Raw genomic sequence first — 57,671 nt, 5'->3', positions numbered from 1 at the left:
GCAAGTACACCAGAAAACAGAATAAAATATTTATGTTTATTTGGAGATGGTTCTTATGATTATAAAGATAGAGTTACTAATAACACCAATATTGTTCCCTCATGGTATTCATATAACAGTTTTAGTTTAGCAACCTCGTTTGTCTCTGATGATTTTTATGGTATGATGGATGATAATGAGGGAACTATGATTAACAGTGATAAATTAGATATAGCTGTTGGAAGAATATTGGCTGATACCCCTAAACGAGGAAAAGAAATGGTCGATAAGGTTGAATCTTATTATATTAAGGAGGCTTTTGGAAGTTGGCGGAACAATTTTGTAGTTATTTCTGATGATAATGACAGTAAACTTAAAGGAGATTTACAAGAAACAACAAATGATATTGGCGATTTGGTATCGGTAGAAAAACCCTTTATAAATGTCTTAAAAATTCATTCAGATGCCTTTCAGCAAGAATCATCTGCAGGTGGAGATAGATATCCCTTAGTTACAAACGAAATTGTTAATGCTATGGATAACGGGGCTTTAGTAGTTAATTACTTTGGTCATGGTGGTGAAGATGGTTTGGCTCAAGAAAGAATTTTTTTAAAACCAGATATTACAGGGCTTCGTAATTTCTGCAAGTTAAATTGTTTTGTAACTGTAACTTGCGAGTTTACTAGGTTTGATAACCCTTTTAGAGAAACTGCCGGAGAGTTTACATTTTGGAATACCGAAGCAGGTGCTGTTGGATTAATAACTACAACACGACAAGTTTTTGTGAATTTCGGGATAACTTTTAACAAAGAGTTAGGTCAGTATCTATTTTCTTACAGTGATAGCGATACCTATAGTGATAATGAATACCCTTCAATGGCTGAAGCTTTAAGGCTTGCGAAGAACAACCGCGTAATTTCAGGTAGTAGTCAAAAGACTTTAGTGTTTTTTATAGGTGATCCAGCTATGAAATTGGCATTTCCAAAACCCAATGTAAAGCTTACTAAAATAAATGATGTGGATATTACAGAAGCCACAGATACCCTAAAAGCTTTAAGTTATGTGAAGTTAGCTGGAGAGGTTACAGATCTTTCAGGTAATCTTTTAAGCAACTATAATGGTACATTGTCAACTACCATTTATGATAAGTTTATTAACAGGCAAACTTTAGGGAATGATGGTATAAAAAACAATAGTGGTGAGGTTATAATATTAGATTTCACTGCACTTGGTGAAATTATATTTAGAGGGCAAGCCTCTGTTAAAAATGGGCAATTTGAATTTGATTTCGTTGTGCCAAAAGATATAGGAATTCCCGTAGGCTTTGGAAAAGTTAGTTTCTATGCGAAAAATGAAGCTTTAACCGAAGATCAATCAGGAGCAAATATAAATGCTGTTAAGATAGGCGGTTTAAATGAAGACGCTCCAGAAGATAATACGGGGCCAATAGTAACGCTCTATATGAATGATGAAAACTTTGTTACAGGTGGAATCACCAATGAATCACCTACACTGTTAGCTAAAATGGAAGATGTTAATGGTATAAATACAGCCAGTGGAATAGGGCATGATATTGTTGCCATTATAGATGGAGACGAAACCAATCCAGTTGTTTTAAATGATTATTATCAAACTGAAGTTGATGATTATACCAAAGGTACAGTAAGTTTTCCTTTTAGAGATTTAGAATCTGGTTTGCATACGTTAACTTTAAAAGCTTGGGATGTTTATAATAACTCATCAATATCAGAAATACAATTTATTGTGTTTGATAAAGATCAGAGTTTAGTTATTGATAATGTGCTAAATTATCCAAATCCGTTTGTTAATTATACAGAATTTTGGTTTAACCACAATAGTTCGGAACCTTTAGACGTTTCTATACAGATATTCACGGTGTCTGGTAAGTTGGTAAGAACCTTAAATGGTCAAACAGCAGGAGGAATAAAGACAACAAGTTCTTTATCTAGAAATATCGTTTGGGATGGAAGAGACGATTTTGGAGATAGAATAGGAAAAGGTGTCTATATTTATAAATTAAAAGTACACTCAGATTTGTTAAATAAAACGGTTGAAAAGATAGAGAAACTTGTTATACTGTAATAAAAAATTATATTTGCTAATTAAAATTGCTTTCATGAAGAATAAAATATTATTATTAATAGCATTGGTTTTCATTTTTAAAACTGAAGCACAAACTACAGTAGTTATCCCCGATGATAATTCAAGAGTTATTACTACAGGGTTGCCATTTGTGTTAATTGCATCAGATGCGCGAGCTGCAGCCTTAGGTGATATGGGTGTTGCAACATCAGTTGATGCGTTTTCTCAACAATGGAATGCATCAAAATATGCTTTTTCTGAAACAAAATCAGGGATAGGTGTGAGTTATACACCATACCTAAGTAAGCTAGTAAATGATATATTTTTAGGAAATGTTACTTATTTTAATAGAATAGATGATAGAAGTGCTTTTTCAGCTAGTTTAAGGTACTTCTCTTTAGGTGATATTGAGTTTGTTAATGACGAGTTTTCTGAAGCGTTAATACAACGACCAAATGAATTTGCAATTGATGCTTCTTATGCACTACGTTTATCTGAGCAGTTTGCTATGTCTGTGGGTATGAAATTTCTTGTGTCTGATTTAAGACTTGATGATGGAAGCGGAAATACTGATGGAGCAAGTACGTTTGGAGTTGATATTTCTGGTTTTTATCAAGGTGAAGAAGAAGCGTATTCGGATTTTAACGGTAGATGGAGAGCAGGATTTGCAATTCAAAACATAGGGCCAAAATTTAAGTATACCGAAGATGGTTCTGAAAATTTTCAACCTACAAATTTACGTTTAGGAGCAGGTTTTGATTTTATTTTTGATGATTATAATAAAATATCAGTTACTGCCGAGGTTGCCAAGCTATTGGTGCCAACACCTCCAGCATTGGGTACAGAGATTGTATTTAATGATTTAAATGATAATGGAACTTACGAATCAGCTGATGATGAATTAATAAGCGAAACAGATGATGTTATTATAGGTGGTCAATCACAAGATGTTAGTTTTCTTTCAGGGATATTCCAATCATTTGGTGATGCTCCTGGTGGATTTAGTGAAGAGTTAAAAGAGTTTACTTGGGCTTTAGGAGCGGAGTACGTGTATCAAGATTCTTTTGCCTTTAGAGCAGGTTATTTTAATGAAAGTGAAGATAAAGGAGCTAGAAAATTTTTAGCTTTAGGAGCTGGTTTTAAGGCAAATGTTGTAAATATTGATTTGTCTTATTTGTTTTCGGCATCGAAAATACAAAGCCCGTTAGAGAACACATTACGTTTTTCTTTAACGTTTAATATTGGCGCTGGCGAGTACAACGAATATTAGAATATTAAAGATTTAAACCATATTAAAAACTATTGCTTTTTAGCAATAGTTTTTTTGTTTACAATTGTTTCTTAAATTTAGTGAATACATTTTTGAATATGAAGGAAATAAAAATAGAATCTACCCTATACATTTTTGATAACTTAGAAGAGCTTCCTCAGGATGTAATTGTACTTATGGAAAAAGCTATTGGGGCTAGAGAAAAAGCTTATGCACCATATTCAAATTTTAATGTTGGAGCAGCACTACTTTTAGATAATGATGAAGTTGTTTTAGGTAGTAATCAAGAAAATGCATCTTATCCATCTGGCTTGTGTGCGGAGCGCACGGCTATATATTATGCGGGGTCTCAATTTCCAAAAGCAAAAATAGTTCGAATGGCTATAACAGCAGGGTCAAAAAAGAATAAAACAATCAAGCCAATTCCACCATGTGGAGCATGTAGGCAAGCTATAGCAGAATATGAGATAAAACAGAATACACCAATAGAAATTTATTTTATGGGAGAAACGGGCGTAATAGCCAAATCAAACTCACTTTCAGACCTTTTACCTTTAGGGTTTGATAAATCGGTACTATAGTAGTTTTTATTTAAGATATTTAATTTTTTGTTAGAAAAAATAACAATTAATTAAATAAATAGAGCAACAGTTTTATTTTTAATTTTTTTTATACTTTAGTCATGTTGCGTTTTTGCAATACAGCACAAAGTGTTACTTTTGTATTCCGCAAATTATAATAATAGTACATCAAATAATATTCAATGAAAAAAATCACAAAAGAGGTTTACCTTAGCTGGTATGAAGAGATGTTATTCTGGAGAAAGTTTGAAGATAAGCTTGCAGCAGTATACATTCAGCAAAAAGTAAGAGGATTTCTTCATTTATATAATGGTCAAGAAGCTGTATTGGCAGGTGCCTTGCATGCTATGGATTTGACTAAGGATAAAATGATTACTGCTTACCGTAACCACGTTCAACCAATTGGTATGGGGGTAGACCCTAAACGTGTTATGGCTGAGTTATTTGGGAAAGTTACAGGAACATCCAAAGGTATGGGTGGTTCTATGCACATCTTTTCAAAAGAATTTAGGTTTTACGGTGGTCATGGTATTGTTGGAGGTCAAATTCCTTTAGGAGCTGGTATTGCTTTTGGTGATAAATATCATGGTGTAGATGGTGTAACTTTATGTTGTTTTGGAGATGGTGCTGCACGTCAAGGATCATTACACGAAACATTTAACTTAGCTATGCTTTGGAATTTGCCAGTGGTATTCGTTTGTGAAAATAATGGATATGCCATGGGAACATCTGTAGAAAGAACAGCTAACCATACTGAAATTTGGAAACTAGGTTTAGGTTATGATATGCCTTGTGCTCCGGTTGATGGTATGAACCCTATTAAAGTAGCTGAGGCTTTTGATGAAGCTATTTCTAGAGCACGTAAAGGTGGAGGTCCAACATTTTTAGAATTAAAAACGTATCGTTACAGAGGGCATTCTATGAGTGATGCACAGCATTACAGAACCAAAGATGAAGTAGAAGAGTACAAGAAAATAGATCCTATTACACAAGTAAAGGACGTTATTCTTGATAAAAAATATGCTTCTGAAGACGAAATTAAAGAAATTGATAAACGTGTAAAATCGCGTGTTGCTGAATGTGAGAAATTTGCTGAAGAATCTCCATTCCCAGAAAAGCAACAATTATACGATATGGTTTACGAGCAAGAAGATTATCCATTTATAAAACACAAATTATAAGATATGGCAATAGTTGTAAATATGCCGCGTTTAAGCGACACGATGGAAGAAGGCACGGTTGCTACTTGGTTAAAAAAAGTAGGTGATAAGATTGAAGAAGGTGATATTTTAGCTGAGATTGAAACAGATAAAGCCACAATGGAGTTTGAATCCTTCAACGAAGGAACATTGCTTCATATTGGTGTTCAAGAAGGTGAAACTACAAAAGTAGATGAGCTTTTAGCAATAATTGGTGATGAAGGTGAGGATATTACTAGTCTTTTAAATGGTGGTGGTAACGCTTCTGCGGAGTTAAAAGAAGAAGTTGTTGAAGCAGAGACAAGTTCAGAAGAAATTCCTGATGCTAGCGCTGCAGCATCTACAGATTTACCAGAAGGTGTTATAGTTGTAACCATGCCGCGTTTAAGTGATACTATGGAAGAAGGTACTGTAGCCACTTGGTTAAAGAAAGTTGGTGATACGGTTGAAGAAGGCGATATTTTAGCAGAAATTGAAACAGATAAAGCAACCATGGAATTTGAATCTTTCCAATCAGGTACTTTATTAGAAATAGGATTACAGGAAGGTGAATCTGCAAAAGTAGATGCGTTATTAGCGATTATTGGTCCTACAGGAACAGATGTTTCTGGAGTTGCTGCTAATTTTTCGGTATCATCTGAACCAGCAAAAAAAGAAACACCTAAAGTTGAAGCTAAGGTTGAAACACCAAAATCTACTCCAGCTAAAGCTAAAACGGAAACAAAATCAAAAACACCTGCGCCAACTCCAGTAACAGAAAACGGTCGTGTATATGTATCACCTCTAGCAAAAAAATTAGCAGAGGAAAAAGGCATTAATCTAACTAAAGTTCAAGGTTCTGGAGAAAACGGACGAATAGTTAAACGCGATATAGAAAATTACGAACCTGCAACTTCTGCGGCTTCAGTTGGTAAATTTGTGCCATCTGGTCAAGAAGATTTTGATGATGTTGATAACTCGCAAATGCGTAAAGCTATTGCAAAAGCATTAACAAATTCTAAATTTTCTGCACCACATTATTACTTAAGTGTTGAGTTTGATATGGAAAATGCCATGGCATTCCGTGCGCAGTTTAACTCTATTCCAGAGACTAAAATTTCTTATAACGATATCATTGTTAAAGCCTGTGCTTTAGCATTAAAACAACATCCTCAAGTAAACTCACAATGGTTTGCAGATAAAATGCGTTTAAATAATCATGTGCACATTGGTGTAGCTGTTGCAGTACCTGACGGGCTAGTTGTTCCTGTAGTGCGTTTTGCAAACGAGCAAACTTTACCTCAAATTGGTGCAAATGTTAAAGATTTAGCAGGAAAAGCAAGAAATAAAAAGCTGACACCAGACGAAATGCAAGGCAGTACCTTTACGGTATCTAACTTGGGTATGTTTGGAATAGATACTTTTACATCGATTATTAATCAGCCAAACTCGGCAATTCTTTCTGTTGGAAATATTGTTGAAAAGCCAGTTGTTAAAAACGGTCAAATTGTAGTAGGTCATACGATGAAATTGTCATTAGCTTGTGATCACAGAACGGTTGATGGGGCTACAGGTGCTCAATTCCTTCAAACATTAAAAGGCTATATTGAGAATCCTGTTACTATGTTGGTTTAAATATTAATAACATATAATTTAAAAAACCTGTTTCATTTAATTGAAGCAGGTTTTTTTTATCTTTAAAAAATAATATTTAAGACCTATGAAAAAAATATTTAGTTTACTCGTTTTAGTTTTTATTTTAAGCTGTGGCGGGCAAAAGCAAATTATTGAAACTAATCCTAATAAAGTAGAGAAAGTAGTTGAGAATACTTCAGAAGTACAAACTGAAATTACAACTAATATACCAATAGGAATTAAAAACCACATTAATTTAGAAGATGTAAAAACAAGCTTAGAGTATTTAGCTTCTGATGCATTAGAAGGCAGAAATACCGGCACAAAAGGTATTGAAAAAGCTGCTGTTTACATTGAGGATATCTTCAAAAAAAATAGTATAAAACCTTATTTTAAAACCTATAGAGATAGTTTTAATGTTAAGAAAATTATTGGCTATAACGTAGTTGGGTATTTAGAGGGTAATGACGCAAATTTAAAAAATGAGTTTGTTATTCTTGGTGCACACTATGATCATATAGGAACGGCAAAAGCAGTAAATGGAGATGAAATTGCAAATGGAGCCAATGATGATGCTTCTGGAACTGTCGCAGTTTTAGAATGGGCAAAATACTTCTCTAAAACTAAAAGTAATAAAAGAAGTGTACTATTTACGTTGTACTCGGCAGAAGAAATGGGATTGAAAGGCTCAGAGCATCTCGCAGAAAGGCTTAAAAAAGAAAATTTAGATCTATATACCATGATTAATTTTGAAATGATTGGCGTGCCAAGAGCCGAAAACGAAATTATGGCTTACATGTCTGGGTATGGAAAATCTAATTTAGCTAAACAATTGAATATCTATGGAGGTGATGACATGATAGGTTTCTTTCCAAAAGCAAAAGAATTCAATCTATTTATGCGATCAGATAACTATCCATTCTATCAAGAATTTAAAGTACCAGCACATGCTATTTCTACTTTCGATTTCACTAATTTCGATTACTATCACCATGTAGATGACGAAGCTGATAAAATGGACTTTAATCATATGACAAATTTTATCAATAAAATGATTCCCGCATTAGAAGGCATGATTAATGCTTCTTTTAAAGAAATTAAAATGAACAATGAGTAAACACATCATAATTACAGGAACAAGTAGAGGTATTGGGTTTGAACTAGTGCAACTATTTGCTAAAGCAGGACATAAAGTATTGGCACTTTCAAGGAATGAAAAACCGATTAAAAATTTAAGTTTAGAAAATGTTACTTGTTTTTCTTTCGATCTAAATGATAATGAAGCTTATCAAAAAGTAGAAGATTTTATAAATAAGGAATGGAAACAAGTAGATGTTTTAATTAATAATGCTGGCGCACTTTTAAACAAACCATTTTCTGAAACGTCCATGTTAGATTTTGAACGTATTTACAAAACTAATGTTTATGGTGTTGCTGAATTAACAAGAGTGGTATTGCCATTTATGAAGCGTAATAGTCATGTTGTAACTGTAAGCTCCATGGGAGGTGTTCAAGGGAGTATGAAATTTCCGGGTTTAGCAGCCTACAGTTCAAGTAAAGCGGCAGTAATTACTTTAACAGAATTATTGGCAGAAGAATATAAAGAATCTGGAATTTCGTTTAACGTATTAGCATTAGGTGCTGTACAGACTGAAATGTTAGAAGAAGCATTTCCAGGGTACAAAGCGCCAACTACAGCATTGGAAATGGCAGCATATATTTTTGATTTTTCGTTAAACGGAAATAAATATTATAACGGTAAATTACTTCAAGTTTCAAATTCTACGCCTTAATTTATGAGTAAATACAAATGCATCATTTTTGATTGCGATGGTGTTTTAATAGATAGTGAGTCTATTGCTATAAAGGTTTTAGTAGATATGGCTAATAATTTGGGTGCTAATATGAATTTTGAAGAGTCTCTTATTAGCTTGAAGGGAAAGGCTCTTAATTTGTGTTTGGATATTATTTCCAAACGTATAGATAAGTCATTACCAATTCATTTTGAACAAGATTATCGTATTAACACTTTTGAAGCTTTCCGTCAAAATATTCAACCCATAAGCGGAATCAAAGATGTTGTTGAGAGTTTAGATATCCCGTTTTGTGTGGCTTCAAGTGGACCAGAAAATAAAATTCGTCTTAATTTAGAAATTACAGGACTACTTCCTTTTTTTGAAGGGAATATTTTTAGTTGTTATGCTATTCAAAAATGGAAACCAGAGCCTGATATATTTTTATGGGCAGCACAAACTATGGGATTCAAACCAAATGAATGTTTAGTAATTGAAGATAGTGTTTCAGGAGTAAAAGCAGCAAAGTCTGGAGGTTTTGATGTTTTTGGTTATACCGAACATGATTATAGTAATGAACTAGAAGATATAGCTACAAGTACTTTTGGTAGTATGGGTAAACTTTTAGATATGATTTAATGGTAGCTTTATTCTAACTAAGTCAAGTTTCTTTTTTTTCAAATAAAATCATTTATTTTAGCAGTAATGCAAGCTCAACTTCAAAAGTATATTCCAGAACAAGCTATTCCAAAAGTTATTTCACTTTTAGAGCATGGTAACCTTATTATTAAAATAAAAAAGGAACGAAAAACGCGCCATGGAGATTATAAATCTCTACCAAATGGAAAACATCAAATTACTATAAACTCAAACTTAAATAAATATCGATTTTTAATTACCTTAATACATGAAATCGCACATTTTGAAGCTTATAACACCTACGGTAGGTTTATTAAACCACATGGTATACAATGGAAACGTACATTTCAGCATTTAATGTTGCCTTTTATAAACCCTGAAGTTTTTCCAAATAAACTATTGCCTTTATTGGCTAAGCATTTTAAAAACCCAAAAGCTTCTAGCGATACAGATACGCAACTAGCCTTAGCTTTAAAGCAATTCGACGAACCCAATAATAAAACCTTTATTTTTGATATACCTTTGGGAGAAACTTTTAAATTATATAACGGTAAAGTTTTTAAAATGGGTAATAAACGAGTAAAACGTTATGAGTGTGCTGAGGTTAAAACAGGAAGATTATATTTATTTAATCCCAACGCAGAAGTAGAATTGATAAATGAAAACAATGAATAAAAACTATTATGCCATATTAATGGCAGGAGGCGTAGGGTCAAGATTTTGGCCTGTTAGCACAGAAGATTTTCCTAAGCAGTTTCACGATATGTTGGGGACTGGTGATACACTAATACAAAAAACTTTTCACCGCTTGGCAGATTTAATTCCGAAAGAAAATATTTTTATATTAACCAATGAGCGTTATAATGATTTGGTTTTAGAGCAATTACCAGAAGTTGAACAACGTCAAGTCGTTTTGGAACCTGCAATGCGTAATACAGCACCTTGTATTTTATATGCATCATTAAAAATACAAAAGGAAAACCCTGAAGCAGTTATGATTGTAGCGCCTAGTGACCATTGGATTGAAGATGAAAAAACATTTTCAAAAAATGTACAGCAAGCTTTTGATTTTTGTTCAGAAAATAATGCGCTCATGACTTTAGGAATTCAACCTACATTCCCAAATACGGGTTATGGATATATTGAGTACGATAAGTCTTCCGCGAAAGCGACAAAATCTGTAAATCAATTTAGAGAAAAACCAGATTACGAAACAGCAAAGGAATTTATTGCTCAAGGCAATTTTTTATGGAATGCTGGAATTTTTATGTGGAGTGCAAAAAGTGTAGTTGAGGCATTTCAGAATAATCAACCTGAATTATATAATTTGTTTGAAAAAGGAATCTCTGTTTATAATACTGATTTTGAAGATGATTTTATAAAAGATAATTATCCTAAAGCAGAAAATATATCTGTCGATTATGCAATTATGGAAAAATCTAGTAATGTATATGTAATTGCTGCGGAGTTTGATTGGAACGATTTAGGAACTTGGGGGAGCTTATATGATAAATTAGATAAGGATGAATCTAGTAATGCTGTTGTTAATGCTAGGACATTATCAGAGGATGCATCAGGTAATATGATAAGAACCAGTAATGATAAAATTGTGGTTATTGATGGCTTACAAGATTACATTGTTGTTGATAAAGAAGAAGTTTTGCTTATCTTTCCTAAGTCAAAGGAGCAAGATATAAAGAAAACACTCCAACAGGTTAAGGACAAATTTGGAGAACAATACGGTTAAATATGAGTGAAGAAAGTAAGTTTAATTTTTCTGAAGAAGAAGCTAAAGCCGAGGCTATAAAAAAGGAACAAGTTGTAGAGCAATCTAAACAGGCTGTAAAAGATGATGCTAAAGGTTTGTTTCAAAGTGTTAAAAAGTTTTTCAGAGAATTACTTGATTTTCGAGAAGATACTGATCGAGATGCTACTATTGAGGCCATTAAAGGAGATATTCCTTTTAAAGGAGCCACTGCTTGGATTTTAATTTGTTCAATATTTGTAGCCTCAGTTGGGTTAAATGCCAACTCAACAGCTGTAGTTATTGGTGCCATGTTAATTTCACCACTTATGGGGCCTATTTTAGGGGCTGGTATGTCTATCGCTATTAACGATATTGATACCCTGAAAAAATCATTAATAAACTTAGCTACAATGATTGTTTTAAGTTTATTAACAGCATTTTTATTCTTTAAATTTTTTCCTTTAAGTGAAGAAACAAATGAGCTTTTAGGTAGAGTACAACCTGATATAAGAGATGTGTTGATTGCCTTTTTTGGTGGTTTAGCCTTAATTATTGCACGTACGAAAAGAGGAACAATTGCCTCAGTAATTTTTGGTGTTGCTATTGCTACAGCATTAATGCCTCCATTATGTACCGCTGGTTATGGTTTGGCTGTTGGTAATTTAGAGTTCTTTTTAGGAGCAATGTATTTATTTACAATCAATACTATTTTTATAGCATTGGCAACTTTTTTAGTATTGAAAGTCTTGCGTTTTTCAATGCTTAAATATGCTAATTCAGCAAAAAGAAAGCGTATTGCTAGGTTGGCATCTTTATTAGCAATTATTGTAATGATTCCCGCAGTATGGACTTTTTTAAATGTTTTAAAAGAAAGCAATTTTAATAGAGATGCACGGAGTTTTATAAGGAAAGAACTGGAAGCACTGCCGCATGTAGAGTACATTAGAAATAATATGACTTATGAGTATAGTACAGATAAAGAAAGTAAGATTGTATTAAATACTTTTGGCTTGGATGAAATCCCTGAATCAACAATTGCGCTTTTACAAAGTAGAATGAAAGATTATAGTGCGCTTAGCAATAGTCAACTAATTATCAATCAGAACAGATCTAAAAATTTGGATAACTTTAAATATATGGAAGAGCTTCGTACACGAGACTCTTTAGATTTGTTAACCCAAACTCAAAAAATAGCTTATTTGGAGGGTAAAGTAATGCAGCTGTCAAAACTTGAAAAAAATTATATTCCATTTGATGAATTAACACAAGAAGTAAAGATAAATTATGAAACTATTGAGCAGTTTTCATACGCTAGTGTTATTAATTCAGACTTTAAAAAAACGGATACATTAACAGTTTTTTCAGTGAAATGGGTGGATTCACTAGCAAAAGAGAATTTAAGGGTCAAGGATAAAGAAAAATTAGAAAAGTGGCTTAAATTAAAACTTAATTTGGATACGCTAGTTGTTAAAAGAATTAATTAGAAAAATAATTTAAAAACATATGAGTTTATGAAAACATTATTCCGTATTGCTACGTTAGGCTTATTTGTTTTTTGTGTCATGCGAAGAAGACGAATTAAAGGAAGATAATAGAGCTGATATGACCTTGGATTTGTCTCTTGCGAGTACATTTTTCAGAACCTGTTTAGAAATAGATATAGATTACCTTGTTACTTATGGAGAAAGCCAAAGGAGTCTAACCGTAAAGCAAAATACAACAAATGATATACGTTTTACTACTAAAAAAGGAGAGTTTATAAATATAAAAGCATTTAATAGTAATGATACTTCTAATACTTTATTAGCTGAAGCTAATATAGATACTCAGTTTTACGATGAAACCAATATAGTTTTTCTAAATATTTATTATACTGAATGTGGTGTTATAAATAAGATTATTTGGGAAGAATTTTAGAGGTGCAATTTAGCTATTTATTCAAGTTAACTATTTTCGTCTAAATACATTTTACGTACTTTCTTGAATAAATTTGAAGAGTAAACAAAATCGGTTACTACCCCATTATCTGTTTTAAAGATGGTTTTATTAGAACCTTCCCAAGCTTTTAACCCGTTTTTTAAGAATACTATTTTTTCACCAATTTCCATAACCGAGTTCATGTCATGAGAATTTATTACTGTGGTTATTTGATATTCATCTGTAATTTCTTGAATCAAATTATCAATAACTATGGCTGTTTTTGGGTCTAAGCCAGAGTTAGGTTCATCACAAAACAAATATTTTGGATTATTTACTATTGCCCGAGCTATAGCAACACGTTTTTGCATGCCGCCAGATGCTTCACTAGGCATTTTTTTATGCGCATTATCTAGGTTAACACGTTTTAAAACAAAATCTACACGTTCTTCCATTTCGCTTTTACTTTGTTTAGTAAACATCTGTAACGGAAACATCACGTTTTGTGCTATAGTCATCGAGTCAAATAGAGCACTTCCTTGAAATACCATCCCTATTTCTGCCCTAATATTACGCTTTTCATCTTCAGAAAGTTGTGAAAACACTTTTCCATCGTATGCTATTGTTCCTTCTTCATAATCAAATAAACCTAATAAGCATTTTAAAAATACCGTTTTACCTGAACCACTTTGCCCAATAATAAGGTTTGTCTTGCCTTTTTCAAAAGAGGTACTAATACCTTTTAAAACTTCAGTGTCACCGAAAGATTTATGTAAATTATTAACTTCAATCATTAGCTTAATAACATTTGGGTTAATAAATAATTTAATAGAATTATAACGACACTAGTCCATACAAATGAGGTTGTACTTGCTTTACCAACTTCTAGTGCACCACCTTTCATATAATATCCATGAAAAGATGGTATTGTTGCTAAGATAAAAGCAAATACAAAAGTTTTAATAAATGCATAAATAACATGAAACGTTTCAAAATCGTTTTGAATACCAACTATATAATCTTCAAGGGTGCTAAAGCCACCATAAACACAGGCAGCCATGCCTCCTAAAATTCCTAAAAACATAGCAATTGATATTACGAATGGATAAAGTAACATGGAGATAAACTTTGGGAATACTAAGTAATTAAGGGAATTTATACCCATAACTTCTAAAGCATCAATTTGCTCAGTAACTCGCATTGTACCAATACTTGACGTAATAAATGAGCCTACTTTACCTGCCATAATTATAGACATAAATGTTGGCGCAAATTCAAGTATAATGGATTGTCTTGTTGCAAACCCAACAAGGTATTTTGGAATTAGCGGATTATCAATATTAAGAGCGGTTTGTATAGTTATAACACCTCCTACAAAAAAGGATATAAAGGCTACAATACCAAGGGAGCCAATAATTAAATCATCAATATCTTTAAGTATTAATTGTTTCATTACCGACCATTTGGTAGGTTTTCGAAACATTTCTACAATCATTAAAAAATAAGTCCCTATGTTATGAAGGTAATTCATATATAAATTTGTAACTGCTAAAGTAAAAAAAACTTATACCAATTTAACCTTAATTTTAAATTATGATGTTTTAAAAAACGTATTTTTGAAGGAGAAATTTAAAGAAAAAATGAAAAAAATATTTTACTTGTTATTGGTGTTTGTAACTTCTTTTTCATGTAAGGCTCAAAGCCAAATGAGTTCTGAGAAGAATACAATTATTAATGATAATCCAAAACTAGTTGTTGGGATTGTTGTAGATCAAATGAGATACGATTATTTAACCCGGTTTTATAATAAATATAGTGAAGGTGGTTTTAAACGAATGATTAATGAAGGATTTAATTGTAAAAACAATCATTTTAATTATGTGCCAACTTATACGGGGCCTGGTCATGCTTCTGTGTTCTCAGGTACAACACCCAGGTATCATGGTATAATTGCAAATAATTGGTATGATAAAGAATTAAAAAAGACTGTTTATTGTGCTAGTGATAGTTCTGTTGTAGCTATAGGGACAAATTCTAAAAAAGAGAGAATGTCTCCCCATAGGATGAAAACCACAACTTTTGCAGATCAAAATAGACTTTTTACTCAAATGCGAGGTAAGAGTATTGGTATTTCAATCAAAGATAGAGGGGCTATTTTACCTGTTGGTCATACTGCTAATGCAGCGTACTGGTTTAGAGGTAAGAAAGAAGGTAACTTTGTGTCAAGCACTTATTATATGAAAGATTTGCCTAAATGGGTGAGAACTTTTAATACTTCAAGGCAAATTGAAAATTATATAAAAACATGGAATACGTTATACGATATCACAACGTATTCTGAAAGTGGTAACGATTTAAATAATTTTGAAGGAGGATTTAAAGGAAAAAAAACAGCAACTTTTCCATACGATTTAAAAAAGTTAGCAAAAAATAATATGGATTTCGATATTTTGAAAACTACTCCTTTTGGAAATAGTATTGTTACCGATTTTGCTATAGAAGCTATAAAAGCTGAGGGACTAGGAAAAGATGAGATAACTGATGTATTAACTGTTAGTTTTTCAAGTACAGACTATGTGGGGCATAATTTTGGAGTAAATTCAAAAGAAATTCAAGACACTTATATTCGATTAGATAAAGATTTAGTACGTTTTTTTAAAGTGTTAGATGCTGAAGTAGGAATAGGTGAATATACGGTGTTTTTAACTGCAGACCATGGAGCAGTTGAAGTGCCTGCGTATTTGAAATCTGCCAAAATTCCTGCAGGTTATATACAGCGTTCAGAAAGAAAAGAAAAATTCAATAAATTTTTAATTGATACTTATGGCACAATTGATATTGTAGAAAATATTAGCAATAGTCAAGTTTTTTTAAATAGAGAGAAGATTAAGGCATTGAAATTAGACTTAAAGAATGTTCAACAAGAAATCGCTAATGAGCAGTTAACCTATAAAAACATTGATAAAGTATATACAGCAACTACTATGACTACGATTGACTTCAATGACGGAATAGAAAGTTTATTGCAAAAAGGTTTTAATCAAAAACGTTCCGGCGATATTTTATTAGTTGATGATCCTGCTTTTATTTCCTATGGAAAAACAGGTTCAACACATGGTAGCGGTTTTAATTATGATACCCATGTGCCTTTATTATTTTTTGGAAAGGGTATTAGACAAGGACATACATTCAAAAAAACTGAGATCACCGATATAGCTCCTACTATTTCAGCCTTATTAGGAATTAGTTTTCCCAACTTTACTATAGGGCAACCTTTAGAATTTATAATAGATTAATGAAAAAGCGCTTTTGGTTTTCACTTTTAGCAATTGTAATTGTTTTTTGTGTATATGGATATGACTTTTTTTTAGCTGAAGAAGAAAAGTCTGAAGTAATATTCGAAGGAGCAAAAACAAAGCATACAACAAACGAATATTTTCTACCCACTAGTACAACAAATCAAATTATACATCATAATGGATATTCGCTGTCTTATAGTGAAACTCATGAACAAGCAGAATGGGTGGCTTACGAATTAAAAAAAGCACACCTGTTAAACACCAATCATAAACGACCTTATTTTGAAATTGATAAGGCTGTAAAAACAGGTGCTGCAAGTTGGAGGAATTATAAAAACTCGGGTTATGATCGCGGACATCTTTGCCCTGCAGGAGATAGGAGATATACTAAAGAAGCTCATGATGAGACTTTTTTAACAAGTAATATTAGCCCACAAGAGCATCAATTTAATGCTGGAATTTGGAATGCGTTAGAGCAAAAAGTGCGCTACTGGGCTAGAAAATATGATGGTGTTTTTGTGATAACTGGCGGAGTTTTAAAAGGAAGTATGGAAACTATTGGTAATGAGGATGTTTCAGTACCAAATCAGTTTTATAAAGTTTTGATTGATAACAATACCGGTAAAACAAAAATGATTGCTTTTTTGATGCCACATAAAAATTCAAAAAAACCTTTATATGATTTTGTAGTATCCGTGGATGAAATTGAAAGATTAACGGGTATTGATTTCTTTCCTGAATTGGATGATGTGATTGAAAATAAACTTGAAGCTTCAAGTAGTTATATGGATTGGAGTTTTAACTAGCCTATTTTGTCATGCTGAGCGCAGTCGAAGCATCTCAATTCTTTAATTTTGTTAAGATGCCATTCCAGCGAAGCTTTCTAATAAATTTACCTTCTCCATCAGAAACCAAAAAGTTAATTTTTTCTTTTTTTGCTTTAAAATAACCAGCCATATAATCTTTGAATAAAGAAAAGCTTCTTTTCTTTAAAGCTAGTTTTAAAGCTGAAATGAATGTTATCGCCAATCCATATCGCATTTTATACATGGCTTCACCCTGCAAATATTTAGATTTTTTATTATAATTTGTTCCAGTAGGTTTTAAATGCTTTACATGCAATGAATCATCCGTTAAAATTTGCCAGTTGTAATATTTTGCCAGTAATTCATCAACGGTGTCCCATCCCATAGATGGTTTTAGTTTTCCTATTTCTAAAAAACAGTCTTTTCTATATGCTTTTAAAGCTCCTCGAATATGGTCTTTTCTTGTTAAATTTTCTAAAACCCAATCACCATTTTTTTCGATGTAACAAAACCCCGAAGCCATACCAAGCTGATTATTATTTTTAAAATGATTAGCTAATTGTTCTAAATAGTTATTTGGAAAAATCAAATCGGCATCAAACTTACAAATCACATCATAGTTGCTATCTAGGGTTTCATAGCCTTTATAAAATGCATTTATGATTTTCGAACCTGGTAAATGTTGGTTAGAAGATTTGTTGTGAACTATCGAAATAAATGGGTGCTTTTGAGCATAGCCATCAACAACAGTTTGTGTATTATCTGTTGAGTTATCATTTACTATAACCACTTGCTTTGGTTTCAATGTTTGATTAACCAAAGAATGAAGAGTAAGACCAATTGAATCAGCTTCGTTATGAGCAGGAATAATAATGTAGAAGTTCAAAGTTTTAAAGTTTATGATATAAAGTTAAGCTCTTTCCGCATAAACTATATAATATCTAGGAGTAAACCATCTTAAAATAGGTCGAATACCAATTTTTTTTGTTGGATTAGTCCATTTTTGCCTATCTATAATTTTCCACCCCGTTTTTTCTAATAACCAGTCAAACTGCCAATCTTCAAATTCATGATAGTGCCTGTCTAACATATCTGTTTTACTTCTATAGGCTGAAGAAAACCATAATTTAAGAGGCACGCTAGCAACTAATTTATCTGATTTTATAGATTTTAAAACAGTAAATGGGGAGAGAAGATGCTCGAAAATTTCAAAAGCCGTTACTACATCAGCTTCAGATTTTTCAATAGTAGATGTATCAGTGTCTAAATCTTCTCCTTTGGTATTTTCAACCTTATAGTTATGTTCTTTCATGATTTTAGAAAATGGATTTATGACCCCCAAATCTAAAATAGATTGTGAATTTGAAACATGTTTTTCTAAAAATTCAAGAGTATGCTTAAAACGCTTATTTGGAAAGGTCTTTTCGTACATAATTATTGCTTATAAACAATAGCATTAATATTCATACCTGCTCCAACACTTGCAAAAATAATAGTATCGCCTTTGTTTATTTCTTGATACTCCAAATCCCCATTCAAAATAAGGTCATATAAAGTAGGTATAGTTGCTACACTGGAATTTCCTAATTTTCCAATACTCATTGGCATAATATTCATAGGCATATCCATGTCGTAAAGTTCATAAAAGCGTTTAACAATGGCTTCATCCATTTTTTCATTAGCTTGATGGATTAATATTTTTTTAATCTCAGAAATATGAACACCACTTTTATCAAGACAAGATTTCATTGCTAGAGGAACGTTAGTTAGTGCAAATTCATAAATTTTTCGACCATACATTTTAATGTAACGTCTGTTGTCTTCAATTTGAGGATTATTTGTTTCGCCAAAATAAATAAAGTGTGCTTCATCTAAAGCAAAAGTAGCAGATTCATGAGCTGTAATTCCACCTTCTTCACTTGTGTATTCTAAAACTACAGCTCCAGCACCATCACTATAAATCATGGAATCTCTGTCATGAGGGTCTATAACACGAGAAAGCGTTTCAGCACCAATTACAAGGCATTTTTTTGCAATACCAGATTTTATAAAAGCATTTGCTTGAATAATTCCTTCAACCCACCCTGGGCATCCAAAAAGTAAATCATAACCAATACATTTTGGGTTTTTAATGCGTAATAAGTGTTTTACTCTTGAAGCAATACTCGGTACGGTGTCACTTTGGTTGCTATCATGTCTTACATCACCATAATTATGAGCAACTATAATATAATCTAAATCTTCACGGTTAATTTTGGCGTTTTCTATAGCTTTTTCTGCAGCAAAGGATGCTAAGTCTGATGTGTTTAAATGACTTTTCGCGTAACGTCTTTCGTCAATACCTGTTATGGCTTTAAACTTTTTTACAATGACTTCACTTGAAGCTTTTATAGCTGAACCATCGCTATTTAAAAATTTATGATTATGAAAATCTTCATTCTTTTCAACATTCGAAGGAATATAGCTTCCTGTGCCAGTAATTTTGATATTCATAAAATAGATATTTACTATTGTTGTTATGCGTGCATACTAAATTATGTAGTTTTTAGTTAATAGCTATTCATGTTTTGGTATAAATTACGACGTTCAACCGTTTTTTTTATGCTTCAGCATAAGCTTCAATTGGGATGCATGAACAAATTAAATTTCGGTCACCATAGGCATCATCAACACGTCTAACACTAGGCCAAAACTTATTATCTCTTATATACTCTAAAGGGAATGCTGCTTCTTCACGAGAATAAGGAAAATACCATCCATTAGAAGTAATCATGTTTAATGTGTGAGGTGCATTTTTTAATACATTATTGCCATCTTCTTTTGATACGCTATCTATTTCCTTTTTAATTGCAATCATAGCATCACAAAAACGGTCTATTTCAGCTTTAGTTTCGCTTTCAGTAGGTTCAATCATTAAAGTTCCGGCTACTGGGAATGATACAGTAGGTGCATGAAACCCATAATCCATTAAGCGTTTTGCTATATCTGTAACTTCAATGCCATTTGCTTTAAAAGGCCTACAGTCTACTATCATTTCATGTGCTGCACGGCCTTGTTCTCCAGAATATAAAGTTTCAAAACTTCCATGAAGACGTTGTTTTATATAGTTAGCGTTCAAAATAGCAATTTTAGTAGATTCTCTTAAGCCTTCAGCGCCAAGCATTTTTATATAGCCGTAAGATATTAAACAAGCTAGCGCAGAGCCAAAAGGGGCTGCCGAAATTGCTGTAATAGCTTTTTTTCCTCCGGTCTTTACTAAAGGATTTCCAGGTAAAAATGGCTCAAGTTGCTTTGCTACACAAATAGGGCCAACACCAGGGCCACCACCGCCATGGGGTATGGCAAAGGTTTTATGCAGATTAAGATGACAAACATCTGCCCCGATATTTCCTGGGTTAGTTAAACCAACTTGAGCATTCATGTTTGCTCCATCCATGTAAACCTGTCCGCCATTATCATGAATAATTTTTGTAATTTCTTTGATTGCTGATTCGTAAACCCCATGAGTTGATGGGTAAGTCACCATTAAAGCCGAAAGATTATCTTTGTGTAATTCTGCTTTTTCGCGTAAATCGTCTACATCAATGTTGCCTTCTTCAGTCGATTTGGTAACAACCACTTTCATACCTGCCATAACCGCACTAGCTGGATTAGTACCATGAGCTGAAGATGGAATTAAACAGATATTTCTATGATGGTCATTACGTGATTCATGATATGCTTTTATAACCATTAATCCTGCAAACTCACCCTGAGCCCCAGAATTTGGTTGTAATGATGTTGCTGCAAAACCAGTAATTTCAGTTAATTGATCTTCCAGCTCTTTTAAAATAGTTAGATAACCTTTTGCTTGCTTTAAAGGGGCAAAAGGGTGTATGTTACCCCATTTAAACCAACTTAATGGAAGCATTTCTGAGGCTGCATTTAATTTCATTGTACAGGAACCTAATGAAATCATAGAATGATTTAATGCTAAATCTTTACGTTCTAAAGATTTGATGTAGCGCATTAATTCGGTTTCCGAATGATGTGTGTTAAATACAGATTCGGTTAAGAATTGAGATTGTCTTTGTAAGGATTCTGAAATATTATTGGTGTGTTCAACTTCAGAAATTATAATAGTTTCTTTTTTTGCAGCTTCAGCAAAAACAGAAATCAAATAATTAATATCTCGAATAGCTGTAGTTTCATTAATTGAAATTGTTACTGTTCCGGAGTCTGGATAAAATAGATTAACTTTCTTTTTAGTTGCTATTTTTTTTATTTTTTTAGCTTTAGTTTTAATTTGAAGTGTATCAAAATAAGACGTGTTTATTTGTTTATACCCTAATTTTTCTAAAGCATTAGCTAAAGTTGAAGCTTTGTTATGCACTTTGTTGGCAATAAATTTTAAGCCTTTAGGGCCGTGATATACAGCATACATGCTGGCCATAACAGCTAATAGTACTTGTGCGGTACAGATATTTGAAGTGGCTTTAGCCCGTTTAATATGTTGCTCTCTTGTTTGTAACGCCATGCGCAATGCACGATTACCGCTAGCGTCTTTAGTAACACCAATAATACGACCAGGCAAATCACGTTTATAAGCTTTTTTAGTTGCAAAATATGCAGCATGAGGGCCACCATACCCCATTGGTATTCCAAAACGTTGCGTGGTTCCAACAACCACATCAGCTCCAAATTTACCAGGTGCCTCCAACTTTACTAAACTTAAAATATCAGCAGCAACAGCCACTTTAATTCTAGCTTTATTCGCTTGACTTATAAATGATTTTATGTCAGTAATTTGACCGTCTTTACCTGGGTATTGTAAAATAGCACCGAAAAATCCTTCTGTAAAATCAAATGCCTCTTCATTACCTATTACTAATTCAATTCCAATAGGGTTTGCTCTAGTCTGTAATAATGACAATGTTTGTGGTAATATATTATTTGAAACAAAGAACTTATTTATGCCTGCTTTTTTCTGATCACGTTCTCTAACAGCAAAAAGTAAACTCATGGCTTCAGCCACTGCAGTACTTTCGTCAAGTAAAGAAGCGTTGGCAATCTCCATTCCTGTTAAGTCCATCACCATAGTTTGAAAATTCAGTAATGCTTCTAGTCTACCTTGTGCTATTTCGGCTTGGTAAGGGGTGTAAGCTGTATACCAACCAGGGTTTTCAAGAATATTTCTTTGAATAACAGCAGGAAGAATGGTAGGGTGATAACCTAGCCCTATATAGGTTTTGTAAGCTTTATTTTTTTTTGACAAATCATGAATATGTAATAAATATTCATGTTCAGTCATTGGGCTATCTAAATTCAAACCATTTTCTAAACGAATATCATCAGGAATAGTTTCATAAATCAATTGATCTAAAGAGTCTAAACCTAAAGTTTTCAACATAAGTTTTTGATCGTCTTCTCTCGGACCAATATGACGCAAAGCGAAAGCATTCGTGTTCATTAACACAGGATTTAAATTATACAATTCGCAAAAATACGTAATATTTGATGTATTTTATTGAGTAGAAAGTAAAGTTTTTAACTATTCATGAACGTTATCAACACTTTAATTACATTTGCCTTATGAGGTTTTTAAAACAACTTTTTAACTTTTATATAAACAGTAGTATTCATGTAGCTTTATCGGTATATTCTTTAACCTGGATTACCTTAATAAACCTAAATTTAACATATACTGAATCAGTATTATATTTTGTGTTTTATGCTACAATTACCGGTTATAATTTTGTTAAGTATTTTGGTGTTGCGAAGTTTCGGCATAGGCGGTTGGCAAATTGGCTTAAGTTGATTCAAGTACTATCTTTTATTTGCTTTATTTTAATGTGTTATTATGCAGTTCAGCTAAAACTGTATACACATATTTTTATTGCAAGTTTTGCAGTATTAACTGTTTTCTATGCTATTCCTATTGGGGCAAAACAAAATAGTACCCTCAGAAGTGTTGGCGGATTAAAAGTTTATGTAATTGCTTTAGTATGGGCCGGAGTAACTGTTTTTATTCCTTTAATTAATGCCAATTATGGTTTTAATCTGGATATTATTTTACTCAGTATCCAGCGATTTTTATTTGTTTTGGTATTAATGTTGCCTTTTGAGATAAGGGATTTAAAATTCGATAAGATAGCGTTATTAACTATTCCACAAAAACTTGGAGTTAAAAAAACAAAAACTCTAGGCATAGTACTTTTGTTAGTATTCTACTTATTAGAATTTTTAAAAGATGAAACTAGCACAAATTCAATTACCGTGTTATTAATTGTTTCCATTATAACAGCGTTATATGTGTGCTTTAGTAGAGTTGAACAAAATAAATATTACTGTTCTTTTTTTGTAGAAGGATTACCAATATTATGGCTCGTTTTATTACTGACTTTTAATTAGAAACTTCTTTTAATGCCTTATTGAAATCTTTTTTCATGTCGTCTTTGCATTTTTTATCTAAACACTCAACCTTTGAAGTTTTTATTGTCTTGGTAAGTTTAGCATTGTTTTTTGTATACTTTCTACAGGCTCTACAATATATTAGATGTATATTTAGCTTTATTTTCTCCCATAGGGTAGCATCATTGTATTGTGTCTTATCGCAAACATGATTTGCTTCATCGCAAGGAATCATAACCTCAATTTTACTCATAATTAAAACCAATTTTCTTTTAAGCAATCTGCCATAGCTGTTCTTGCTCTATGTATAATTACCCAAAGGTTAGACGCAGTAATATTTAGTTCATTACAAATAACTTCAGTTTCATGCTCAAGAATAGTTTTCATTTTAAAAACATCAGCTTGTTTTTGAGGTAGTTTTTCTAAACAGTTATGTATAGCATCTCCTAATTCGTTGTTTTGCAAAGTGTCTTCAGCAGTTTTGTCAAAAGGGTCTGCAACACGTTCTTCCAACCAATCACCTTCGCTTTCACTGTCTTTATAATTAATTCTTACTTCGGCTTTACCTTTATTAGAATTAATTTTTCGGTAGTGATCTATAATTTTTCGCTTTAGAATAGAAATAAGCCATGTGCGCTCGCTTGCTTCTCCTTTAAAGTTTTTCATGGATTTTAAACCCGCTAAAAAAGTATCTTGAACTAAATCCTGAGCTTTATCTCGATCGCTTACACGCGAAATGGTGTAGTTGAATAGATAATCAGAATAAAGGTCAATCCATTTGTTTGGGTCAATTTGATGATTAGGCATTAACGTAGCAAATTTTTCTTTTGAATTCCAAAAATAAGCTAAAAAAATGGATTTATATAGATGTTTAGACTAGTACCTCATAATTTTTTTTGGGCGTTACCCTAAAAGGTTTGCGCTAGGAGTTTATTCTGAGCGGAGTCGAAGGGTGTAAGTCCTCGCTTCTGCGCTAAGGCGCAAAAGCTGTGGGCTATCCATTGCGATCCCTAACGCGCTTATGCTTATCCGCCAACTAAAATACTATTATTAACAAGATTCTTTTTTCATTAAAACCTGTTAAGCATCAGTTAAATCTATCAAAGCAGTTTCAATATTTGTGAATGTGAACTTAAAACCATTTTTTAAAAGACGTTCAGGAATTACATTTCTACTCTTCAAAACAAGCTCTGTTTCTGTACCAATTATCTTAGCTCCAAGTTTTAATAAAGGTGTCGGGTGAGAAATTCCAAAAGGTACTTTTAAAACATGTCTAAGCGTTTTCATTAAAATAGAATTATTTGTTGACTTCGGAACACATAAGTTAAAAACCCCCTCAAGATTTTTAGTATTTATTAAAAATGCAACAGCATTACTAAAATCTGCCTCATGAATCCAGCTTACTTTTTGGTTTCCAAAACCTTGTTTCCCGCCTAATCCAAGCTTAGTTAAATTTTTCAGCGGAATTAAAGCACCGCCTTTTTTACCTAGAACAATAGAGGTTCTTAAAATGATTTTTCTAGTTTTAGGCGTTGTAATTGAGTTAAAAGCTGCTTCCCAAGATTTAGCAATATTCATAGAAAAATCATCACCAATTTCGCTATCAGCTTCTGTCATTTCTTTGTCATAAGAGCCTTTATATATTGTAGCTGTAGAGGAGTTTAACCATACTTTCGGTGGATTTTCACAAAGATTAATCGCCAAACCAAGTACATGAGTAGAATCTATCCTAGAATCATGAATTAGCTTTTTGTTTTCATCCGTGTATCTGCAATCAACCGATTTCCCAGTAAGATTAATTAAAGCCTCTGCGCCTTCAAGCGCTTTTGTCCAAGGTCCTAAATCTTTTGCATTCCATAAAATATCGTTTTCATTTTTTGGGCTTCTTGTTAAAATTTTCACTAAAAAACCTTTTTCTTGAAAATAACTTTCTAAAACTTGTCCCAGAAATCCACTTCCGCCTGCAATTATTATAGTTTTCATTTTTTTTGAATTAAGTAAGTTATATAAACAAAGTAACTAGCAATCAATATTGGAATTATAAAAATAAATACACTAGTATGGGGTCATTCCTGCTTTGATAAGTTTTAGAACTTATGAAAATGAGCGATAATATACCTAAGGTAAGTATCCAATAATTTCTTAAGTGTTTTTTAATCTCATGATTGAATTTTTTTAAGAATACAAACAAAACTAATGCTAGTATAACTTGAGATACTCCAAGTAAAAATTGAGCGTACATACCATACATAACATAATATATAGTTATGTATGGTATTACGGCTAAAGCATAAAAGAAACAGTTTATATAATGTAAAACTTTCATGACTTTAAGAGTTTTGTAGTTGAGGTGGCGTGTTTCCTTTGTTCTGTCTAGAAATGCGTCTTCCTCTAAAGAAAAAGAAAAGATTAATAAACAACATCACACCCAAATAGATTGAAAACCCGCCAATTTTTTTACTCAATATTTCAATAAGGGTTTGATAGCTCATACCGTTAATACTGTAGTAAGAGATTTTTAAAATTAACATCGCCCAACCAATATTTATAAGGTAAAACCCGATTTCAAATAATTTGTTGGTGGCTAAAGCGATATCTTCTTTGCCTTTAAAAATATCTATCATAAATAATCTTCCATTTTTGAAAAGCATTTTAGATACATAAATAGTAAGTGCAATAACGACAGGTAAATAAATTAAATAACCTATAATAATTTTTGAATTTTCCATAATTTATTGTTTTAATGATTTTGATTTTACGAGATAGGTAAGGCATAGTACATTGTTGTAATGTAATACGGCAAGACCAATTATTATGATTCCCAAATGATGGCTCAAAGTATTAAGCATCTCTGGAATTGAATTTATAACTTCCCAATAGGCAATTGTAATTATGGCATAACCAAGGTTCACTAAATAGTAGCCGATAAGAAGTAGGTTATTAATACTCTTAACTAATGTTTCATCCTGAAATAGATTTAAAAGAAATAATTCGCCATGTTTATAGAATAACCACCCAACATAAATCATAATAAAAAATATGATGGGGATGTAAATGCTATATGAGATGATATTATAATTCATTTTCTTAATTTTTAAACTTTCAGAAATTATTGAAATTGTATTTTAAATTTTTTTATTTAATCAATTTCATTAAAGATTTAGTAATCCAGTTTTGCTCTTGATTTACAATTTTATTCATCATCGTATCTGCTGTTTCAGCTAAATCATGTAATGCTTTGGTTTGTTTTATAAGTTCTTTTGTTTTTTCTGTACCATCATCTTTTGTAGAACTCACTTCTTTTAAAACTTTTATAACGGGTTTTATTTCTCTTCGACTTCGTTCTTTAGCAATATGTCTTGCTAGTTCTTGCACATCTTTTTCTGTGGTAAAAAACTCTTTACGTTCTCCAGGAATTAATTCTTTGGTAACAATTCCCCAATCCATTAATTGCCTTAAATTCGTACTCGTATTTCCACGAGAAATTTTAAGTTCTTCCATGATGTCTTCCATAGAAAGTGGTTTTGTAGAAATAAAAAGCAACGATTGTATTTGTGCCATGGCTTTGTTTATGCCCCATAACGTGCCTAAACTTCCCCAAGTGCTTATAAATTTATCTTTTGCTTCCTGATATTCCATATGTAAATATAATAATAATTTCTAAACTTTCTATAATTATTGAAAATTTATTTGTTGCCATGTTTTAAAGCCCTCAAACAGTAGGTGTGGTACATTATCGAAATCTTTTTTGTTATTGGGAATATTTAGCTGGGTTTGTAAAAATATTTATTGAATTCATGGTTTATGAAATTAACTACTCTTTTAAAAATACCCATTCTATTTTGTTTGTCGTTTTTGTTATTATTCTCTTGTAATAATGATGAAGTAGTTGATAAGGTGCAGCAGGAAGAAATAGAAGAGGAAATTGAAGATGACCCCGCTGATTTTGCTTTAAATTTTAATTTATTTAAGGGGGAGGAGATATCAATAGAGTTCCTTCTTGTAAAAGTAATAGATGAATTCGAGGAACCAATAGATCAAGTAAATGTTTCAGTTGGAGATTTGAATGGTCAAACCGATAGTAAGGGAATTGTCTTATTTAATAATGTTAGTGCATTTAAAAATTTCTTAACAGCAAAAATCACAAAGTCAGACTATATCTCAACTACAAAAACTATTATCCCAACTGGAGAGGTTGCTCAAATATTAGAACTAACATTGTTAAAAGCTGATGTGATAAAACAAATAAATTCAGGAGTAAAAGCAGAAGTATCTACTCCTTCTGGCGCTAAAGTTGAATTTAAAGGTAGTTATTTCAATTTTGATGGTTCTTCTTATACAGGAATTGTAAATGTAAGTTTGAAACATTTATCTCCTGAAAATGAATCTACCTATTCAAATATGCCAGGGAATTTATTGGCTCAAGACACCAATGGGCAGGTAAAATTGTTAGAAACTTATGGAATGATAGCTGTGGAATTAACAGGTTCTAGTGGAGAACTGCTAAATGTGAATGCCGATAATAAAGCAACTATAACGCTACCTATAGCAGTAAGTCAACAAGGTTTTTCAGATGATAGTATTCCATTATGGTATTTTGATGAGGAACAAGGTATTTGGATTGAAGAAGGTAGTGCTATCAAAGAAAGTGCTAGTTATGTTGGAGAAGTAAGTCACTTTTCGTGGTGGAATTGTGATTTACCACTGGATTTGGTAAATATGTGTTTAACGATTGAAGGAACCAATGGAAACATATTGCCAAATCAAAATGTTAAGATAATAAGAAATGAAACGTCCCAAATTATTTATAGTGGTTTAACTGATGGGCAAGGTAAATTATGTGGTTCTGTGCCAAAAAACGAGTTGATAACCATTCAGTTACATAGTGAATTAAGTTGTTTGCCAAATAATATTCTCTTTGAAGGGGTTTACGGAAAATATAATAATGAAGAAAATGATTTAACTATTCAACTAAATAATGATAATGTTTCCATTGATTATTATTCAGTTACAGGTAGTGTTGTTGATTGTGATAATAATCCAATAGTTAATGGTATTGTTGAAATAAATTACGAAGAAACAACACGTGTTTTTTTCATGGACAATACTGGCAGTTTAAACTTTGGTTTTTTTGGTTGTGAAGTCGATATTGCTACGTTAACGGCCTATGATTATATAAACGAACTTGAAACAGAATCTCAGGATATAACTTTTCAAAGTAATGTTGCAGCCTTAGGAACCATAAAAACATGTTCTGAGAATAGCGATGTGTATGTTGGAAACATTGTTTTGGCTTCTCAGGAAGAATTGGATGCTTTTGGTGCTTTGGGTTACGCAAAAATAGAAGGTAAAATAAGCATTGTTAGAAATAGTCCAATTTATAACCCTAATTATAATGGTGTTAATGTTAGTGATGATATAACTAGCTTGGCAAGTTTGAAAAATTTGGTAGAAGTAACAGGTGATTTTGATATTAATGGGAATAGCGGTTTAACAAGTTTAGCAGGGCTAGAAAATTTAACCACAATCGGAAATCGTTTTTATATAAGTTATAACGAAACTTTGTCCAGTTTGGTTGGTTTAGAAAAATTAAGTGTAGTTGAAGTATCTTTTTTAATTAGAGATAATAATGCATTAATGAATTTAATGGGTTTAGAAAATGTTATTACTTTAAATGCTTTGAATCTTAGGAACAATTCTGCATTAGTAAGTTTAGAAGGATTGGACTTTAATAATTTAATTTTAAAGACTTTATCTATTGACAATAATGATGCTTTAACCAATTTATCTAGTTTAGCAGATTTATCTCAATTAGATTATCTTTCAATTTTAGATAATGATGCATTAATTAGTTTAATAGGGTTAGAAAATTTAAACTCTATTAGGGGAAATTTGACGTTTAGTAGTAATAAGGCATTGTTTAGTTTAACAGGATTAGAGAATTTAAATTCTATTGGAGGAGATTTATACTTTTCACGTAATGATGCCTTAACCAATTTAAACGGATTGGAAAATTTAGTGTCCATAGGAGGTATTTTATATATCGGAAATGGAATAGATAATAGTATTTATAAAGGTAATGCTGCTTTATCAAATTTGTTAAGTTTGAAGAATTTAACTTCTTTGGGTGGATTAAAAATTACGGGCAATATTGCATTAACAAGTTTGTCGGGGTTGGAGGGTATTACAAGCCTCAGAGAATTGAATATTGGGAGGAATCCTATTCTGACTAGTTTATCTGGGTTAGAGAAATTGGTCTCTATTGAAAATAATTTGGTCATTGAGGATAATGAATCCTTAACGGGTTTATATTTAGAAGGGTTATCATCAGTCGGCGGCGGGTTTTTTATTAAACGAAATAAAGTTTTAAATAGTCTTTTTGGATTAAATAATTTAAGAACTATTGGCAATAATATTACAAGTTTTAAGATTGAACAGAATAATGCGTTGACTAATTTTTGTGCCCTATCTAATGCCACAATCAACGGGAGTTATAGTGTTTCAGGTAACCTATATAATCCATTTAAAAACCAATTGTATATCTCTACAGAATGCAGCAATTAGTTTTAAAAGTTAAAAAGCTTAAAAAAAAATATGAAGATTTATTTCACTAATCCCGCTCGTTTCAATAAAGCTTCAGGTTTTGGTTCCTGACCTCTAAAGCGTTTATAAAGTGTCATTGGGTTTTCAGTACCGCCTTGAGATAATACATTGTTTTTAAATTTATCAGCAACGGTTTTATTAAATATACCTGCTTCTTTAAAATATTCAAACGCATCTGCATCTAAAACTTCTGCCCATTTATAGCTGTAATATCCAGAAGAGTAGCCACCTTGAAAAATATGAGCAAATGCTGTGCTCATACAAGTCTCTTTGGTTTCAGGATATAGCGATGTGTTTTTGAACATTTCGGTTTCAAAAGCTTTAACATCTTTTATGTCTGCTGGGTTTTGCCCATGCCAACTCATATCTAATAATCCAAAACTTAATTGACGAAGGGTTTGCATACCTTCATGAAATGTAGCAGATTCCTTGATTTTTTCAACCAAATCCATTGGAATCATTTCTCCAGTTTCATAATGTGTTGCAAATAATTCTAAAGCCTCTTTTTCAAAACACCAGTTTTCCATAACTTGACTTGGTAATTCTACAAAATCCCAATACACGCTTGTTCCAGATAGGCTAGGGTAGGTAGTATTAGCCAACATACCATGTAATGCATGACCAAACTCATGGAAAAGCGTAGTTACTTCATTAAAAGTTAGTAATGAAGGTTTTGTTTTAGTTGGTTTTGTAAAATTGCAAACTATAGAAATATGTGGTCTGCTATTCTCAGCATTTTTAATGTACTGAGGTTTGTAAACAGTCATCCACGCACCATTACGTTTTCCTGATCTTGGGAAAAAATCAGCATAAAATATAGAAATAAAATTGCCTTTAGAGTCAGTAACTTTATAGGTTAAAACATCGTCATGGTATTTATCAATATCATGAATTTCTTCAAACTGTAAATCGAATAATTTATTAGCTATTGTAAAAGCCCCATTTATAACATTTTCAAGTTTAAAATAGGGTTTCAGTAGTTCATCATCCAAACTAAATAATTTCTGTTTTAACTTTTCCGAATAATAAGCACCATCCCATTTTTGTAATTGATCTATACCATCTAAATCTTTGGCAAATTGCTCTAGGTTTTCAAATTCTCGTTTTGCTGTAGGTTTAGCTTTTTCAAGTAATTCATTCAAAAATTTCTGAACATTTTCAGGACTTTCAGCCATACGTTCTTCTAATACAAAGTGAGCATGGGTTTTGTAACCTAATAAATTTGCACGATCATGCCTTAATTTAGTTATTTGTAGTACGTTTTCTTGATTGTCTAGTTCATTATTTTTAAACGCTTTACTTCCAGCAGCTAGAGTAAGTTTTTTTCTTAATGCTCTATTATCGGCATAAGTTACAAAAGGAATATAGCTTGGGTAATCTAAAGTAAATAACCAGCCTTCTTTCTTTTTTGATTCAGCTAATTGCTTTGCGGCTTCTTTTGCGCCGTCTGGAAGGCCAGATAAATCAGATTCATCTGTAATTAGCATTTCAAACTTGTTAGTTTCTGCTAAAACATTTTCTCCAAATTTTAGTTTTAGTTTGCTTAAATTTTTATCAATCTCTCTAAGTTTCGTTTTCTTGTCTTCTGATAAGTTTGCACCATTTCTAGAGAAACTTTTATATTTTTTATCAAGAAGTGTTTTTTGTTCTGGCGTTAAATCTAATTCAGATTTGGAATCATGAACAGCCTTTACTCGTTTAAACAAATCTTCATTTAAAGTAATATCGTTGCTGAATTCTGATAATAAAGGCGAAACTTCTTGAGCTATTTTTTGAATCTCCTCAGTAGTTTCAGCTGAATTCAGATTGAAAAATATACTTGAAATCCTATCTAATTGTTCTCCAGAAAAATCTAAAGCTTCAATTGTGTTTTCAAAAGAAGGGTTTTCTGGGTTGTTTATAATGTCATTAATCTCCTTTTTTGCCATTTTTATAGCTTCTTTAAATGTTGGCAAAAAATCTTCTGATTGAATTATTCTAAAAGGAGAGGTGTTGTATTTAGTATTAAATGGGGTTTTCAGTGTTTTTTTTATCATTTATTTAAAAAATATGTTAAAAATATATTTTACTATGTATGCATAGTAAAATTGCTTTATTTTCGCTGCCAATAATACGACGAGTGACTAACTCAATAGAATTATTTGTTAATAGCTGAAAAGCCCTGAAGTTATTCAGGGCTTTTTTCTATAAATTTTTTGCAGATTCATTTACTTTAATTTTCAAGCCTTCTTTATATGCAACAATTTTATCAAGTACACATTTGTCACTTGAGCCTATAATTTGAGCTGCTAAAATACCAGCATTTTTTGCTCCGTTTAAAGCAACTGTTGCTACAGGAACACCTCCAGGCATTTGTAGGATTGATAGAATAGAGTCCCAACCATCAATAGAATTACTACTTTTTACAGGGACTCCTATTACTGGAAGCGGCGATAAAGAAGCAATCATACCAGGTAAATGGGCAGCACCACCAGCACCAGCAATTACTACAGAAAAGCCTCTAGTATGTGCGTTTTTACCATAATCAAATAATTTTTCAGGAGTACGGTGAGCAGAAACAATATCTACTTCAACTTCTATATCAAAACCTTTTAAGATGTCTATAGCATCTTGCATAACAGGAAGGTCACTTTTACTTCCCATAATTACTCCAACTTTACTCATAAATTTTATTTTTTGTGTGGTCAAGCGCAGTCGAGACCTAAATAATAAAACCAATATATTTTAATAGACCCCTCGACTGCGCTCGGGGAAACATTACTCACTAATAACTTTTATACTTTTCTTTACTTCTTCTGCAACGCGTCTGGCTTCATTCAAATTTTCATTTACAATGGTTACATGTCCCATTTTTCTAAACGGACGAGTTTGCTTTTTACCATAAATATGGGGTGTTACACCATCCATTTTCATGATGTTTTCTATGTTTTCATAAACCACATTTCCAGTATGGCCTTCAGCACCAACCAAATTTACCATAACGCCACCAACTTTACTGTCTGTTCTCCCCAATGGTAAATCTAAAATGGCTCTAATATGTTGCTCAAATTGAGAGGTATAACTCGCTTCTATAGTTTGATGCCCCGAATTGTGAGGTCTTGGAGCTACTTCATTAACTAAAATTTCATCTTCTTTTGTCTGAAACATTTCAACAGCTAATAAACCAACATGATTAAAAGCTTTTGATGCTTTTAAAGCCACTTCTTTAGCTTTTTTTGCCACCTCATCCGAAATTCTTGCAGGACAAATGACATACTCTACTTGATTTGCTTCAGGATGAAACTCCATTTCAACTACTGGATATGTTTTTGTTTCGCCAGAAACGCTTCTAGCAACAATAACTGCTAGCTCATTTTTAAACGGAATTAAATTTTCAGCAATACATTCGCCTTTTGGTAAGCCTTCTAAATCTGAAAGTTTTCTAACTACTTTTACGCCATTACCATCATATCCAAACTGAGCAGCTTTCCAAACAAATGGGAATTCTAAACCCCCATTTTCAATAGCATCTTCAATTTCTGATAAATAAGCAAATCGAGAAAAACCAGAAGTTGGAATGTCATTATCTACATAAAATAATTTCTGTTTCGCCTTATTTTGAATGCGTCTCAATGTTTTAGAGGCAGGATATACTTTAATGCCTTTTTTTTCAAGAGCTTCTAAAGCATCAACATTTACGTTTTCAATTTCAATAGTTAAAACATCAACCTGTTTTCCAAAATTGTAAACCGCATCATAATCCATCAAGTCTCCTAAATGAAATTCGTTACTAGCAATTTTACAAGGAGCTTCATTACTCGAATCTAAAACCGAAGTATATATGTCAAACTTTCTGGTATTATAAAGTAGCATTTTACCTAATTGTCCACCACCAAGAATACCAAGTTTAAAATTTGAAGAAAAATAGTTTGCCATGTTTTATTGCTAATAAGGTATTTAAGATATGCAAAAATACACTTAAATCTTAAAATAGTTCCAAAAACATAAATCAAAAAATGGGTATTGCCTAATATTGGTTATCTTTGCGACTTTAAAATTTATTTCCCTTGATAAAGTTACACGGCAAGTATTTTAAACCCTTTATTTCTGCTAAGGAAATTGACGATACTTTACAGCGTTTAGTTGATGAAATAGCAGAAGATGTTGGTGATGAAATCCCTGTGTTTATTGGTATACTAAACGGGTCGTTTATGTTAACTAGCGATTTTGTAAAAAAATATCCAAAAACATGCGAGGTAACTTTTATAAAACTGGCTTCTTATGAAGGCTTGAAGTCTTCAGAGGATATTCAACGTTTAATAGGTTTAACACAAGATTTAACGGGTAGAACAGTAATTATTTTAGAAGATATTATTGATACAGGGAAAACTTTGCATGAAGTTCACAGGATTTTTAAAAATGAAAAGGTAAAGTCATTAAAAATTGCTACACTTTTTTATAAACCTGAAGCTTATAAAAAAGATTTTAAATTACATTATGTTGGTATTGAAATTCCTAATAAATTCATAGTAGGTTACGGTTTAGATTATGATGGATTGGGGAGGGATTTACCAGAAGTATATCAAATAAAAGAAACACAACACATGACGAACTTAGTATTATTTGGGCCTCCAGGAGCAGGTAAAGGAACACAAGCAGAATTTTTAAAAGAGAAGTATAATTTAGTACATATTTCGACAGGAGATGTGTTTAGATACAACATAAAAAATGAAACTGCTTTAGGAACATTGGCTAAATCTTTTATGGATAAAGGCCAGTTGGTGCCAGACCAAGTAACTATAGATATGTTAAATGCGGAAGTAGAAAAAAATGCTGATGCTAACGGATTTATTTTTGATGGTTTTCCGCGTACAAATGCACAAGCAGAAGCTTTGGATAAATTAATGGATAGCAAAGATTCTCAAATTAATGCCATGATTGCCTTAGAAGTTGATGATGAGGTTTTGGTAAAACGTTTACTTGAAAGAGGGAAAACTAGTGGAAGAAAAGATGATGCTGATGAAACTGTAATTAGAAACAGAATTAAAGTATACTATAACGAAACCGCCATACTAAAAGACTATTACGCTGCCCAAAATAAGTACTTTGGAGTTGATGGTGTTGGTAGTATTGAAGACATTACTGTTAGACTAAGTACGGTTATCGAAAACCTTTAGTTGAAGTGTTTATTCGTTTAGTTGTTTAGGTTTTATAAAACCTACTCACTTTAATCTAATATTCAGCTAAACAACTCCACAAAAAACAAATAAACAATACAATGACTGAAGGAAATTTTGTAGACTACGTAAAAATGTTTGTGTCTTCTGGAAATGGAGGTAAAGGCTCTGTGCATTTGCATCGTGAAAAATATATTACCAAAGGCGGCCCAGATGGTGGAGATGGTGGTCGTGGAGGGCATGTTATTGTTCGCGGGAAAGCCAACCTTTGGACCTTACTTCATTTAAAATTTAAAAAGCACAGTAGAGCAGGACATGGAGAACATGGAAGTAGCGGAAGAAGTTTTGGAGCCGACGGAGAAGATGTTTATATCGATGTGCCACTAGGAACCGTAATTCGAGATACAGAAACAAATAACATCCTTTTTGAAATTACCGAAGATGGTGAGGAAATAATATTGGCAGAGGGCGGTAAAGGTGGTCTAGGAAACTGGCATTTTAAAAGCTCAACCAATCAAACGCCACGTTACGCACAACCCGGTATTCCTATGGAAGAAAAGTATGTAACCATGGAATTAAAAGTACTTGCCGATGTTGGTTTGGTAGGTTTCCCAAATGCGGGTAAATCAACTTTATTATCGGTGGTTACATCTGCAAAACCTAAGATTGCAGATTATGAGTTCACTACTCTAAAACCAAATTTAGGAATCGTAAAATATCGCGATTTTCAAACTTTTGTTATGGCAGATATTCCTGGAATTATCGAGGGCGCTGCCGAAGGTAAAGGTCTTGGTCATTACTTTTTACGTCATATCGAGCGTAATTCTATTTTATTGTTTCTAATTCCAGCCGATGCTAAGGATATTAGAAAACAGTACGATATTCTGTTAGACGAACTTAGAAGATATAATCCAGAAATGCTTGATAAAGAGCGCATCATAGCCATTTCAAAAAGCGATATGCTTGACGATGAGTTAAAAGCCGAAATGAAAATAGTGTTAGATAACGAACTTCCAATTCCATACCTGTTTATTTCGTCCGTGGCACAACAAGGTATTACAAAACTTAAAGATGTACTTTGGAAGATGCTAAATTAGGGCGTTACCACAAGGGTCGGGCTTTACACTATATCTTTTGCTGTTTTTTTATTCCTGTGTAGATAGTAAACTACTTGTAAACACTTAGTTTCTCCAAAAGTTTTCACTTATCTATTAAAGAGGCAAAAGGATGCCGTTTCAATCCCTAACGCAGCAGCAGAACTAAAATTCAATATTGGAATAATTTTTGATTAACTTTATATAAAATTAAAGTCTCATGCAATTTCTCAAAATTACTATCCTAGCCTTACTCATTGTATCATGTGCACCTATTCATGTAAACTATGATTATGATAAAACCACTAACTTCAATACCTATAAAACATATCAATATTATGCTAACATGGAAACAGGTTTATCAGAGTTAGATACTAAGCGTTTATTAAACGCTATTGATGCAAAAATGGAAACTAAAGGTTTTGCAATTTCTGAAAACCCAGATTTTTTTATCGACATTAAAAGTGCAGAGTATCAAGATGCTCAACGACAAACAATAGGAGTAGGTGTTGGTGGTAGTGGAAGAAATGTAGGTGGTGGAATTACCGTTGGAATCCCAATAGGTCAAGCAAATGTAAACCGACAAATTACGATCGATTTTGTTGACGAAAATAAAAAGCAACTCTTTTGGCAAGCCATTAGTGAATCTAGCTTTAACCCAAAAGCAACTCCAGAAAAAAGAGAAGTTAGATTAAATGCCATTGTTGAAAAGGTATTGTCTAGCTATCCTCCAGAAAAATAATTTAGTTCTTTATCAGTCTTTTACTTACTAATAAAACATTACCTGAGTAAAAATTTGTGATATAAATACCTTGGCTAAACTTGCTAATATCAATCAACGTGTTTTCATAATTTGAAAGTGTTGTCGATGTTAATCTTTTACCATCAATACTTATTATTTCAACCTTTAATTCTGAAATAGAATTACTCTCAAACTTTAAATTCAAAACGTTATTAGCAGGGTTTGGATAAAGCGAAATATTATAATTGTTAGCTTCACTTTCAATATCATCAACCCCTAACGAGGAATAATTTATAGTCCAAGTTACAGAATACACATGGAAACTATTATGATTATCAACCTTTAAAAAAGGAGAGTTATCATGTATTACAGTAGTTAAAGTATTAGCACCTTCAACTAAATCGGTCTCAAGTATAGAAATGTCATCAACATTAGTAGCAAAACTTGTCGCGTTTAGAGTCCAATCGCTTTCTAGTGTATTTGGATTAGGGTTAATTAAATCTAGCTGAAAATCTAATGGAAATGTAAGATTGTCAATTGTATTATTATTTGGAGAATAATTGTCTATTGGTGAAACTAAACTATGAATTTTCTCGATAATACCTTCTTTACAAACAGCACAAAACGGAACGCCCAAATAACGCATTTTACAAGTTTCATGTGGTCTATACCATGGTTTTGGGTTACCATTAAAATCTTCGTGTTGATAAATGCCTATGGTATTAAGACCTATCCAATTTTTCCATTTAACCAAACTGGTATTGGTTTCTTGTGTCATATTTATAGCCTCTGCTGCCAATACATCGCCCGGATAATATTCATCCTTTAAATCAAACAAAGAATGTCCTAATTCATGTATGACTATTTCATCGGCGTTATTTCCTGTAGATGAAGTCGCGTAAGGACCGCCAGCACCGCCATATTCTGAAGAGTTAACTAAAATAATAGGTTGGTCGTATTCTGGAAAATTATCAGCTAAAACATCATAAACAGTTGCAGAATCATAAGTATAAAGAAGTCTATGTATACCAGCTGTATCAAAAGACGTGTTAAAGTAAGTATCTACAACTGCGGCATCAAAAAAGGGTTCAGTAACATCAGTTGCGGTTGCTGGATGATCAGTTCCGCTTTCATTTGAAGGAACTTTTATGGCGTAAACATTAAAATAATCTGAGTATTCTGAAAATGGACTTTGGCTGAACAAGCTATTTGAAAAATTGGTAGCATCTGTAATAAATTTGTCTAATTCAGACGTGGTATAACCGTCTCCCATAAATACAAGATTAATACGCTTGTCATTATCCCCAGAATCTTTTATAGCTTCTACATCAAAAGTTTGTGCAGAAAATTGCAGGGTTTTTATAAAGATTAGAAAAAAGCATAAAAAAGGTTTCATACTAGTTTATTTGGGTTTTGATAAGGGGGTCGTTTTTAGCAAAGTTACTAATTGTTATGTATTTAGTATCACTTTTTAGCTGTAACCTTACAGAGAACTGAGTTTTGTCGGATTTTATGATTTTTGTTTGGAATTGTTTTGAGTCATCAAGATACTCAACTGTTCTAATTAATGGGTTCTTAATAAGTATTTGATTTAATACCTTAGATTTTTTATCAAGTTCAGTAAAAATCAAATCGCCCTTAATGCCATTTTCTAGAGAATCTAATCGATTAGGTTTCAATTTACCTTCAACTATTTTTTTATTAATAAACTGAATACTCCTTTTTACGTTTGAAGTTTTTTCAATACTATAATTTAGAAATAAGATTTTAGGTGTTGTTTGAATCTCCTTTTTTGATTGATTTTCAGAAATAGTTTTACTGTTTTTGCATCCAGAAAAAAAAGAGAGGCAAATCAATAAAAGTAAAATGAATTTATATGTAATAGAACATTTCAAAACGATTAAGTAGTAAATATGGGATTAGCGTTCTGTAAAGTTAAGTATAAAAAAAGAGGTTGAATAACCTCTTTTTTTATTAAATCTATATTAACTGAGTAAATCTTTATACTTGTTTTTATAGCCATATAGTACAAGAATATTCAATACTAGTAAAACTAAAGCTCCAGGAATGCTTCCAGGTTCTAAAGTGGCATGAAATAAAACTGCATTTACCGATACACTCATTAAAATTAATGCAAGTAGAGCACCAAATTTATTGAAAATTAAGGCTAAACCAGCAGCAATTTCCACAAGGGCAACAAGTGTTAATGTTTTACTGTTTGCTAATGCGCCAAAGTAAGCGCCTGCATCGGCAGACATTTCTTCCATTGGGATAAAATCTAGAAATTTGTTAAGTCCGAAAACCAAAACGAATAGTCCAAGAAGTATTCTTAGAACCATAAAAACTTTTGAATTCATAATGCTATTTATATTAGTTAGTGAGTTGAAAGATAGTTAATTATAAATAAAACTATCTGAAGCTCTGTCGAAACCTAGTGATTTAACTAACAATTTTTTACTCAACATTAATCCTGGAGCCCTCACTATGGCTGCTAAATTCTGGAGCATACATACTTTGAATAGTTGTAATACCATTACTCATGTTTCCTACGTTATTCACGCGCAAATCGTATTCAAAAATGTAAACACCTTTTGGCAGATAGTCAAAAAAGAAGTTGGTTGAGGCATCTTTAGTACTTTCATAATAACCCAAACCATCTTGCCATTTATATTTTGAAATAACGTTTACAGGTTCTAATCCAGAAGCACGCATATCTTTCATATGAATAAACTCCATGTTTCTATCTGTACGCAATTCAATTCTAACTCTAACCAAATCGCCAACCTTTAAATGCGTTTTAGAAGTTATTTCTGAAATTTCTTCACCAGTATCCGTATTGGTTTTAAGGAATAATTTTTTCTCTAATTGAAGTGGTGTTTCAGCTGAGGTGATTTTATCTAAATCCTCAAAATATTGCCAGTATAAACTTCCCCAAGCAATGCCATTTCCTTTTTTGGAAATTTTCACTTCTCCCATTTCTGGCTTTATTTCAGCAGTATTCCAACTTGTTTTATAATAACCTGTTCCAGCTTCAACTTTTACATCTTCTAATTTTGAAGGTTCAATGTGTTGTCCTCCTAAAATGACATCAACTATATCGGAAACAGGTAGCCATTCACTACCTTGAAGAAGCAAAGCGTAAACAGCATCGGTAGTTGCTTTAGTTGTTTTCCAACGGTTTGTTTGCTTGTTTTTAAGCAACCAGATTTTTAAATTATCAATAGTTTCTGTGTCGTTTTCAATTTCACCAAAAGCCTCAATTAATAACGCTTGCGTTTCAATAGGTGCTTGATACCAATACCAAGAGTTTGTATTGGCTTTCCAATGCATACCTAATTCCTCAGATGTAATACTTGTTTCTTTAAGTGATTTTAAAATCTTAGAAGTTGTTTTAGCGTCACTATTTCTATGAGAAATTAAAGCCATTAATCCTTTTGAATATAACGAACGTGATAACCAATACTTCTGAATTTGAGTTTGGTAATAACCACTTATTTTTTCAACTTCTTTTGATTTTTCAATATCTAGGAAGAAGCTTCGCATGTATAAATATTGCAATTGTGTATGGCTTAAGTGATCTTTGTTTAAGTCAATTTTCGCATTATATTTTCTGATGTCTTTGTATTCTTTTATGAATTCACCATCTAAATATTTAATGGCTTGGATAATCATTAGAGACGTATCGACTGCGCTCGACGAGACAGATAGTTGTTTTAAATGCCCAAAACCAGATATAATATGTTGTGTAATGTATCTATTTTCATAACCACCTTTAAACCAAGCCCAAGCACCAGATGGCATTTGATTTGCCTTTAATTTGTTGATAGCCGATTCTAATTCAATAGTCATTTTGTTTAAATCGAATAATAGGGCGATTCGCTTTTTCTGTTCTGTTTCACTTTGAGCATCTCGCAACCAAGGCGTTTCTTGAATTAAAATAGACTTTAATTCTTCATTCTTTTCTAAGTTAGAAAGTAATGCACCCGTATTTCGCCATTGATTAAAAACGGCTTGAATTCTAGGGTTTGAATTTGCAATATGGCTAGCCAAAGCATTCGCATAGTATCTAGAAAATGTTTGTTCATTACAGTCATAAGGGTATTCCATTAAATATGGTAATGCCTGAACCGCATACCATGCAGGATTGGAAGTCATTTCTAAAGTCAACTTATGGTTTTTGAGTGTGGTTGAGGTGTTAGTCATCAACTTATCTAAAGTGAATGTTTTTGTTTGATTACTTCTTACCCACATTGGCAAAGTTTCGGTAACCAACATGCGGTTGCTTAAAACGGGTAAGGCATTTTGTTCACCATCACTAAAATCACCTGCTTTTGCAAGTACTTTATATTGAACGGCCTGAATATTATCTGGAATGGATAAACTCCAAGAGACTTGAGCATTGCCTTGAGCATCAACTACAAAGGTTTTCGTGTTTTCTAAATTATTCAGATTAGCATTTACATCTTTTCCTGAAACTACATCTGTTAAAATCAATTGAGCATGTCCTGAAAGTTCTTTTTCAGTAAGGTTTGCAATTTTTGTGCTAATTGTAATACTGTCGCTTTCTCGTAAAAAACGAGGTGCATTTGGGATAACCATCAATTCTTTTTGGGTAACTGCAGTAAAAGATTGCGTTGCGCTTTCTAAGGTTTTGGTATGCGCCAATAATTGTAGTTTCCATTGGGTTAAAGCTTCTGGTGTTGTAAAGCTGAAACTGATGTTGCCTTCTGAATCTGTTTTTAACTGCGGAAAGAAAAACGCGGTTTCTTGCAGGTTTTTACGGATTTTGATGTTGTCGAAGTTTGGTCTCTCTACTGGATTAGTAGTGTCTTTGTTAATACCTATGACACTTCTCGTTAAATCTTTTTTCTCCTTTGTTCCATATCCAACAACCACAACTTCATCAAGATTAGCATTATCCTCCGTTACCATAAAAGAGACTGATTCTTCAACCTCCATTTCGTCTGCAACTAATTGAACACCAGCTGCCCGTCCACTTAGTGATTTCGTTAAGTATCTATTGTTATATCCAAAACTAAACCCAAACCAATTCAATTGGTCATAATTTTGTTGCGGATAGCTTATGCGTATTTTGTTGTTATAAACTCTAAAGTTTTGTGTGCCAAAACTATTATTAGCTCTTCTGTTATTATGCGCATAATAATTAGATTTTTGAATAGGATTAAAATTCCAGTTAAGCGGTTTAAATTGATCTAAAGAGGCATCATACATACTCGCCAATAACTCAGCGCTTACCTTTTCGCCATAAGGACCTTTAATTTTGAATTGCCAAGTTTCATCAGTTCCAGGTTGCAACTTATCTCTAAAAGTTAAAGTCTCAATTTCCAAATTTGCCTTAGGATAAGGTACAGAAATAGCTTGAGTACCCGATTTAAAACTATTAAATGCTGCAAAACTATAATGTACCACAAAACCACCTAAATCATCTTTTGTAACAGGAACAGTTATTGTTTTTTTATTGGTGTTCAGTTTTATTATTTCTGTTTTAATGATTTTTTTATTCTTTTCCACAGAAACGGTAACTGATACATTTTCTGCCGCTGAGCCAATAGTTATATGGGCAGTATCTCCAATATTATAAGTTGGTTTATTAGTAACGATTGTCAGCAATTGATTGTCCGCAGGTGTTTTATCGTCTTTACTAAAAAGCACTGTTTTAATCTCATCTTTTACCAATTGACCAAACCTATCTTTGCTTTCTAAAACAATAATATACTCGCCCGATTGCCACTTTTTAATCTTACCAAGTTTTAATGTTTTTGCGTCTTTAGTATCAAATGATTTTTCTAAAACAAGTTTGCCTTTTTTCCAGTTACTAGAATTATGTTCATTGTTGTATGCATCATAAGGAAACAGTGCTTTAAAATCATTTTGAGTAAATTCTTGGTAATCTGGAGCGGTCCATGGTCGCGGTCTTAAAACGGTATTTGGCGCTTTAAGCTTATACATTTTAATTGTTCCTTTGGCTGGAACAAATTCACCATTTAGGTTTTTTGTGTCAATAGAAATTTTGTGGTCTTTATTGGTTTTATCTATAATAGCTTCAATATTTATATTAGCAGTCAATGCGTGATAACCCACATTTACAATAGTGCTTGCACTTCTGGTTTCGCCATTCAAATCGGTCACATCGGCAGTGATTTCATAATTAAAAATAGGTAAGCTAGATTTATCAATGCTTTCATTAGGAAGGGCTTTAAAAGTAATTTCAAATTCACCTTTATCATTAGTTATGGTTTCTCCGTGCTTAATTTCTTGAGGTTCACTATTTGCCCAAGGTCTGTACCAAAAATACCATCGCGGGTATTGTACATTTCTGTTTACACGATACACTACTTTGGCATCAGTAATATTACTCCCAGCATAAGCCAAAGTAATACCTCTTACTGTAACCGAATCATTGATTTTAAAAGTTTCGCTAACAGGTTCGAATTCCGTTTCAAACTTTGGGCGCTTATATTCTTCAACTGAAATAGATGTGTTACTTCTTAAATATTTTCCTAAATCAGTATTAAATTCTATTCTATATAATCCATTTAAACCATTATTTGGTAAAATGAATTCCCCAGATACCGAGCCAAATACATTGGTGGTTAACTTGTGTTGAGTAACTATCTCATTATTAAAATTAAAAAGCGTAACCAATACTTTCTCATTTTCTAAAACCTCAGATTTGCCATCGTTAGTTTTTATGGCTATTGCTTTAAAATAAACAGTTTGTCCTGGTCTGTAAATACTTCTATCAGTGAACAAAAACGATTTGTAGCTTTCTTTTTCTTCTGGCTGATTATACGTTTGATTAATATAAAAATCACCAAAATATGCAAGGTCATTACCATTTTTAACTTTTAAATTAACGTTTCTATACCAATTTTTATCTTTATCAATCTTAATTTCCCCTAAGCTATTTGTAATGTAGTTTATAGTTGATGTGTTTTTGTTATTTGTTGATTTATACGATACATCAACCTTTGCATTTGCAATTGCTGCCCCATTATTTCTATCAATAATTTGAAATATTTTTTGTTTGAGTGTTTCAGTTTCAACTAACGCTATATTAGAAACTTGAACATGAGCAAAAGCAAAAGTTTCTTCACTATCTTCAATAAAACCAAAAACTAAATACCTCCCGTTATTAAGTTTAGGCACAAAGACTTCCGAAGTATGCAATTGGTAATCATTTTCATTTCTTAAGTTGCTTTTCCATATTTTATCGGCATATAAGTTTTTTATAAAACTAAGTTGCTCATCTTTTCTATATGTTTTTACAAACTTTTCATATTGTTTTTCCGAAACTTTATAAGCATTAAATTTAATGGCATTTAGATTTTTATAACGTATTAATAATCGAGCAGATTTTCGAATAGGTAAAAAGTCTTCAGTAGTAATTTGAAGTGATGATTGCTCAATTTGAGATTTTAATACCTTGCATTTTTCGGCACCTTTACTTTTTGGGAATTTAGAAATAACTTCATTACATAACTCTAAGGCATCTTTAGCTTTCCAACGCTGTTCTTCGTTAGTTTTTGGGTGATAAGACAGACTTTGGTTATAGTAAATAGAAGCTATTTCAAAATCATACAAACCAGAAACTTCATGAGCTTTAAATTCGATGCTTTCGCTTTTTAGAGCATCTAGTAAAACGGTTTGTTTATCATTAAATGTGGCATGCTGATTTATAAATTTTAAACGTTCAATATTAACATCTGCTAAAGCAAAAGGCGATTTGTCATTCAAATGAAATCGAATCAAATTCTTATAAATTTTTAAGGCATTTAGTTGTAACGAGGTGGAATCTTTAGATTCAATATTTAAGGTTGAAAACGTTTCAGTATTAGCTAGAAAATCAGGATTATCAATCTCAAATTTGTAAGCTGGTTTAGTAATTTGGGTTTCATTTGTCTTATAGAATTGTAAAGCACTATGATTTAAAAAATCAAACAAAGTAGGCCTGTAAGTTTTAGAGTCTTTTTGTTCATGTAATAGAATGTTATATTTTTTTAGAGATTCCTGTTGCAACATCAAACCATTTTCCAAAGACTTTTGGAAATACAAATGAGTTTCATCAAAAAGTGTTTGCAAATCCCAAGTTTTAAAATCTTCAGTATCTACTTTTTTAGCAGTTTTCGTTCTATTATAGAATTGCCATCTGTGTTGATTAAAATATTGCCAATACAAATTGGCTAGAATATTTTCTAAAATGTTTTTAACCGGAAATTTGCTTTTCGCAATTTGATTTTTAAAATCATTGATAATACTTAACTGTGCATCTTCCTCTAAAACCAAAACGTATTTACTTTTAAAAAGCATGGTTTTTAAAAGTTGCGGATGGTTTTTGTCTTTCTCGGCTTGTTTCTCAATACTTTCAAGAACTTTTAAGGCAGATTTAGGTAAGCCATCAACTTCAAATTTCTCAACTTTAGACCAAAAAAACTGATAGTTAGGGATTTGTGCTTGAGAAAACGTTGAAAATAGTATAATCATAAATAAAAATAGTGAATGTCTCACTTGTGCTGAATTCATTTCAGTATGTGTTTAATTTTGTCTCTAAATGTATATTCAAAAGCCGTTCCAAAAAACAATAAATTAGTAAATGGCAGCGTTTGGTGAGTGAAGTTAATCATTTTGTGGGTAAAATAGTAGAAACAGGTGTTACTAAAAATACTAAATTCATAAGATTATCTTAATCAGAAAACAAACTACTAGCAGAAAGGTTATTTTTGTGCTTTCGATTTAATTACCATGAAGAAAATCTGGCTTCTCTTACTATTTCCTTTTATGTGTTTCTCGCAAGCAATGCTTGATGATGTTCAAACACTATTTGAGAAAAAGCAGTTTATAAAAGCAGAAACTCAAATTATTAATTATCTAAAAGAAAATCCAAATCATTTAAAAGCTATAGAGCTTTTAGGAGATGCCTATGGACATCAAAAAAAATGGGACGGTGCTATAGATGCATATAAAAAATTAGTTGTAGCCAAACCAAATACAGCAAATTACCACTACAAGTATGGTGGTGTTTTAGGCATGAAAGCTTTACAAAATAAACTCAAAGCTATTGGTTTAATTGGCGATATAAAAAAGGCATTTACTAAAGCGGCAGAGCTTGATGAAAACCACATAGAAACCCGTTGGGCATTGGTAGAATTGTATATGCAACTTCCAGGTGTTTTTGGTGGTAGTAAAGCCAAATCCTTAACATATGCTCAAGAATTAGAAGGCTTATCTAAAGTTGATGGTTATCTCGCAAAAGGCTATATAAATGAATATGATGATGAACCAGAACTAGCAGAAAAGTATTATAAAATGGCCATTCAAGAAGGCGGTTCTTTAACCTGTTTTAATAAACTCACCTCGTTTTATGTAAGTAAAAATCAGCCTAATAAAGCTATCGAGAATATAGAAGAAGCCCATAAAAAACATCATCGAAACGCGCTGCATTATCAAATTGGTAAAGTAGCTGCAGAATATAATGTTAAACTCAAAAAAGGCGAGCAATGTTTACATGTTTATCTCAAGAATTACTCACTAGAAGATGGTGTTCCTAAAGCTTGGGCGCATTACCGATTGGCACAAATTCACGCACACCAAAACAATAAGGAAACAGCATTGAAATATATTGATTTGGCCATAGCACAACTCCCAAAAATTAAACCTTTTAAAGCAGAAAAAGAAAAAATCCTGAATCTTTAAAACTTGGGCGTTACCACAAGGGTCGGGCTTTCCGTTACAAGTCCTCGCACCTCCTGCGTCGGGCTGTGGGCTATCCACTTCAATCCCTAACGCAAAAAGTTACGTCTTTGGTCTTCATGCTTCCAACTTCTTTCATAATAATTTGGAATTTGAATTTTGTAGTTTGATATTTGTTTCATGAACGTACATTTTATAGCCATTGGCGGAGCAGCAATGCACAACTTAGCCCTAGCATTACATAATAAAGGATACAAGGTAACTGGAAGTGACGATACCATTTTCGAGCCTTCAAAGTCTAGATTAGAAGTCAAAGGACTATTGCCAGAAGCATTTGGTTGGTACCCCCCAAAAATCAATTCAAATTTAGATGCTATTGTTTTAGGCATGCATGCCAAAGAAGATAATCCAGAGTTGCTAAAAGCACAAGAATTAGGATTAAAAATATATAGTTACCCAGAGTTTTTATATGAGCAATCCAAACATAAAACCCGAGTTGTTATTGGTGGAAGCCACGGAAAAACAACTATAACCTCTATGATTTTACACGTTATGCATTATCATGATAGAGAAGTAGATTATATGGTTGGAGCACAATTAGAAGGTTTCGATGTGATGGTAAAACTCACCGAAACCAACGATTTTATTGTTCTAGAAGGCGATGAATATTTAAGTTCACCAATAGACAGACGACCAAAATTTCATTTATACAAACCCAATATTGCGCTATTAAGTGGTATTGCATGGGATCATATAAACGTGTTTCCAACCTATGAGAATTACGTAGAGCAATTTAGCATTTTTGTAGATTCTATCGTAAAAGGCGGAAACATCAATTACAATGAAGAAGACCCAGAAGTAAAGCGAGTGGTAGAAGCTAGCGAAAATACTATTAGGAAAATAGCATACCAAACCCCAGAATATACCGTTGAAAACGGACAAACACTTCTAGAAACTCCAGAAGGCGAATTACCAATTGAAGTTTTCGGAAAACACAACTTAAATAATCTAGCAGGAGCCAAATGGATTTGTCAACACATGGGTATTGATGAAGACGATTTTTACGAAGCCATCTCAACTTTCAAAGGAGCAAGCAAACGTCTAGAAAAAATTGCAGAAAGTAAAACCAGTGTAGCATATAAAGATTTTGCACACTCACCAAGTAAAGTAGAAGCCACTACAAAAGCCGTAAAAGAGCAATACGAAAATAGAACCTTAGTAGCCTGTTTAGAGTTGCATACATACAGCAGCTTAAATGCTGAGTTTTTAAAAGAATATAAAGGCTCGCTAGATGCTGCCGATGTAGCTATAGTTTTTTATTCGCCACATGCCGTGAAAATTAAAAAACTAGAAGAAGTAACACACGAGCAAATAGCTAATGCTTTCGAGCGTGACGATTTAATTATTTACACCAACCCAGATGATTTTAAGGAGTTTCTTTTCTCACAAAACTTTGATGACAAAGCCTTGCTTTTAATGAGTTCTGGTAATTATGGTGGTTTGGATTTTAAAACTGTGGAGGAATTAATTAAATAGTTCTAAATTATTTAATGTTTTAAAAACTTTATAACTAAACCTATAAAAAAAGTACACACTAAAATAATTATAGTAGCTACTATGGTAGAATTAAAATCATATATATAACTACCTAGTAATATACCTAAAATTAAAAAAATAATATAAGGGGTATTGCCTTTTGAAGTTAAATACTGATTCATTTCTCTAAAAAATTAGATTATTAATCTCATAAATATAGGTATTTTTTCTTACACATTTAAATTTTTGGTTACAAAACATTCTATTGGTTGTAAATTTCGAAAGAATTTACAATATTTTTCTTGTTAATTTGAAGAAAATACTTTGTTTAGAAATGCTTTAACATTCGCTTGATTTGCCCTTACTAATTCTGCTCTAGCATTTTCAATATCTTGTGGTTTTTTGTCTTGGGAGAGTTTAAATTTTCCTTCCCAACTATCAATAGAAATTTCAAACATTTTAATATAATCTAGATAACCATTCATACTTCTATTATCAGGCTCTAAAACATAATTATGGTCTGGATCTTCCAGAAACTCTGTCATCGTGATTAAAGACTGTTTTAAGGCTTCTTTACTTTCAATCACTTTTACTTTTCCTTTTAAATGTACTTTAATGTAATTCCAAGTTGGTAATTGCTTAGTAGCATAAATACTCGGCGAAATATAACATTGTGGCCCAGAAAAAATAATAGTGATGTCGTTATCATCTTTTAAAAGTTCAGCCTGAGGGTTGTAAATATCAATATGACCAATAAGATTACCAGCTTCATTATAAATTAAGGGCAAATGTGTTATGAGCGGTTCGTTATTTTTAACAGAAATAAGTGTGGCTAAAGGATACGTTTTAATCACTTCAATCATGTGATTAATATCGTTGTCTTGATGATATTTTGGTGGGTAACTCAAAATCTTCTAATTATTAATTGCACTTGAAATTTACAATATTTATCTTTAACCAATGCAAGAAAAACCATCGTCATTTTCAATAAAAAACTGGAGTCAAGACGATCAGCCCCGCGAAAAATTACTTTACAAAGGTAAAGCCGCTTTAAGCGATGCAGAACTTGTTGCTATTTTAATAGGTTCTGGGAATCGTCAAGAAAGTGCTGTAGATTTATGCAAACGTATTTTGGCGAGTACCGATAATAATTTAAGCGCCTTAGGAAAGCTATCCATAAATCAACTTATGGAATTTAAGGGTATTGGTGAAGCAAAAGCCATAAGTATTATAGCTGCCTTAGAATTAGGAAGACGACGCAGAGGAGAGGAAGCTCTCGAAAAAAAGAAAATTACATCTAGCGCATCGGTTTTTGAACTTATGCAACCTGTAATTGGCGAACTAGAGCATGAAGAATTCTGGATTATTTACATGAATAATTCGAATAAAGTAATTCAAAAAAATCAGTTAAGTAAAGGAGGAATAACTGGTACTTTGGTTGATGTGCGCTTAGTACTTAAAAACGCCTTAGAAGTTGGTGCTACGGGTTTAATATTAGCACATAATCACCCTTCGGGAACTTTAAAACCAAGTTTAGCCGATAAGCAAGTAACCGAAAAATTAAAAATTGCCGCACAAAGTTTAGATATAAAAATTTTAGATCACCTAATTATAACAGAAAAAGCATACTTTAGTTTTGCTGATGAATCACTATTGTGAAAACTCCAAAACCCAAAAACAAAATTCCTAAAAGTTAAATATGGAATGATGTTTTAATTGGTATTTTAAAAATTTCGAATTTATAACGCATGTTATTAGTATATACTCATAAAATATCTCCAAGATTAAAATATATTTTTAAGCATATTTGTGTTAGAGTTTTGGGTATAGAAGTAAGTTTTACCACAAAAATTGAAGAGTTTATTGCTCATGACAGTTTAAAAATGTCTTACACAAAACAGCCATTAAGTAAGGAGTTTTTTATTAAAAGTCATGATATTTTATTTGAGCAAGGCCTAAGTGATATTGAAATTAATATGCAGGCGTGGGGAGATACAAAATGTTTCTTTTATCTTGGAGAAAAGAGCAGTATGCCTTTTGATATTTTTTCGGCTTCTTTTTATTTGTTATCCAGATATGAAGAGTATTTGCCACATGTAAAAGATGAATTTGGGCGTTTTACAGCTACCGAAAGTTTAGCTTATAAAGAAGGGTTTTTACATCAACCCGTTGTAGATATTTGGGCTTACAAATTTAAAGAAGCACTACAAAAACAGTTTCCAGAATTTGAATTCCCAAAACGCACCTATCAAATTAAACCTATTATTGATGTGCCAAGTGCTTATAATTACAAGCTAAAAGGTATTATTAGAACATTAGGCGGAACGATTAAGGATATTGTTAGATTTAGGCTTAAAAGTTTATACATAAGGTTTGCGGTGCTTCTTGGATTTAGACATGACCCATTTGATACTTTTAAATATTTAATTAACAGGCAAAAAACGTCGCCTTTTAAGTTTCTTTTCTTTTTTTTAATAGGGGATTACTCCACTTACGATAAAGGGATTAACCCAAATAAAAAGAAGTTTGTATCACTCATTAAATATGTTGGTGATTATTGTAGAGTTGGAATAAAAATATCCTATTTCGCACTTGAAGATGAAAAGCTTTTAAAAAAAGAAAAACAAAGGATGGATGATATTTTAAATACTCATGTAAGAGCATCTAGGCAATCTTTTTCAAAACTTAATTTGCCAGAAACCTATAGAAACTTAATTGCTTTAGAAATTCAAGAAGATTACACTATGGGTTATGTCAATCATATAGGTTTTAGGGCTGGTTCTAGCACATCTTTCTTGTTTTACGATTTAGATTATGAAGTGCAAACTCCATTAAAAATTGTGCCATATCATTTGATGGATTTTACGCTTTTAAAACAGAAATCACTTCTTGATAAAAAGAAGGTATTAAGCAAAGTTATCAATGAAATAAAACAAGTTGATGGTGAGTTTGTTCCTGTATTTCATAATTATACATTTAATGACGCAAGAAAGTGGAGGGGTTTTAAAGAATTATTTAATTTAATTTTAGAGTCTCCAAATGAAGTTTAAAGGTATTACAGATGTGTTTTTTGATTTAGACCATACACTTTGGGATTTTGAAAAAAATTCGGCATTGACTTTTAAAAAAATTTTTGAAATTAACACTATTGAAGTAAATGTTGATGATTTTCTAATGCATTATATGCCTATTAATTTAAAATATTGGGGGCTGTATAGAGAAGAGAAAATAGAAAAGGACGTATTACGTTTTGAAAGATTAAATGAGACTTTTAGTGCCATATCTTTTGAAGCGAATAATGACTTAATATATAAACTATCAGATGATTATATAACACATTTAAGCTCTTTTAACCACTTGTTTGAAAATACATTTGAAATTTTAGATTATTTAAGTATAAATTACAACTTGCATATAATAACTAACGGATTTGATGAAGTACAATATAAAAAAATGAGTAACTCTAAAATTAATCATTATTTTAAAACTGTTACAAATTCTGAAATTGCAGGTTTTAAAAAGCCAAATCCTAAAATATTTAGTTTTGCTTTAAACCTTGCAAATACAAGCGCTAATAAAAGTGTTATGATTGGAGATAGCTATGAGGCGGATATTTTAGGGGCAAAAAATATAGGTATGAATGTTGTTTTTTTTGATATTAATAACATGAGTGTAGATACTAGTATTAAACAAATTGATAACTTAATACAATTAAAGAAATTACTGTAAGTTTTATTAGTACATTATGATACTTTTATAACCCAAATTGTTTCTTTACTTTTAGAATTGAATAATAAAATTAATAAATATGAAAACTAAGTTTTTTTTGATAATATTAACCTGTTTTATAGTAAGTACAACATTTGCTCAAACAAGTATTAATAATTATAAGTATGTAATTGTAAATAATAAGTTTGATTTTTTAAAGAAAAAAGACCAATACCAAATAAACTCATTAACAAAATTTTTATTTAATAAATATGGATTTGAAGCCGTAATGGAAGGCGCAGATTATCCTAAAGATTTGATGTTAAACAGATGTTTGGCTTTACATGCTGATGTAACTAAGGATCCTGGCATGTTTAAAACTAAGCTTAAAGTTATGCTTAACGATTGTAATGATAAAGTCGTTTATACTTCTCAATTTGGTGTAAGTAGAGAAAAAGAGTTTAAAGCGGCTTATAATTTAGCGCTTCGCGATGCTTTTACATCTATTAAAGCTTTAAATTACAAGTATGCACCAAATGAAAATATAACATCACTTAGTATTGCAGCTCAAACTCCCGTTAAAACCGAAGTTGCTGAAGAAATACAACAGTTAAAAAAAGAAATACAGAATTTAAAAAAGGAAAAAGAAGCAGATGTAGTTGTGCCAGATACTAAACCAGTTGATAAAATGACTGTAATAGAAGGTGTCTCAAATGTATTGTATGCCCAAGCCATTGATAATGGATTTCAGTTGGTTGATAGTTCTCCTAAGGTTTTATACCGGATAAAAAACACCAATTTAAAGGATGTATTTCTTGTAGAAGGTAATAGTGCTGTAATCTATAAGAAAGACAACGATTGGGTTATTGAGTATTATTCTGGTGGTACTCTAGAGCAAGAGGCTTTAAATATTAAGTTCTAAAAGTTTATTATGAAAACGCGACTTGCGTTAGGGATTGCAGTGGAAAGCCCACAGCCCGATCCCGATAGCTATCGGGAGAAGTGCGAGGACTTATAACGGAAAGCCCGACCTTTAGCGATCCTGCGAGGTTTTTAAAACCTTGTAGGTATGAGTAAAAGGTAACGCCCAAATACTAAAATTAATAGTTGTACTTATCTTTCCAGCGTTGTTTTAAAAATTCTCGTTGTGCATTCTCACGGGCATTGTTTCCAGGTTCGTAAAGGGTTTCGTTTTTTATTTCGTCTGGTAAAAATTCTTGCTTAGCAAAATTGTTCTTGTAGTTATGTGCGTACTTGTAATTATCGCCATAACCCAATTCTTTCATGAGTTTTGTGGGTGCGTTTCTAATTTCTAGAGGCACGCTTAAATCGCCAGTTTGTTTAACCAATTGTTGCGCCTTGCCAATAGCCATGTACGATGCATTACTTTTGGGCGAACATGCCAAATAGGTGGCACATTGGCTTAAAATAATACGAGATTCTGGATAACCAATGGTTGTTACGGCTTGAAAAGCATTGTTGGCTATAACTAAAGCCGTTGGGTTGGCATTTCCAATATCTTCACTTGCCGAAATAAGTAAACGGCGTGCAATAAATTTTACATCTTCGCCACCTTCAATCATGCGGGCTAGCCAATAAACTGCACCATTGGGGTCGCTGCCGCGAATGGATTTTATAAATGCCGAAATAATATCGTAATGTTGCTCTCCTGTTTTATCGTAACGTACGGTGTTGTTCTGGATTTTTTCAAGAACAATTTTATCAGTAATTTCTATAGAATCCGTATTGAAGGAATTTACCAAAAGCTCAAAAATATTAAGTAATTTTCTAGCATCGCCGCCCGATAGTCTTAATAGCGCATTGGTTTCCCTTAATGCTATTTTCTTTTTAGAAATATGTTCGTCGGTATCAATAGCCCGTTTTAAAAGCGTCTCTAAATCAGTTTTATCAAAAGCGTTTAAAATATAAACCTGACAGCGCGATAAAAGCGCCGAAATCACTTCAAAACTTGGATTTTCGGTAGTTGCTCCAATCAGCGTTATCCAACCTTTTTCAACAGCTTGCAACAATGAGTCTTGCTGAGATTTGCTAAATCTATGAATTTCGTCAATAAACAAAATAGGGTTTTTTGTGGTAAACAATCCGCCACTTTGTTTTGCTTTATCAATAACCTCCCTAATGTCTTTAACACCAGAGTTTATGGCGCTTAAGGTGTAAAATGGTCTGCCAGATTCAGAAGCAATAATATTTGCTAGGGTGGTTTTTCCAGTTCCTGGAGGTCCCCAAAAAATCATAGACGGTATTAAACCCTGTTTTATGTGTTGTGTTAAAGCACCGCCTTTACCCACTAAGTGCGTTTGACTCACGTAGTCTTTCAAGGTTTTTGGTCGTAACCGTTCCGCTAATGGTGCGTTCTCATTCATAAACACAAAATTACACGAAATTATTTAAGTTTTGGGCGTGTCCCCCGAAGAAAAATCGGGGGTCGGGCTTTTCGTTCCAAGTCCTCGCACCTCTCCCGATAGCTATCGGGATCGGGCTGTGGGCTTTCCTCTTCAATCCCTCACGTGGGGTTTACCTGCCAATTTAGCACATAAAACAAGGTTGGAGAACTATTTGCTAACGTTATTCCTATGAAAAACAGAGAACATTTTCAATTCTCAACAGGAGTAATCGCTTATCCTATATTTTTTGTACTAACTATTTGGTTAGTATTCTGGTTCGAAGTACGCTTTGGCTATAACTTCAGTAAATATGGTGTTTACCCACAAACGCTAAAAGGCCTTAGAGGCGTTGTGTTGAGTCCGTTTATTCATGGCGACATCAAACATATTTATCACAATACAGTGCCGTTATTTGTATTATCTACGGCATTGTTTTATTTCTACAGACATATTGCTTGGAAAGTTATTCTTTATGGTATTTTATTATCTGGTTTTCTTACTTGGTGTATTGCCAGGCCATCCTATCATATTGGTGTAAGCGGACTTATTTACGTCCTTGTAAGCTTTACTTTCTTTAAAGGCGTATTTGCTAAACATTATAGACTCATAGCCCTATCACTTATGGTTATATTTCTCTACGGAAGTATGATTTGGTACACCTTACCTATAGAAAAAGGGATTTCTTGGGAAGGGCATATGGCAGGTTTAATAACTGGTTTACTATTCGCTCTGTTTTTTAGAAAAGAAATTGCAAAGCCAAAAAAGTATTTATGGGAACAAGAAAATTATAATGAAGATAATGATCCTTTTTTAAAACATTTTGATGAAAACGGAAACTTTATAGAAACCGTTGAACCCGAAATAGAGGAGGAGCAACTCAATATAAGCTACCACTTCAAAAAAAATGATAAGGCAGATTAACGACGTTGTCTTACAACTTCATATAAGAAAGCACCACAAGCCACAGAAACATTCAAAGACTCGATATCGCCTAGTAAAGGCAATTTAGCTTTTTCATCTACAACTTTTAAAGTAGAAGGGTTTATGCCTCTACCTTCAGACCCCATAATTATGGCACTAGGTTCAACAAAAGAAACGTCATAAAGTGTATCGTTTGTTTTTTCGGTGGCCGCAATTACTTTAATCCCAGAAGCCTGCATGTAAAATACCGCGTCTTTTATATGGTCTACTTTGCAAATTGGAATTTTAAAAACCGCGCCAGCACTAGTTTTTATAGTGTCGCCATTTACTGGAGCACTACCATTTTTTTGTATAATAATACCATTAACACCAGTACACTCAGCTGTTCTAATAATAGCACCAAAATTTCTAACATCGCTCAATTGGTCAAGTAAAAGAAAGAGCGGTGTTTTACCAGATTCTATTACATTCATAACGAGGGCTTCCATATCATGAAACTCGATAGGTGAAATTTGAGCAACAGCTCCTTGATGATTTTTATTGGTTAACCTATTTAGTTTTTCAACTGGAACGTAAGATTTGTTTATTGATTTTTTATTTAATAAAGATTCTAGCTCGCTAAATAACTCACCTCTTTCTCCTTTTTGCAGAAATACTTTATCAATAGTTTCCCCAGCATTTACAGCTTCTATGACAGCTCTTATTCCGAATATTTGTGTTTGGTTTTCCATTGGGGTAAAGGTATGGAAATACAAAGTTTACTAAGTAATTAAACTAAAAAAAAACACGCTTTTATCCGAAATTAAATAAAAAACTAAAATGTAATATTTTTATGCTTTTTTATCAATGAGAAAGAAGACTAGCGAATTCTACGAGTTTTTAATTTGATAGTTTAGCAAAATTAATTTTATTATCTTTGAGTTGACTAATTCAAAAAAAAATGATAATGAAAAAAGATTACAAATCAGTTGTTCTATTGGTTCTTGGTTTTTTTGTTTTACAATTTGCTTTCGGACAAAATAAACAATTAAAAAAATCAGTAAATGCTTCTATAATTAAAGAGCATCTCGAACAGAATAAAGAAAAATTTAAATTGTCCTCAAGTGATATTGAGGATATTTTTATTAGTAAAGAAGTTTATTCAAAATCTACAAAAATTACTCATAGTTATTTAAATCAGGCTTATAAAGGTATTAAAATTCATAATGCCATAGTAAACATAGCTATTAAGGACAACAAAGTCTTTCATGCAACTAGCAATTTTAAACAAGATGTTTCTAAAAAAATAAACACATCAACCCCAGTTTTAAGTCCTGAGCAAGCTATAGGTAAAGTAGCATCCCATTTTAAATTGGGGAATGTTTATAATTTACAACCTATAGAAACTAGTGGTTCTAAGAAAATTTATACTAATGGAGGTATATCTCAAGAAACCATTCCAGCCGAACTTGTTTATTCTCAATTAAGCGATGGTTCTATGAGGTTATGTTGGAATTTAAGTGTTCTTACACTAGACGGTGCCCATTGGTGGAACGTTAGAGTAGATGCCGTTACAGGACAAATAATTAATGTTAACGATTGGATTGTGAAATGTTCATTTGGTGGAGATCATACTAAGCATGGTGTGAATAGATCAAAAAACTCTAATTCAGACAAAGAAGCTAGTTTTGATTTATTTAAACCAAATAGTGCTATTTTTACTAATGACGGTTCACAATATAATGTCTTTCCTTTCACTGTTGAAAGTCCAAACCATGGAAGTAGACAAGTCATTTCAGAACCAGCAGATATTAATGCCTCGCCTTTTGGCTGGCATGACACTAATGGTGCAACAGGAGCAGAATTTACAGATACCCAAGGTAATAATGTTATTGCGCAATTAGATGATGATGGTAATAATGGTAGTGGTGCTTTAGCTGAAGGAACTGCAAGTTTAGATTTTAATTTCCCTTTGGATTTAACGCTTACGGCTTCTGAAAGTATTGATGCAGCTACAACAAATCTTTTTTACATGAATAATATCATGCATGATATTTATTACCAATATGGATTTGATGAAGCTTCTGGAAATTTTCAACAAAATAATTATGGTAAAGCCAGTCCAAGAACAGGTGGAGATAGAGTTTTTGCAGATTCTCAAGATGGTAGTGATTTTGATAATGCTAATTTTGGTACCCCAGACGATGGGAGTAGTCCAAGAATGCAAATGTTTTTATGGAATACACCGTCAACAGTTCCTCTTCTAACTATTAATAATACCTCTTTAGCAGGTGCTTATACTGCTGTGTTACCATCAACTGGAGAAGGTGATGATGGTGTAGGGAATATAACAAGACCAGATGATACAGCAATTACAGCTGATGTCGTTCTTGTGGACGATGGAACTGCAGTAGGAGAAGAAGGATGTAATGCATTAATTAATGGCGCTGCTTTATCTGGAAAAATAGCCATAATTAGG

Annotated in this window: 50 protein-coding genes (2 of these 50 running past the window's edge); 27 read left to right on the top strand and 23 right to left on the bottom strand. The window is 32.4% G+C overall.

Annotated elements, in window-relative coordinates; translation table 11 throughout:
• The 12 genes from porU to Q0870_RS10720 all read left to right on the top strand — a co-directional run.
• Positions 1-2,082: the 3' portion of a type IX secretion system sortase PorU gene (porU, locus tag Q0870_RS10775; protein ID WP_298555480.1), read on the top strand. The gene continues 1,803 nt to the left of window position 1, outside the view; the window shows 2,082 of its 3,885 coding nt (coding positions 1,804-3,885); the start codon falls outside the window, past its left edge; its stop codon occupies positions 2,080-2,082.
• A gap of 34 nt (positions 2,083-2,116) precedes the next feature.
• Entirely contained in the window at positions 2,117-3,352 is a 1,236-nt protein-coding gene (porV, locus tag Q0870_RS10770; protein WP_298555479.1) for a type IX secretion system outer membrane channel protein PorV, read from the top strand.
• A gap of 98 nt (positions 3,353-3,450) precedes the next feature.
• Complete coding sequence (gene cdd / locus Q0870_RS10765; RefSeq protein ID WP_298555478.1) at positions 3,451-3,933, top strand: cytidine deaminase; 483 nt, start codon at positions 3,451-3,453, stop codon at positions 3,931-3,933.
• A 182-nt stretch (positions 3,934-4,115) separates the two neighbouring features.
• Positions 4,116-5,114 (top strand): pyruvate dehydrogenase (acetyl-transferring) E1 component subunit alpha, encoded by a 999-nt coding sequence (gene pdhA, locus Q0870_RS10760; RefSeq protein ID WP_298555477.1) that lies wholly within the window; start codon positions 4,116-4,118, stop codon positions 5,112-5,114.
• A gap of 3 nt (positions 5,115-5,117) precedes the next feature.
• On the top strand, positions 5,118-6,746 hold the full coding sequence (locus Q0870_RS10755) for a pyruvate dehydrogenase complex dihydrolipoamide acetyltransferase (protein ID WP_298555476.1): 1,629 nt from the start codon (positions 5,118-5,120) through the stop codon (positions 6,744-6,746).
• Between the two features lie 85 nt (positions 6,747-6,831).
• Positions 6,832-7,863: a M20/M25/M40 family metallo-hydrolase gene (locus tag Q0870_RS10750; RefSeq protein WP_298555475.1), complete on the top strand. Its 1,032-nt coding sequence runs from the start codon at positions 6,832-6,834 to the stop codon at positions 7,861-7,863.
• Positions 7,856-8,539 (top strand): SDR family oxidoreductase, encoded by a 684-nt coding sequence (locus tag Q0870_RS10745; protein ID WP_298555474.1) that lies wholly within the window; start codon positions 7,856-7,858, stop codon positions 8,537-8,539. Before Q0870_RS10750 ends, Q0870_RS10745 begins: the two co-directional genes overlap by 8 nt.
• Positions 8,540-8,542: 3 nt before the next feature.
• Positions 8,543-9,178 carry an HAD family hydrolase gene (locus Q0870_RS10740; RefSeq protein ID WP_298555473.1) on the top strand — a complete coding sequence of 212 codons (636 nt, stop codon included), beginning with the start codon at positions 8,543-8,545 and terminating at the stop codon, positions 9,176-9,178.
• A gap of 66 nt (positions 9,179-9,244) precedes the next feature.
• Positions 9,245-9,853, top strand: a complete 609-nt coding sequence (locus tag Q0870_RS10735; RefSeq protein ID WP_298555472.1) for a SprT-like domain-containing protein — start codon at positions 9,245-9,247, stop codon at positions 9,851-9,853.
• Complete coding sequence (locus Q0870_RS10730) at positions 9,846-10,925, top strand: mannose-1-phosphate guanylyltransferase (protein WP_298555471.1); 1,080 nt, start codon at positions 9,846-9,848, stop codon at positions 10,923-10,925. The genes Q0870_RS10735 and Q0870_RS10730 overlap by 8 nt, the downstream gene beginning before the upstream one ends.
• 2 nt (positions 10,926-10,927) lie before the next feature.
• Positions 10,928-12,409: a DUF389 domain-containing protein gene (locus Q0870_RS10725; protein WP_298555470.1), complete on the top strand. Its 1,482-nt coding sequence runs from the start codon at positions 10,928-10,930 to the stop codon at positions 12,407-12,409.
• Between the two features lie 73 nt (positions 12,410-12,482).
• On the top strand, positions 12,483-12,842 hold the full coding sequence (locus tag Q0870_RS10720; protein ID WP_298555469.1) for a hypothetical protein: 360 nt from the start codon (positions 12,483-12,485) through the stop codon (positions 12,840-12,842).
• A 26-nt stretch (positions 12,843-12,868) separates the two neighbouring features.
• Here Q0870_RS10720 and Q0870_RS10715 read toward each other — a convergent pair whose 3' ends face one another.
• Positions 12,869-13,636 carry an ATP-binding cassette domain-containing protein gene (locus Q0870_RS10715; protein WP_298555468.1) on the bottom strand — a complete coding sequence of 256 codons (768 nt, stop codon included), beginning with the start codon at positions 13,634-13,636 and terminating at the stop codon, positions 12,869-12,871.
• A complete protein-coding gene (locus Q0870_RS10710) occupies positions 13,636-14,373 on the bottom strand; it encodes an ABC transporter permease (RefSeq protein WP_298555467.1) in 738 nt (245 codons plus the stop codon). Before Q0870_RS10710 ends, Q0870_RS10715 begins: the two co-directional genes overlap by 1 nt.
• 109 nt (positions 14,374-14,482) lie before the next feature.
• On the opposite strand from Q0870_RS10710, the gene pafA reads away from it, so the two are divergent.
• Positions 14,483-16,138, top strand: a complete 1,656-nt coding sequence (gene pafA, locus Q0870_RS10705) for an alkaline phosphatase PafA (protein WP_298555466.1) — start codon at positions 14,483-14,485, stop codon at positions 16,136-16,138.
• Entirely contained in the window at positions 16,138-16,947 is an 810-nt protein-coding gene (locus tag Q0870_RS10700; RefSeq protein ID WP_298555465.1) for a DNA/RNA non-specific endonuclease, read from the top strand. The genes pafA and Q0870_RS10700 overlap by 1 nt, the downstream gene beginning before the upstream one ends.
• 34 nt (positions 16,948-16,981) lie before the next feature.
• Here the strand turns inward: Q0870_RS10700 and Q0870_RS10695 are convergent, their stop codons facing one another.
• The 4 genes from Q0870_RS10695 to gcvP form a co-directional block, all read right to left on the bottom strand.
• Positions 16,982-17,833: a glycosyltransferase family 2 protein gene (locus Q0870_RS10695; protein WP_298555464.1), complete on the bottom strand. Its 852-nt coding sequence runs from the start codon at positions 17,831-17,833 to the stop codon at positions 16,982-16,984.
• 24 nt (positions 17,834-17,857) lie between these two features.
• Positions 17,858-18,379 carry a methyltransferase gene (locus tag Q0870_RS10690; RefSeq protein ID WP_298555463.1) on the bottom strand — a complete coding sequence of 174 codons (522 nt, stop codon included), beginning with the start codon at positions 18,377-18,379 and terminating at the stop codon, positions 17,858-17,860.
• Between the two features lie 2 nt (positions 18,380-18,381).
• Positions 18,382-19,440, bottom strand: coding sequence for a ketoacyl-ACP synthase III (locus Q0870_RS10685; protein ID WP_298555462.1), 1,059 nt, complete (start codon positions 19,438-19,440; stop codon positions 18,382-18,384).
• 106 nt (positions 19,441-19,546) lie between these two features.
• On the bottom strand, positions 19,547-22,396 hold the full coding sequence (gene gcvP, locus Q0870_RS10680) for an aminomethyl-transferring glycine dehydrogenase (RefSeq protein ID WP_298555461.1): 2,850 nt from the start codon (positions 22,394-22,396) through the stop codon (positions 19,547-19,549).
• Positions 22,397-22,518: 122 nt separating this feature from the next.
• Here gcvP and Q0870_RS10675 point away from each other — a divergent pair, with 122 nt between their 5' ends.
• Positions 22,519-23,337 carry a hypothetical protein gene (locus Q0870_RS10675; RefSeq protein WP_298555460.1) on the top strand — a complete coding sequence of 273 codons (819 nt, stop codon included), beginning with the start codon at positions 22,519-22,521 and terminating at the stop codon, positions 23,335-23,337.
• On the opposite strand, the gene Q0870_RS10670 is transcribed toward Q0870_RS10675, so the two are convergent.
• From Q0870_RS10670 to Q0870_RS10640, 7 genes are all read right to left on the bottom strand, one after another.
• Positions 23,330-23,590, bottom strand: a complete 261-nt coding sequence (locus Q0870_RS10670; protein WP_298555459.1) for a hypothetical protein — start codon at positions 23,588-23,590, stop codon at positions 23,330-23,332. The two genes, Q0870_RS10675 and Q0870_RS10670, sit on opposite strands and share 8 nt — an antisense overlap.
• 2 nt (positions 23,591-23,592) lie before the next feature.
• Entirely contained in the window at positions 23,593-24,144 is a 552-nt protein-coding gene (locus tag Q0870_RS10665) for a sigma-70 family RNA polymerase sigma factor (RefSeq protein ID WP_298555458.1), read from the bottom strand.
• 273 nt (positions 24,145-24,417) lie between these two features.
• A complete protein-coding gene (locus tag Q0870_RS10660; protein ID WP_298555456.1) occupies positions 24,418-25,320 on the bottom strand; it encodes a TIGR01777 family oxidoreductase in 903 nt (300 codons plus the stop codon).
• Positions 25,321-25,375: 55 nt separating this feature from the next.
• Positions 25,376-25,663, bottom strand: coding sequence for a hypothetical protein (locus Q0870_RS10655; RefSeq protein ID WP_298555454.1), 288 nt, complete (start codon positions 25,661-25,663; stop codon positions 25,376-25,378).
• 4 nt (positions 25,664-25,667) lie between these two features.
• A complete protein-coding gene (locus Q0870_RS10650; protein ID WP_298555452.1) occupies positions 25,668-26,066 on the bottom strand; it encodes a hypothetical protein in 399 nt (132 codons plus the stop codon).
• Positions 26,067-26,069: 3 nt separating this feature from the next.
• Positions 26,070-26,420 (bottom strand): hypothetical protein, encoded by a 351-nt coding sequence (locus Q0870_RS10645; RefSeq protein WP_298555450.1) that lies wholly within the window; start codon positions 26,418-26,420, stop codon positions 26,070-26,072.
• Positions 26,421-26,472: 52 nt separating this feature from the next.
• Positions 26,473-26,976 carry a MarR family transcriptional regulator gene (locus Q0870_RS10640; RefSeq protein ID WP_298555449.1) on the bottom strand — a complete coding sequence of 168 codons (504 nt, stop codon included), beginning with the start codon at positions 26,974-26,976 and terminating at the stop codon, positions 26,473-26,475.
• A gap of 165 nt (positions 26,977-27,141) precedes the next feature.
• Between Q0870_RS10640 and Q0870_RS10635 the strand changes: the two genes are divergently transcribed.
• Positions 27,142-29,901, top strand: coding sequence for a hypothetical protein (locus Q0870_RS10635; protein ID WP_298555448.1), 2,760 nt, complete (start codon positions 27,142-27,144; stop codon positions 29,899-29,901).
• Positions 29,902-29,939: 38 nt separating this feature from the next.
• On the opposite strand, the gene Q0870_RS10630 is transcribed toward Q0870_RS10635, so the two are convergent.
• From Q0870_RS10630 to Q0870_RS10620, 3 genes are all read right to left on the bottom strand, one after another.
• Positions 29,940-31,976: a M3 family metallopeptidase gene (locus Q0870_RS10630; RefSeq protein ID WP_298555447.1), complete on the bottom strand. Its 2,037-nt coding sequence runs from the start codon at positions 31,974-31,976 to the stop codon at positions 29,940-29,942.
• Positions 31,977-32,124: 148 nt separating this feature from the next.
• Positions 32,125-32,604 (bottom strand): 5-(carboxyamino)imidazole ribonucleotide mutase, encoded by a 480-nt coding sequence (gene purE / locus Q0870_RS10625; RefSeq protein WP_298555446.1) that lies wholly within the window; start codon positions 32,602-32,604, stop codon positions 32,125-32,127.
• Between the two features lie 93 nt (positions 32,605-32,697).
• A complete protein-coding gene (locus Q0870_RS10620; protein ID WP_298555445.1) occupies positions 32,698-33,855 on the bottom strand; it encodes a 5-(carboxyamino)imidazole ribonucleotide synthase in 1,158 nt (385 codons plus the stop codon).
• Between the two features lie 131 nt (positions 33,856-33,986).
• Between Q0870_RS10620 and Q0870_RS10615 the strand changes: the two genes are divergently transcribed.
• The 3 genes from Q0870_RS10615 (at position 33,987) to Q0870_RS10605 (ending at position 36,932) form a co-directional block, all read left to right on the top strand.
• Positions 33,987-35,096, top strand: a complete 1,110-nt coding sequence (locus tag Q0870_RS10615) for an adenylate kinase (RefSeq protein ID WP_298555444.1) — start codon at positions 33,987-33,989, stop codon at positions 35,094-35,096.
• 101 nt (positions 35,097-35,197) lie between these two features.
• Complete coding sequence (gene obgE / locus Q0870_RS10610; RefSeq protein ID WP_298555442.1) at positions 35,198-36,193, top strand: GTPase ObgE; 996 nt, start codon at positions 35,198-35,200, stop codon at positions 36,191-36,193.
• Positions 36,194-36,410: 217 nt separating this feature from the next.
• Entirely contained in the window at positions 36,411-36,932 is a 522-nt protein-coding gene (locus Q0870_RS10605) for a DUF4136 domain-containing protein (protein ID WP_298555440.1), read from the top strand.
• Between the two features lies 1 nt (position 36,933).
• On the opposite strand, the gene Q0870_RS10600 is transcribed toward Q0870_RS10605, so the two are convergent.
• The 4 genes from Q0870_RS10600 to Q0870_RS10585 form a co-directional block, all read right to left on the bottom strand.
• A complete protein-coding gene (locus Q0870_RS10600; RefSeq protein WP_298555438.1) occupies positions 36,934-38,328 on the bottom strand; it encodes a M64 family metallopeptidase in 1,395 nt (464 codons plus the stop codon).
• 1 nt (position 38,329) lies between these two features.
• Positions 38,330-38,788, bottom strand: a complete 459-nt coding sequence (locus tag Q0870_RS10595) for a hypothetical protein (protein WP_298555436.1) — start codon at positions 38,786-38,788, stop codon at positions 38,330-38,332.
• 129 nt (positions 38,789-38,917) lie between these two features.
• Entirely contained in the window at positions 38,918-39,289 is a 372-nt protein-coding gene (locus Q0870_RS10590) for a DoxX family membrane protein (protein ID WP_298555434.1), read from the bottom strand.
• Between the two features lie 97 nt (positions 39,290-39,386).
• Complete coding sequence (locus Q0870_RS10585; RefSeq protein WP_298555432.1) at positions 39,387-45,476, bottom strand: MG2 domain-containing protein; 6,090 nt, start codon at positions 45,474-45,476, stop codon at positions 39,387-39,389.
• A gap of 219 nt (positions 45,477-45,695) precedes the next feature.
• Between Q0870_RS10585 and Q0870_RS10580 the strand changes: the two genes are divergently transcribed.
• Together Q0870_RS10580 and Q0870_RS10575 are read left to right on the top strand one after the other, a co-directional pair.
• Positions 45,696-46,646 carry a tetratricopeptide repeat protein gene (locus Q0870_RS10580; RefSeq protein WP_298555430.1) on the top strand — a complete coding sequence of 317 codons (951 nt, stop codon included), beginning with the start codon at positions 45,696-45,698 and terminating at the stop codon, positions 46,644-46,646.
• Between the two features lie 177 nt (positions 46,647-46,823).
• The gene (locus Q0870_RS10575) at positions 46,824-48,179 is read left to right on the top strand and encodes a Mur ligase family protein (protein WP_298555426.1); all 1,356 of its coding nucleotides are present in this window, start codon (positions 46,824-46,826) and stop codon (positions 48,177-48,179) included.
• 305 nt (positions 48,180-48,484) lie between these two features.
• Here Q0870_RS10575 and Q0870_RS10570 read toward each other — a convergent pair whose 3' ends face one another.
• A complete protein-coding gene (locus Q0870_RS10570) occupies positions 48,485-49,087 on the bottom strand; it encodes an FMN-binding negative transcriptional regulator (protein ID WP_298555424.1) in 603 nt (200 codons plus the stop codon).
• A gap of 52 nt (positions 49,088-49,139) precedes the next feature.
• Between Q0870_RS10570 and radC the strand changes: the two genes are divergently transcribed.
• From radC to Q0870_RS10550, 4 genes are all read left to right on the top strand, one after another.
• The gene (gene radC, locus Q0870_RS10565; RefSeq protein ID WP_298555422.1) at positions 49,140-49,838 is read left to right on the top strand and encodes a DNA repair protein RadC; all 699 of its coding nucleotides are present in this window, start codon (positions 49,140-49,142) and stop codon (positions 49,836-49,838) included.
• A gap of 89 nt (positions 49,839-49,927) precedes the next feature.
• Complete coding sequence (locus Q0870_RS10560; RefSeq protein WP_298555420.1) at positions 49,928-51,229, top strand: polysaccharide deacetylase family protein; 1,302 nt, start codon at positions 49,928-49,930, stop codon at positions 51,227-51,229.
• Positions 51,219-51,908, top strand: coding sequence for a YjjG family noncanonical pyrimidine nucleotidase (locus Q0870_RS10555; RefSeq protein WP_298555417.1), 690 nt, complete (start codon positions 51,219-51,221; stop codon positions 51,906-51,908). The genes Q0870_RS10560 and Q0870_RS10555 overlap by 11 nt, the downstream gene beginning before the upstream one ends.
• Positions 51,909-51,987: 79 nt before the next feature.
• Entirely contained in the window at positions 51,988-52,809 is an 822-nt protein-coding gene (locus Q0870_RS10550) for a hypothetical protein (RefSeq protein ID WP_298555415.1), read from the top strand.
• Positions 52,810-52,987: 178 nt separating this feature from the next.
• Here Q0870_RS10550 and Q0870_RS10545 read toward each other — a convergent pair whose 3' ends face one another.
• Positions 52,988-54,271, bottom strand: a complete 1,284-nt coding sequence (locus tag Q0870_RS10545) for a replication-associated recombination protein A (protein ID WP_298555413.1) — start codon at positions 54,269-54,271, stop codon at positions 52,988-52,990.
• Between the two features lie 210 nt (positions 54,272-54,481).
• Here Q0870_RS10545 and Q0870_RS10540 point away from each other — a divergent pair, with 210 nt between their 5' ends.
• On the top strand, positions 54,482-55,213 hold the full coding sequence (locus Q0870_RS10540) for a rhomboid family intramembrane serine protease (protein ID WP_298555411.1): 732 nt from the start codon (positions 54,482-54,484) through the stop codon (positions 55,211-55,213).
• Here Q0870_RS10540 and rlmB read toward each other — a convergent pair.
• The gene (gene rlmB / locus Q0870_RS10535; protein ID WP_298555409.1) at positions 55,210-55,944 is read right to left on the bottom strand and encodes a 23S rRNA (guanosine(2251)-2'-O)-methyltransferase RlmB; all 735 of its coding nucleotides are present in this window, start codon (positions 55,942-55,944) and stop codon (positions 55,210-55,212) included. The genes Q0870_RS10540 and rlmB overlap by 4 nt on opposite strands.
• Before the next feature lie 215 nt (positions 55,945-56,159).
• Between rlmB and Q0870_RS10530 the strand changes: the two genes are divergently transcribed.
• On the top strand, positions 56,160-57,671 hold the 5' portion of the coding sequence (locus Q0870_RS10530; RefSeq protein ID WP_298555407.1) for a T9SS-dependent M36 family metallopeptidase. It continues 1,239 nt past the right edge of the window; only the first 1,512 of its 2,751 coding nucleotides appear in the window; it begins with the start codon at positions 56,160-56,162; the stop codon falls past the right edge of the window.

This window comes from uncultured Algibacter sp. (assembly GCF_947487575.1).
Taxonomy (GTDB): Bacteria; Bacteroidota; Bacteroidia; order Flavobacteriales; family Flavobacteriaceae; genus Algibacter_B.
Note: the sequence above shows the minus strand (reverse complement) of the source record. Positions and strands in the feature narration are given on the sequence as shown.

Coding starts and splice junctions, on each gene's coding strand:
- porV (WP_298555479.1), top strand. CDS start 2,117: ATGAAGAATAAAATATTATTATTAATAGCATTGGTTTTCATTTTTAAA.
- cdd (WP_298555478.1), top strand. CDS start 3,451: ATGAAGGAAATAAAAATAGAATCTACCCTATACATTTTTGATAACTTA.
- pdhA (WP_298555477.1), top strand. CDS start 4,116: ATGAAAAAAATCACAAAAGAGGTTTACCTTAGCTGGTATGAAGAGATG.
- Q0870_RS10755 (WP_298555476.1), top strand. CDS start 5,118: ATGGCAATAGTTGTAAATATGCCGCGTTTAAGCGACACGATGGAAGAA.
- Q0870_RS10750 (WP_298555475.1), top strand. CDS start 6,832: ATGAAAAAAATATTTAGTTTACTCGTTTTAGTTTTTATTTTAAGCTGT.
- Q0870_RS10745 (WP_298555474.1), top strand. CDS start 7,856: ATGAGTAAACACATCATAATTACAGGAACAAGTAGAGGTATTGGGTTT.
- Q0870_RS10740 (WP_298555473.1), top strand. CDS start 8,543: ATGAGTAAATACAAATGCATCATTTTTGATTGCGATGGTGTTTTAATA.
- Q0870_RS10735 (WP_298555472.1), top strand. CDS start 9,245: ATGCAAGCTCAACTTCAAAAGTATATTCCAGAACAAGCTATTCCAAAA.
- Q0870_RS10730 (WP_298555471.1), top strand. CDS start 9,846: ATGAATAAAAACTATTATGCCATATTAATGGCAGGAGGCGTAGGGTCA.
- Q0870_RS10725 (WP_298555470.1), top strand. CDS start 10,928: ATGAGTGAAGAAAGTAAGTTTAATTTTTCTGAAGAAGAAGCTAAAGCC.
- Q0870_RS10715 (WP_298555468.1), bottom strand. CDS start 13,636: ATGATTGAAGTTAATAATTTACATAAATCTTTCGGTGACACTGAAGTT.
- Q0870_RS10710 (WP_298555467.1), bottom strand. CDS start 14,373: ATGAATTACCTTCATAACATAGGGACTTATTTTTTAATGATTGTAGAA.
- pafA (WP_298555466.1), top strand. CDS start 14,483: ATGAAAAAAATATTTTACTTGTTATTGGTGTTTGTAACTTCTTTTTCA.
- Q0870_RS10700 (WP_298555465.1), top strand. CDS start 16,138: ATGAAAAAGCGCTTTTGGTTTTCACTTTTAGCAATTGTAATTGTTTTT.
- Q0870_RS10690 (WP_298555463.1), bottom strand. CDS start 18,379: ATGTACGAAAAGACCTTTCCAAATAAGCGTTTTAAGCATACTCTTGAA.
- Q0870_RS10685 (WP_298555462.1), bottom strand. CDS start 19,440: ATGAATATCAAAATTACTGGCACAGGAAGCTATATTCCTTCGAATGTT.
- gcvP (WP_298555461.1), bottom strand. CDS start 22,396: ATGAACACGAATGCTTTCGCTTTGCGTCATATTGGTCCGAGAGAAGAC.
- Q0870_RS10675 (WP_298555460.1), top strand. CDS start 22,519: ATGAGGTTTTTAAAACAACTTTTTAACTTTTATATAAACAGTAGTATT.
- Q0870_RS10670 (WP_298555459.1), bottom strand. CDS start 23,590: ATGAGTAAAATTGAGGTTATGATTCCTTGCGATGAAGCAAATCATGTT.
- Q0870_RS10665 (WP_298555458.1), bottom strand. CDS start 24,144: ATGCCTAATCATCAAATTGACCCAAACAAATGGATTGACCTTTATTCT.
- Q0870_RS10660 (WP_298555456.1), bottom strand. CDS start 25,320: ATGAAAACTATAATAATTGCAGGCGGAAGTGGATTTCTGGGACAAGTT.
- Q0870_RS10655 (WP_298555454.1), bottom strand. CDS start 25,663: ATGAAAGTTTTACATTATATAAACTGTTTCTTTTATGCTTTAGCCGTA.
- Q0870_RS10650 (WP_298555452.1), bottom strand. CDS start 26,066: ATGGAAAATTCAAAAATTATTATAGGTTATTTAATTTATTTACCTGTC.
- Q0870_RS10645 (WP_298555450.1), bottom strand. CDS start 26,420: ATGAATTATAATATCATCTCATATAGCATTTACATCCCCATCATATTT.
- Q0870_RS10640 (WP_298555449.1), bottom strand. CDS start 26,976: ATGGAATATCAGGAAGCAAAAGATAAATTTATAAGCACTTGGGGAAGT.
- Q0870_RS10635 (WP_298555448.1), top strand. CDS start 27,142: ATGAAATTAACTACTCTTTTAAAAATACCCATTCTATTTTGTTTGTCG.
- Q0870_RS10630 (WP_298555447.1), bottom strand. CDS start 31,976: ATGATAAAAAAAACACTGAAAACCCCATTTAATACTAAATACAACACC.
- purE (WP_298555446.1), bottom strand. CDS start 32,604: ATGAGTAAAGTTGGAGTAATTATGGGAAGTAAAAGTGACCTTCCTGTT.
- Q0870_RS10620 (WP_298555445.1), bottom strand. CDS start 33,855: ATGGCAAACTATTTTTCTTCAAATTTTAAACTTGGTATTCTTGGTGGT.
- obgE (WP_298555442.1), top strand. CDS start 35,198: ATGACTGAAGGAAATTTTGTAGACTACGTAAAAATGTTTGTGTCTTCT.
- Q0870_RS10605 (WP_298555440.1), top strand. CDS start 36,411: ATGCAATTTCTCAAAATTACTATCCTAGCCTTACTCATTGTATCATGT.
- Q0870_RS10600 (WP_298555438.1), bottom strand. CDS start 38,328: ATGAAACCTTTTTTATGCTTTTTTCTAATCTTTATAAAAACCCTGCAA.
- Q0870_RS10590 (WP_298555434.1), bottom strand. CDS start 39,289: ATGAATTCAAAAGTTTTTATGGTTCTAAGAATACTTCTTGGACTATTC.
- Q0870_RS10585 (WP_298555432.1), bottom strand. CDS start 45,476: ATGAATTCAGCACAAGTGAGACATTCACTATTTTTATTTATGATTATA.
- Q0870_RS10580 (WP_298555430.1), top strand. CDS start 45,696: ATGAAGAAAATCTGGCTTCTCTTACTATTTCCTTTTATGTGTTTCTCG.
- Q0870_RS10575 (WP_298555426.1), top strand. CDS start 46,824: ATGAACGTACATTTTATAGCCATTGGCGGAGCAGCAATGCACAACTTA.
- radC (WP_298555422.1), top strand. CDS start 49,140: ATGCAAGAAAAACCATCGTCATTTTCAATAAAAAACTGGAGTCAAGAC.
- Q0870_RS10560 (WP_298555420.1), top strand. CDS start 49,928: ATGTTATTAGTATATACTCATAAAATATCTCCAAGATTAAAATATATT.
- Q0870_RS10555 (WP_298555417.1), top strand. CDS start 51,219: ATGAAGTTTAAAGGTATTACAGATGTGTTTTTTGATTTAGACCATACA.
- Q0870_RS10550 (WP_298555415.1), top strand. CDS start 51,988: ATGAAAACTAAGTTTTTTTTGATAATATTAACCTGTTTTATAGTAAGT.
- Q0870_RS10545 (WP_298555413.1), bottom strand. CDS start 54,271: ATGAATGAGAACGCACCATTAGCGGAACGGTTACGACCAAAAACCTTG.
- Q0870_RS10540 (WP_298555411.1), top strand. CDS start 54,482: ATGAAAAACAGAGAACATTTTCAATTCTCAACAGGAGTAATCGCTTAT.
- rlmB (WP_298555409.1), bottom strand. CDS start 55,944: ATGGAAAACCAAACACAAATATTCGGAATAAGAGCTGTCATAGAAGCT.